We start from the raw sequence: 57671 nt of genomic DNA on the forward strand, positions 1-57671 counted from the left end.
GCGTACTGGCATAGCGCTGTAGTAGCAGCAAGCCGGTAATACAAAAAATAATGCAGGCAACGGCAAACCCATCGATAAACCAACTCCAAACGCCACCGGTATTTCTGCCCTTGTGAAGATCATTAAAATAGGCGATCCAACCGCGATCAGTTTGTTCGTAAATTACCTCACCTGAAGTCAGGTCAATACTGACCCATGCATCGCCGCCGGCTCGTGGTTGCGATAAATAAATATCATCTTCACTCCACTCAGCCATTCCATTGACAAGCGCGATAGAGTGATTGTCATCCAGCCAGTTTATAAGTGCGTCAGGTAGCGGAGCATGGGTGGGGAAATTATCCTTTGCTATTTGTTGCTGCAGATCTTTCAATAATGGCTTGGATAAAAACGCATCCAGTGTTTTCACGACTGGCTTGCTGGGGATTTGCGCAGCATGGTTTAGCGTAATGCCGGTAATTGCAAATAACAGCATACCCACGAGGCACAGCGCCGAACTCATCCAATGCCACTGGCGCACAGAACCCAACCAGGTCATTTAATACCTCACACAAACGATTAAGTAAAAATTAATTTTTTTAAACAGCGATCAAGTCGTTGCCCAACGGCGCAACAGGTTGTGATACACACCGGTAAGTTTCAGCAAATTGGCATCATTTGGTGCGACTGTCGGTGTGAGTGCTTGAATCGCCTGATCCAAATCAAACAACATACTGCGCTCAGCTTCATCACCGACGAGACTTTCGATCCAAAAAAATGACGCGATCCGCGCGCCTTTTGTCACCGGTGTCACGCGATGCAAACTGCTGGATGGATAGAGCACCATATCGCCAGCGGCCAATTTAATGACTTGCACACCAAAAGCAGTTTCAATTTCCAGCTCGCCGCCCTCATACTCTTCTGCATCAGACAGAAATAAGGTTGCCGATAAATCGCTGCGCAGCGAAACCGCAGTGCCGGGCACATGCATAATGGCACTGTCCACATGAGTGCCGTAATGCCCGCCTTGGGTGTAGCAATTAAATTTAGGCGGATAAATTTTGTTAGGAAGCGCGGCAGACACAAATAGAGAATTAGCCGCTAACGTGCGCAACAAATGATTGCCCAAGCTGCGCGCCAATTCACTCGCGTCATCCAGTTGCAGATTTTGTTTTGCAGAACGCGCCAATGTACCCGCGGTTTTAACGCCATCCTGCCAATTGGCCTGTGCCAAGTGCTGACGAAATTGTGCAATTTCTTCGCTCGTTAATACGTGTTGAATCGTTATCAGCATAAATTTACTCACCAGAAAAATGGACAACGCCAATAGTGGGAGCGCGGACCGCAGGCATTAAATAGGTTGTATCTATATCGCTAATGGCCGAACAGCCTGCCATTGCCATACACACTTCCAATTCTTCACGCAATAATTTCATCATATGCGCCACACCCAATGCACCGGCCACACTGAGCGCATAAATTTGTAAGCGGCCGATTAACACTCCATCGGCGCCCAGAGCTAGCGCTTTAAAAATATCCTTGCCAGAGCGGATACCGCTATCTAGCAGCAATGGGAATTCTGCACCTACCACACCACGAATCAGTGGCAACATTTGCACACTGGTAGCCACACCATCCAAACCGCGACCACCATGATTTGATACCACAATGCCAGTAATGCCGAGTGCTTTTAGGGCTTTGGCATCCTCTGGGTGCAACACGCCTTTAACCCAAATAGGCAGCTTGGTTTGTGCTTGCAGCCATTGCAGATCTTGCCAGTTTGGAGCATTGCGCAGCAGCGAAAAAATATTTTTTGCAGGTGCAGCAGCAGACGATTCTGAACAATAGGAGCGCAAATTAACCGCACTAATTTCAGGCGGCAAATAAAAACCTGCATGTTGCGCGCGGCGGCTTGGTACTTGAATGGAGGCGTCCAGCGTGACTACCAAAGCACTATACCCGGCAGCCTCTGCGCGCTTAACCAAATCAAGCGTGTGCTCGCGCACTGGCTGAAAATAAAGTTGAAACCATTTATTGGCAGGCGTGGCAGCGGCAACATCTTCCAGCGCATGGCTAGATAAAGTACTGAGGATCAGCGTGGAATCCGTCGCGGCAGCGGCTCGCGCGCTATCTATTTCACCACCAGGATGCACTAAACTTTGATAGGCAACGGGCGCCAATAAAATCGGATGTACAAATTGCTTTCCAGCGATGACTGTATGCGTGGTTGCACTGGAGAGATCACGCAATAAACGCGGGCAAATTACATACTGTGAAAATGCCGCGCGATTTGCGGCGAGAGTTTGATCCTGTGCACTACCACCAGCTATATAGGCATAGGTGGGCGCAGGAATAAACCGCTGCGCAAGAGCTTCGTAGTCCTGCGCGCTAATAATATCCGCAGGAATACTCGTTAATGATTTTAATAGATTAGTCATAGATATAAGAAAGCCGGGCAAGGCCCGGCTTCTCGTTAATTACGATTTAAAAATCGTAGGTTAAAGTCACGCGAACATTTCGTGCATCACCCATGTACAGGAATGAACCTGAACGATAAGCAGCAAGATAATAATCTTCGTCAGTGACGTTACCAACATTCAAACGAACTTCCAAGTCTTCATTAAACTCGTAGGTAGAGAACAAATCATACACAGTATAGGAAGGCACTGGCTGACTGTATTGACCTGCTGCATTGAAGCTTGCAGCCGTATCAGGTTGACCGGCAAATTTTTCACTTTCGTATTTAGCAGCGGCGCCAAATGAAAAATTATCGGTAAATTGATATTTCAGCTGCAGCACCGCAGTCTCTTCGGCAAAGTTACTCAAGGTTTTACCGACATAGGTTGCAGTAGCCGACTCAAGCACTTCTGCATCCATAATGGTAATGCCGGCTTGCACAGTTAACTTGTCAGTTATCGCACCTGTAGCACCAAACTCAATCCCTTTTACACGGTTTTCACCGGTATTAAATGTACCGACCGAATCGTAGTTCGCGCCCTCCATAATGTCGGATTTGGTAATCTGAAAGATCGCTGCAGTTAACAACAACTGCTCATCAAAAATATTCCACTTGGTACCCAGTTCGATATTTTTTGAAGATTCCGGATCAGCAGCGGCAACTTCGCCATTATTAATCACTGTACCGCCATAACCACTACTGGTGCCTACGTCTGACTCACCGCCATTGATATCACTGGCGGTGGCGTAGCTGAAATAGATATTACCCACACTGTTTATATCATAGGTAATACCTACATAACCGTTCACCAGCGTATCGGAATAATCGTATTCCGCCTGTGCAAGAGTACTGGTATTTTGTGTTTTCAAATCAAAATCAAACTGGTCGGCACGGACACCAGCAAAAACTGTCCAGTCATCAGTTAAATCAACCGTATCCATTAACGCCAAGGAGGTGGTTTCTACCGCCCAATCAGTATCCCAAGTACCTTTAGTTATTTGACGATTCATCAAGGTATTCAAGCCATTTACACTTTTGCCATTAGCACCCACTGCGCACCATGTAGAACTTGTAGTGCCTGCTGTACGACCGGGAACAATGCAGTTTTGACCTGAACTGCCAACGCTGTAGACACCGTTCAATACACTGTGATCGGTGTATTCCAAACTGACTATAAATTCGTGATCTTTACCCGCCAGATTTTTGTTGATAAACAAATTGGTTTGATTGGCGAAATAATCAACATCCTGCCAGCCTTGGTGAGTACTTAAAGTAATCGTTTCGTAAATTCCGCCCGGATTAGTAGCTGCAGTGGTTGCACTGCGCGCGCCTGTCACCACATAACCATTTTCCGAAGTGCCCTGACGAGTAATGTTGCTTAAACGCACATCGGAATTGAAACGGTACTTCACTCGCGCAGTAAAAGTATCGACATCAGATTCTTGAAAGTCTTGCTGTTGCGCGTACACCGGAACGCTTTTTGCGGGCTTACGATTAGGAACATCTCCAACCAAAAAGCCACCCAAATCCGGATTGTCTTTTGCATCCATACCGTAATAATCGAGTACAACTTCTAATTCGTCAGATGGCATATAAAGGCCGGAAAGCGCAACACCTTTACGCTCGCGATCTGCCGGTGCACGATCAGGTACTTCTTCATAACCATACAAAAGGTTAGCGCGCACAGCGGCTTGTTCATTGATTACCTGGTTGGTATCCAAGGTTACTCGCGTGTGTTTATCACTTCCAATACCCGTTGCCAATGTACTGAAATCATAATCAGTAGTGGCTTGCTTGGTGATCGCATTAATTGCACCGCCTGAGGTACCGCGCCCGGCAAAACTGGAATTAGGCCCCTTGGAAATTTCAATTTGCTCAACTACAAAACTTTCACGTGTTGTCATGCCGGGATCGCGCAAACCATCCACAAACACATCACTGCGCGCTTCCTGACCACGAATAATGTAACGGTCGCCAAAGGCATTCCCATTTTCACCCGTACCCAGTGTGATACCTGGCTGTGCATCGAGAATTTGTTTAAGGTCGGTATAACCAGATTCATCGATTTGTGCCTTGGTGAGCACAGAAATATTTTGGGGTGTTTCGGCCAGTGGGCGAGTATGGCGCTCGTCGCCAGAAAATTGCGCTTTGTACGGAACACCTGGTTGCGCATTAGGATTAGGGTCAATCGCAGCGGCTTCAACCTTTACAACATTGAGTTTGTTATCAGGTTGATCTTGTTTTTCATCTGCGGCAAATGCAGCCAAAGGCAACAACATGGCAGCGGCAATACCAGCGGCCAGACTATTTTTGTTTAGCGCGGTATTGGCATAAGTAGGGGTGCGAAAACTCGCAATAGTTTTGATCTGCTTAGACATTTTTTTACCTAGTTCTTGTATGTGTGTGTATTACGGTTTGCGTACAGACATGCATTCATTATTCAATTGAATGTCTTGTTTTCAGGAAATCAATGCGCATTAGTCACGGATTTTTTTCTTGACCAGAGCACCAGTCACTGGATCGAAATAAGCTTCAATTTCTTCAAATTTTTTACCGTCTTTACTTAAACCCCAACCGTAAATTTCATAACAGGTACCGGCAACCTGAAATTTTTTGATCGCAAAGCCATGTTCATTCACGATCTTTTTTTGCACATCTAAGATGTGCAGCCATTGTTCGCGCGGAGCATCGGTACATTTAGCACTGACATGTGCTTGCAACGCGCCACTGCTCAGCAACATAGCGGCACCAGCCAACAGAACAGACAATCTCTTCACGATACCAACCCCTTACCTAACAGATATAGAACTCTCAATATGACATTAGCCGCGCGATACAGCTAACACTAATGCAAATACTAACGATTCTCATTCTCTCAGCGAGAATAAAAAAAATCAAGCGGAACCTGAGAAATGTGTAGAAGCCACGCTAAGGATTAGAAAACGTAGAGAGGGAGGCTACAAGCCGCCCTGATGGGGCATCGGGATTGTTTAGCAGAGCAAATAAGCGAGTTGTATGCACCAAAAATAACGCTGGATAGGCTCAAAAACCGAGCCAACTCCAATTACGCGGTACATATGCACTAATTCTCTGGCAAAAAAATACCGCCTCAGAATGCTCTGAAGCGGTATTTTTTGCGCAATTTTTTTAAACCGAATTACATATAGGCATTGGTGCGATCGGTATGGTCGGTCACATCGCGGATGCCTTTCAGCTCGGGCAATTTATCCATCAATTGCACTTCAATACCCTGCTTCAGGGTAATTGCTACTGAGCCGCAACCTTGGCAGCCGCCACCAAATTTCAGAATAGCGATCATATCGTCAGTCACCTCTACCAGGCTGACATTGCCTCCATGCGCGGCGAGGCTTGGATTTACGTCGTTATACAGCACATAGTTGATGCGATCTTCCAATGGACTGTCGTCGGTCACGCGCGGCATTTTGGAGTTGGGGGCACGAATGGTTAATTGGCCACCCATACGATCTGCCGAGTAATCCACTTTGGCGTCCTCCAAAAACGGCAGGCTGCGCTCTTCAAAGTGGGCATTGAAGCCATTGAGCGGAACAATTACATCGCCCTCTTTTTCTTCGCCCGGGCGACAGTAAGCGATGCAGGTTTCCGCATTGGATGTGCCCGGATTGGCGACAAACATACGAATGCCAATGCCATCGTTGTCTTTCTGCTTATCCAGCAGCTCTTTTAAATACTTTTGGGCGGATTCGGTGATATCGACGTTGACCATAGTAACCTTTCTGTAAGTACCTAATACCTGATTAAATTACTCAGGTATTCTACTGCAAAGTCACTTTTCAGGCACTAGCAAAGTTTTAAAAGAAACAAGTAATTTACAATCGCTACCATAGCCCCAAGGCTTACAACGAATATCTAAGCAGTGGAATCAGCTTAGTGCGAGCCTACCATTCATATTCGCCAGGCTACCGACCATCTGTCGTTAACATTCCTTTAACAAATAAACGTGATATTTGTCACAATTGTCATTTAAGATTGCATTAATCAGGCTATGCTTTAATCAACACCAGCAAAAAACTGTACCACCAGCATCAACCGGAGGCTCAAAATGAGCGAATCCCAAGACTTTTTACTCAACGCCAAGAACCTGAGAATCACCATTTACCTCAGCCTTGCCATCGGCAATATGCTGTTTGGCGCACTCCATCCTGAGTCGATTGTGGTGGCTGGCTGTGGCTTCGCGTTCTTCGCCGCACTCACCTTGAGCAACCTGCGCCCCAACGAGCAGGAAAAAGACCGCTCCGATAAAAAGCTGGCACATATCGATAAATAACCGCTTGCGGTTATAGCTCACCCCGCAACAGCCAATCCCGACTAAACTCATATGCGGATTGGCTGGCTCTCCCGACTCTATCTACCCGATAAATCCTGCACAGCTGCGCCCCTGCTAGCGGGTTTTCTGCTAGAATTCGCGCCAATTTTCTATATCAAACTTTTTTGATATTGCCCGACTTTCATGCGGGCGATAGCCCATAGCAAAGGTTTCCCGATGACTATTCCAGCCGCACTCAAAGCCCGTATCGATTCACTCCACAACGCCATTAAAGAGCGCATCCTGATTCTGGATGGCGGCATGGGCACCATGATCCAAAGCTACAAGCTACAGGAGGCGGATTATCGCGGTGCGCGCTTTGCCGATTACCACATGGATATCGCCGGCAATAACGATTTGCTCAGCATCACCAAACCCGAAGTCATTCGCGATATTCAGCGCGCCTATTTAGAGGCCGGTGCGGATATTCTGGAAACCAACACCTTTAACTCCACCCGCATCTCCATGGCCGATTACGACATGGAAAATTTGGTGTACGAGCTGAACTTTGCCTCGGCCAAACTTGCGCGCGACCTCTGCGATGAAATGACTGCACAGAATCCAGCCAAACCGCGTTTTGTCGCCGGGGTGCTTGGGCCGACCAGCCGCACTTGTTCGATTTCGCCCGACGTCAACGACCCCAGCGCACGCAACGTAACCTTTGATTTGCTCGTTGAAAACTATGTGGAAGCCCTGGGCGGTTTGGTCAACGGCGGCGCTGATATTATTTTGATCGAAACCATTTTCGATACGCTTAACGCCAAAGCCGCGGTATTTGCGGTGAAAAAATATTTTGATGAGGTCGGTTTTGAATTGCCGATTATGATTTCCGGCACCATTACCGATGCCTCTGGCCGCACCCTGTCCGGCCAAACTACCGAAGCCTTTTACAACTCCCTCGCCCACGCGCGTCCACTGAGCATGGGTTTAAACTGCGCACTGGGTGCCAAAGAATTGCGCCAATACGTGCAAGAACTGTCGCGCGTGGCCAACTGTTTTGTCAGCGCTCATCCCAATGCCGGTTTGCCCAATGAATTTGGTGAGTACGATCAAACTGCACAAGAAATGGTGGAGATTGTTGAAGAATTTGCCGCAAGCGGCTTCTTAAATATTATCGGCGGCTGCTGCGGTACTACACCCGCGCACATCAAAGCCCTCGCCGATGTGATGAGCAAATACGCTCCGCGCCAAATTCCCGAGATCGAACCCGCCTGCCGCCTCTCCGGTTTAGAGCCATTCAACATCACTAAAGATTCACTTTTTGTAAACGTCGGCGAGCGCTGCAACGTAACCGGTTCGGCGCGCTTTAAACGTTTGATTGTGGAAGAAGATTATTCCACTGCATTAGAAGTTGCGCTGGAACAAGTTGAAAACGGTGCGCAGATTATCGACATCAACATGGACGAAGGCATGCTCGATGCCGAAAAAGCCATGGTGAAATTTTTGAATCTGGTTGCAGGCGAACCCGACATCGCCCGTGTACCGATTATGGTGGATTCCTCCAAATGGGAAATCATCGAAGCCGGTTTAAAGTGCATTCAAGGCAAGCCGATTGTTAATTCCATTTCATTAAAAGAAGGCGAAGAAGAATTTCTCGCCAAAGCCAAACTCTGTATGCGCTACGGCGCTGCCGTGGTGGTGATGGCGTTTGATGAAACTGGCCAAGCCGATACCATGGCGCGCAAGAAAGAAATTTGCGAACGCTCCTATCGCACCCTCGTCGATAAATTAAATTTTCCACCGGAAGATATTATTTTCGACCCGAATATTTTTGCGGTCGCAACCGGTATTGAAGAGCACAACAACTACGCAGTGGACTTTATCGAAGCCACTCGCTGGATTCGCCAAAACCTGCCCCACGCTGGTGTGAGCGGCGGCGTGTCCAACGTATCTTTCTCCTTCCGTGGCAACAACCCGGTGCGCGAAGCTATCCACTCGGTATTTTTGTATCACGCAATTAAAGCGGGCATGAACATGGGTATCGTTAACGCCAGCCAGTTGGCGGTGTACGACGACTTGCCACAAGAATTAAAAGACAAAGTGGAAGATGTAATCCTCAACCGCAACAGCAACGGCACTGAAGCCCTGCTCGATATCGCCGAAAAATATCGCGGTGACGGTTCAACCGGTGAAATAAAAGAAGATGCCGAATGGCGCTCGCTGCCGATTGCCAAGCGCATCGAACACTCACTGGTAAAAGGCATTTCTACCCACATTATTGAAGACACCGAAGAAGCACGCCAACACTACCCTCGCCCACTGGATGTGATCGAAGGCCCACTGATGGACGGCATGAACGTGGTCGGCGATTTGTTCGGCGCCGGTAAAATGTTTTTGCCCCAAGTGGTGAAATCCGCGCGCGTAATGAAGCAGTCAGTTGCTTATTTGCAGCCATACATCGAAGCCGAAAAAACCGAAGCCTCAAAACCTAACGGTAAAATTTTAATGGCTACCGTAAAAGGCGATGTGCATGACATCGGCAAAAATATTGTCGGCGTGGTATTGCAGTGCAATAACTTTGAAGTAGTTGACCTGGGTGTAATGGTGCCCTGCGATAAAATTATCGATACCGCCATTGAACAAAACTGCGACATTATCGGCCTTTCGGGTTTGATCACTCCATCGCTGGATGAAATGGTATTTGTAGGCCGCGAAATGGAACGCCGTGGTATTAATCTGCCGCTAATGATCGGCGGTGCCACCACCTCCAAAGCACACACTGCAGTAAAAATTGATCCAGTATTTAAACTCAATCAAGTAGTTTACGTAGCCGACGCCTCACGCGCGGTAGGCGTAGCCAGCACTTTGTTGTCAGACGAGTTGCGCCCGAAATTTGTAGAAGATTTAAAACAAGAATACATAGAGGTTCGTGAACGCAACGCCAACCGCAAACCACGCGGCACAGTGCGCACCTACCCTGAAGCTATCGCCAAAGGCCTGAAACTGGATTGGGATAATTACACCCCACCAGCACCCGCATTTACCGGGGTAAAAGTATTTGAAGATTACGATTTGAATACTCTGGTTGATTTTATCGACTGGACACCATTTTTTATCAGCTGGGATCTGGCCGGAAAATACCCACGCATTCTGGACGATGAAATTGTCGGTGAAGCCGCGCGCAACTTGTTTGCCGATGCACAACAAATGCTGCGCAAATTAATCGACGAAAAACTCATCAAAGCCAACGGTGTTATCGGCTTCTGGCCTGCCAATTCTGTCAATCACGATGATATTGCGGTGTACGATGCTGCAGGCAATCAAATTAATACCCTGCACCACATTCGTCAGCAACACTTAAAACAAGGCATGGAATCCCGCCCGCACTATTCGCTAGCAGATTTTGTCGCACCGAAAGAAACCGGCAAGCAGGATTACATCGGCGGCTTTGCCGTCACTACCGGCATAGGCGCCGAAGAACTCGCCAAGCAATACCAAGACGCAGGCGATGACTACAACAGCATCATGGTAAAAGCCCTCGCCGACCGTTTAGCCGAAGCCTTCGCTGAACACATGCACTTGCGTGTGCGCAAAGAATTCTGGGGCTACGACCGCGAAGAGAATTTATCAAACGAAGATTTAATCAAAGAACAATACAAAGGCATCCGCCCCGCACCCGGCTACCCTGCGTGCCCGGATCACACGGAAAAAACCCAATTGTTTAAATTGTTAGACGGCGAAAAAAATACCGGCATCACATTGACTGAACATTTCGCCATGCTACCAACCGCTGCCGTTTCCGGCTGGTACTTCGCTCACCCAGAAGCAACCTATTTCAATACTGGTAAAATTGAAAAAGATCAGGTGGAAAGTTTGGCGCAGCGTAAGGGTGTTAGTGTGCAGGAGATTGAGCGGTGGATGAGTCCGGTGTTGGCTTATGAGCCGGGGGCTGCGGAGTGATTCGTAGCCTGTAAAAATTCAAATATCCCTCAGAACTATATATCCCAACTGAATAAGAATAAACAAAATAACCAACAATACCACGTTAATATCTACTATGGAGTTCAAATAGAAATCATGAAGATTAATCGAGCAACAGTTGTTTTTGCCTTTTGTATATTTTTAGCGTCCTGCGGTGGCGGTGGCGGTGGCGGTGGCGGTGGCGGAAAAAACAATGCATCATCCGCAGCAGTCAAAATTGATCAAACACCACTAATATTTTCATCAGCAGCGCAGACATTACAACTCGACCAGGAAGTTACTTATTCATTAAGTGGTGGAGCAGGGAGTGGAGCAATTGTTTACTCATCGAGTAATACTGATGTAGCGACTATAGATTCCAGCGGGAAAATCACCATTGCAGGCATCGGTAGCACTGTGATTTCTGCTAACAAATCGGGTGACAACACATTTAAAGAAACCAGCACTTCTTTTACGTTAACAATCACAAAAAAGGCACAGGAACCGCTGCAGTTCCCGCAACTTACAATGGAAACTCGTCTGGGCGATTCGCCAGTTTCACTCATTGCTACAGGTGGCAGCACGGCCACACCAATTACCTACCAAGTTCAAAATACTTTACTGGCAACTATTGATCCTGTGACCGGAGTTGTAACCCCATTGCAGTCGGGTGAAACGCAAGTTGTTGCCACTAAAACGGGCAATGACCTGTATGAAATAGTTGAAACGCAATACTCATTAATTATTAAAAAGCAAATTCAATCCCCTTTGGTGTTTCAAAGCTCATCTCTGGAAAAATACTTGGATGCTGATAGTTTTACAAACTCTCTCTCAGGCGGTAGCGGCACAGGAGAGCTAAGCTTTACTAGCAGCAACCCCGTAGTTGCAGAATTAGATAAAGATCAAGGAACTATTAAAGTATTAAATTATGGTGAAACCATTATCACGGCCCTTAAAAAAGCAGACGAACAATTTGAGGAGATAAGTGCTTTTTTTACCCTGAACGTTATTAAAAAGCCGCAAAATCCATTAACATTTGAAAAATCAGCTATTGAAGTTTATCTGGGAGATACAACCTATCTAAATGCTGTAACCGGCGGTAGTGGGAACGGATTGATCACCTACAGCAGTAGCAACGAAGATATCGCGCACGCTGATAAATTTACTGGCCAAATTACACCGGTTACCGAAGGCAAAGCTACTGTCAGAGCAAGTAAGGCGGAAGACGCTGATTACTCTGCCAGCAACACAGAGTACTCGCTTACGGTTGCCCTGATTGTCGATAAAATAACTGCTGACCTTGGATTAAATGAGACATTAGTAGAATGGGAAAAACAATCCGGTGCTGTTTCTTATTTCAGAACATTTAATATTCCTTGCAATCACAACAATATTAACTCCTGTGTAAATGGTAAAGAGCTTTACATTGCCTCAGCCAGCGCGCTACCTATCAAAGAAGATTTGCTTAATGTATCGACGCCGGGTTTTGTAGCTGTCGGAAATAATACGCATATCGCATCCTTTCAAAGAGTTGAAAAAAGATCCCCAGAATTTTCATACAGATCCAATGCAGCCCTAATAGCCTTTAAGGACCAATTATTGGTGATCGGTGGAATCCAAAATACTGACAACCCAATTTGCAATAATGAAATTTGGACAAGTACAGATGGTTTTACATGGAATCAAGCCAAAAAGAATGCCGCCTTTACTGCACGTAGCAAACATCAAGTAGTTGAGTTTAATAACTCTCTCTGGCTCTATGGCGGCGACATATGTACCGAGCAAGGAAGCTACTTTAGCAATGAACTTTGGCGCTCCGAAGACGGCGTCAACTGGACACAGGTTCAACACAATGCACCTATGAGCACTAGGGCCGACCATAGCTTTATTGTGTTTAATGGAAAAATGTGGATCACCGGCGGGGCTTACGGCAACACTGAAATTTGGTCAAGCCCGGATGGCTTTTCATGGGAAAAAGCAGTTGCAGATGCCCCCTTTAAATCCCGAACGGGACAGCAAATGGTGACATTTAAAAATAAGCTTTGGCTAATTGCAGGCCTAACCTTTGGTCCAGGAGGCTTTGTCATTAAAAACGATATCTGGAGCTCAGATGATGGAGTCAATTGGATTAAAGAAAAGGAAAATGCGAACTTTAGTCCACGACAAAAACATCAGGTTATTGCATTCAATAACAAACTCTACCTGATTGGTGGCAACGGCAATGATTTCGGATCAAAGAATGAATCTTGGCGTTCGGCAAATGGAATCGATTGGGAATTAGTCAACAGTCCAATTATCAACGCTAATTTATCTAGCAGCCAGGTAGCTCTTTTTAAAAATTACCTTTGGCTGCTGGAGAATAATGTTAAGCACAGCGTGTGGCGCTCACCGGATGGAATAAACTGGTATGTGCCGCAAAAAATTCGCCTGGAATGGAACCCAAGATAGAAAATAATCCTGTTGCAGATATTTCTCTGCAACAGGATTATTGAACATGAGCAGCGCCACTGATAACCAACTGTGAATATTCCAACAGAAGCTGGAAAACGAAGAGTTAAAATTAATAAGACTTGCCTCAAAGACAACCAGTTAAACTTTTTGGCCCGAGTGTTGAGTGGGAATACCCAACACCACATCATCAAATTACCACCCACGTTGTGCATGACTGCCTACGCGGCTCGCCGCAACCTACCAAAAAAATATCGGATTCAGGCAGCGTAATAATGGCATTTATTTTTGTTGCTAAACTCACGCCGATTGATAATTATGCGCAATTGTTAGTACAAAATAGTAACCACCCTTACCCCGTCTATAGGAATTATTTTGAAGCGCAAAGCCTATGCCTGCTTAGCTGTGTTTTTTCTGGTGCTGGGAATTATCGGCGTATTTTTGCCGGTAATGCCTACCACACCGTTTGTGTTAGCGGCCGCTTGGGCGGCGAGCAAAGGGTCGCCAAAAATTCATGCATGGCTTCACAACCACCCTCGGTTTGGTTCTGTTTTAACGGCTTGGCACACTCACGGAGCGGTGCCTCGTCGCGCCAAGTGGCTCGCCAGTTTTATGATGTCTACCAGCTGGCTGTTCATGTTAATAATTGGCACGCCTTGGTGGATACTGGGCATCATGGCGGCGATATTTATTGCGGTAATAATATTTATTTTTACTCGCCCTGATGCCTAAACCCACAGGTTAGATAGCAATATCCAATACCATCCCATTTGCCATTTATACGCATCTAGCGTATATTTTTAATTATTCAATTTTTTGCAAGGGGTGATTATGGCACGCAATCCATTCGACGAAATTACTGCAGGGTTACACGCGTTTCGCAAGAAACGTGCGGGGAAAGCTTCTTTAAAAAAACCTCCGCAAGAAAAAGTGGCGCCGCCGGAATTAAAGAGCGAGGAAATTATTCAGCTGCGCGAAAAACTTAATGTTTCCCAGGCTGTGTTTGCGCAATACCTGCGCATCAATAAACGCACACTGGAAAACTGGGAGCAAGGTCGGGTAAAACCCAATTCACAAGCGGTTATGCTTATTAAGCTGGTAGAAAAATATCCCGATACCCTATCGCGTCTGGCGAGTATTTAATTATGAACGATGACATATTAAAAGAACTCTTGGTACAAGAAGCAGAACTGCAACTCCACCACTTTAACAATACCACCGCATGGGAATTGGGCAATTTAATAAAGGTTGCAGCAGAAAATCTTTCCGTAGCGGTTTCTATTGAAGTGTACGCTTTCGAACAAGTGGTATTTAGTTATGCAATGCCCGGCACAACAAAAGACCAACAAGACTGGATACGCCGCAAACGGCAGTCGGTTATGCGCTTTGGCCATAGCTCTTATTATGAAGGGCAATACAATGCAGCTAAAAATCGCGACTTTGAGGCAATCCCGCACTTAGACCCCAAAGAATATTGCGCACACGGCGGCTCGTTTCCACTGCGCATTCAAAACTGTGGAATCATTGGTGCAGTGACCGTATCCGGCTTACCACAGGAAACCGATCATCAGCTCGCGATTGATGCCTTGCGCCAAATTGTTAGCCAACAATCAACTCCCCTTGTCCAAGGGAGAGAGAATAAGTAAACGGATATATTCCTTAAAAAATGACGATCAATATTGTTGGTTTAGGCTCACGCAACAGCACCATCAATTTTTATATCGCCAATCGCCCGCAGATTGGCGATTACTCATCGATGAATGAACTTCGCAGCTTGGCACCGGGTGAGCTCGCACATATAGTGCAACACACCAGCAACCACTGGCGTAAAGCGTTTAATGTTTACGCCAAATTACTGTTTGATTGGTTTTCGCTAAATCAGCGCAAGAATTTACCGCCGAGCTGGCAGGAATATCGCAATTCGGAATTATTTCAATCGCAATCGCAAGAAGCGCTTTTGTTTAGCGCGCCAGAACTTGATGAAAACAATAACGCAATTCATATCATCGCGGGAAAAACATACGCCGCTTCTTTGGATCTGCCTTCGCTGGTGTGGCTAGAGCAGTACTTTGCAATCAACAAGGAACATCGCCTGATTGTTGCACCCTATCCTGACTACCGCCAACTTTCCAATGAGCGGATTGCGCGATTGATTGAACTTATGCGGGAATTACGGTGATAATGCCGCCCACCTAACTTAGCACCAATTCTCCACAATTTCCCATCACAACTAACATACTAAATCTATCAGGACGACACATGCATCACCCCATGGAAGCCCATAACAATAATCGCCTTTACGGACTGGATACTCTTCGCGCCATTGCTATTATTATCGTTTTAATCTACCACTACAAAGTGGTGGTGAGCTGGGAAAACATCTTCGGTTTCATGAGCCAACTTGGTTGGGCAGGTGTCGATTTATTTTTTGTGTTAAGCGGTTATTTAATTGGCAACCAGATTCTCTCTGCATTTGCCAAAGGGCAGGACTTTTCACTGAAACTGTTTTACATTCGCCGCTTTCTGCGCACCCTGCCGAATTATTATTTTGTACTCGCGCTCTATTTTATTTTTCCAGTCGCATTGAGTGGTACCGCCACGGCGCCCTTCTGGTCATTTCTCACCTTTACCCAAAACCTCGACATGCGCGCCGGGGAAACCTTTACACACTCTTGGTCTTTATGCATTGAAGAGCAATTCTATTTAATTTTTCCGGTTATCGCATTACTCATCGCCTACGCTAAACGCTCTGTTCTACTTGGCTGGATAGCCATTATTGGCGCAATGCTGCTCGCGATTTTTTTACGCGGATACAATTGGCAGGCCCACGGCGAAGCTGCAATCACCATGCAATCGTTTATGGAACATATTTACTATTCCAGTTTTACCCGCTTTGATGAACTACTACCCGGCATAGCGATCGCCTTATTGAAAAATTTTCACCCAACGATTTACGCCGCAATATTGCGTAGAGGCAATCTTTTGTTAGCAATAGGTTTGGCAAGTGTGGGCACCATGTTTTACGTATTTCAGAACTTTGCCTACATCGAAGGCTATGGACGCACGTTCATGGTGACCACATTTGGCTATTCGTTATTGGCAATCAGTTTTGGCATTCTGGTACTCGCTGCACTCAGCCCCAACTCACTATTGCATCGCATACGAATTCCGGGAGCAGCAAGTTTAGCGCTGTGGTCTTACGCGATTTATCTAATTCACAAACCTATATTTCAAGTATTGAAAGCACCGTTAACGGAATATAAGGTCGATATTAATGGCTGGCTGGGCGTGGCAATTATTATGGCGGTAAGTATTTTTTGCGGATGGCTTCTCTATCTCTTGGTAGAAACACCTTTTATGAGACTGCGAAGTCAGTTTTTCCCAACCAACACCAAAGCCGCACCGCTGCCGCTTGTTAATACACCAGCCACATAGCCACATCTCCAATATTAATAGGTCATATAATACCCATAAAAATCATTAAATTGGTTAATAGGTATAAAACAACCCAAAAATAGACAAGAAGCGAGAATAGGTATAAATTAACCCAAATGGCCTAACCAAGACACATAAAGGTAAATAAATACCCATTATGGACTTTTATACTATGACAAATGCGTCAGTTGCGGCTGAGCTGGGCAATCGCCTTGAGGCTCTGCGCTTGGAGCAGAACATAACCCAGCAGGCTCTGGCCGACGAAATTGGCATTACCCCCAAAAGTTATCGCCAACTGGTTGCCGGTGGCGGCAAGCTGGAAAACATGGTGGCCGCTCTGCGCGCGCTCAATGCACTGGAACAGTTAGAAAACTTTTTACCTGCAACTCCCCCTAGCCCCTTGGAGCAATTAAAGCTGCGCGGCAAGCAGCGTCAACGCGCACGCCACACACCCTATAAAACAGCAACGGCAAATACGGCAGAGGGTGTAGAAGAACCCGGGTTGGACTGGTAATGCAAAATCTCGCTGAAGTCTGGCTGTGGGACAAACTGGTGGGCGCACTGGCGTGGGCGCCAGACACCGCAACCGCGACCTTTGAATACACCCCTGAATGGGTCAAAACCGGCGTACAAATCGCGCCGCTGCACATGCCCAGCCGCAGCGATAGCACGCGCATTTTTCACTTCCCGCAACTTAATCGCGCTACTTACAAAGGCTTGCCCGCCTGTTTTGCCGATACCCTGCCCGATGATTTTGGCAATGCGGTTATCAATGCCTGGCTGGCACGCAATGGCCGCGATCCGCAGAGTTTTAATCCGCTGGAGCGATTGCTTTACAGCGGCAAACGCGGCATGGGTGCATTGGAATACGCACCAGCACTGCGCCAGACCCAAACCGGAAATACCAAACTGGAGATGGATTCACTGATCAGCATGGCGCAGCAAGTATTGGATCAGCGCGCCGGCGTGAGCAGCCAATTGCACAGCGCCGGAAACGATGACTTAACCGCAATTTTGCAGGTGGGCACATCTGCCGGCGGCGCTCGCGCCAAAGCCTTGGTGGCGATCAATAAAAATCGCAGCGAAATTCGCTCCGGCCAAGTGGATGCACCGGAAGGCTTTGAACATTACTTATTAAAATTTGATGGCATTGTAGAACAAGGCAATAATCGTGAAACCTTCGGTGACCCGCAGGGTTTTGGGCGGATGGAATACGCCTATTATTTGATGGCAAAAGACGCAGGCATTGCGATGACACCTTGCGAATTATTAATCGATGGCGAGCGCGCGCATTTTTTAACGCAGCGTTTTGATCGCATTGGCAATCATAAATTGCACTACCAATCGCTCTGCGCCATGGATCACGCCGATTTTAAAATGCCCGGCCATTACAGCTATGAACAATTATTTTCCGTTGCGCGGCAACTGCGCTTGAGCCGTGCGGAGGCGATAGAAATTTATCGCCGCATGGTGTTTAACATTGTTGCGCGCAACCACGATGATCACAGCAAAAACTTCGGCTTTATCTTGTCTGGCCCGCGCGCGCAATGGCAATTAGCGCCCGCATTTGACGTAGCCTACAGTTATAAACCCGGCTCGCCTTGGGTCAACTCGCACCAATTAAGCGTGAATGGCAAACGTGATAATTTTACCCGCGAAGATTTATTAATCGCCGCCAAACTGATTAGCAACTTCACCAAAGAAGCAAAATTAATTATTGAACAGGTACAAGATGTGGTTAGCCGGTGGCAAACCTACGCCAACAAGGCCGCAGTGCCACAAATCTTTAGCAATGAAATAAACAAGCAACTGCGCCTATCCTTGTAGTTTTTATTGCTACAACTGTTTAGCAAAAAAAATTACATCAATAAGAATTTCAACCAGTAATGCACTAAGGAATATATATGCACCTGACAACGATCATCTTTTTTGCACTGCTCGCGTTTTTTACCTGGCGCGGCTATCAGAAAGGTTTTATCGGTTCCATCACCCGCATACTCGGCTGGATTGTGGCCTACCCAGCGGCGATTGTATTTACCAAACCGCTGGCAAAATTGATTATGCAAAACACCTCGCTAGAGGGTTTGATTGTGTATTTTATTGCGGGTAGCAGCATTTTTTTGCTGGTGAGCTTTTTAGTCAGCGTACTGCTCAATCAGTTGGCCAAACTAATACCCGATACAGATGCAACGCAAACCGGATCTAAAATCGGCGGTGCAGGTGTGGGGGTATTAATGGGGGCGATGATGGGTTTGCTCGTAGTCTACGGACTTGGACTGGTGATAACACCCAAGGCTCAACCACAGCTACAGGCGAACAACGCACCTACACTGGATAGTTCAACAGTGCAAAATAATACTGAGCACGCACCCGCAAGCGGAGTACCTCATATACGAGACCTTACCAAAACAAATGATTCATTTATTGAAGCCAGTGCCAAGAAATTAATCGGCACTGCCGCCGCCACGGCGGTGGATTTAGCACTGGATGATAAGACCACTACACAAATAACCAGAGCGTTTGTGGAGAATCCGCAAACCATGCTCACCCATGTGCAACAAGTGGCAAATGATGGACAGATGAAAAACTTGATGGCCGATGAGAAAATCCAATCCATTCTCACCACCGGTGATACCCACGCACTGATGCGCGATCCCGCCTTTAAGGAACTGATGAATAACCCCAGTGTGCAGGCGCTTATGTCACAATCCGATGTGACCAGCGAACACGGCGCGCAAGCAGCGGCTGAAAAAATGGTACAAGCATGGAGCCGCGTACAAACAATCAAACACGACCCACGTGTAATTGCGATTCTTAACGACCCGGAATTTCAGCAGCAATTAAATTCATCGAATAAACTACCGCTGATGATGAATCCAAAACTCAATCAGTTAACGGAAATTATTTTTAGCAGCGAGACCACACCTGCTAATGGTATGGGAACTTATCGTGTACAGAATATTAACGAAGTGTCTAGCAATACTGCGCAAGTGCCAACGGGCTCTGCCGCTGTAGATGAAAAACCGGCGACAACTATTTACCGCTGGACGGATGAAAACGGGCAAGTCCACTATTCCGACAAACCCGTGCAAAAGAAATAACTTAATACACCGGAGGCTCGCCTTGCGGGCGAGTTCTGAAACGCGGTTGCGCCCAAAAGTATTGCCCTGGGCACTTTGCAATTTCCTGCTCCATAAATTCGTTCACGCGGCGTGCATCCACAATATCATCACCGGTTGGATAATTTTCAAACGGCGGGTGAATCGTAACGGCATAACCACTGCCATCATCCAAACGGCGCTGGGTAAAAGGAATTATTTTCGCGCGCCCCATACGCGCAAACTGGCCAGTCGCGGTGACCGTTGCAGTTGGCACACCAAAAAACGGCACAAACACCGACATTTTTTCACCTAAATCGCGATCGGGCGCGTACCAAATCATGCGGCCTTTACGCAATTGGCTGACCATCGCGCGCACATTGTCGCGGCTAAATGCCATGCCACCTTTGCAATAAGCTTCGCGGCGCGATTGCTGCAAATAATCATAAACAGCATTGGCATGGGGGCGATACATACCATCGTAATTCAAATACTGCCCCAGCATGGCACTGCCAATATCCAAGGTAGTGAAATGCAAACTCAGCAGCAGTGCACCCTGCCCTTCAGCCTGCGCCTGTTCGATATACTCAAGGCCAGTAATGGTAAATAACTTGCGTAAGCGCGACTTTGGCCAGAACCAGGCTATGCCTGTTTCAAACGCTGCCATCGCAGTGGAAAACAAAGTTTCTTTTAGCAGTTTTTCGCGTTCAGCATCACTCATATGAGGAAAACACAAACGCAAATTAGTCTGCGCTTGATGTAAACGTTTTTTGTTTTTGCGCAACAATGGGCTGAGGCCACGCGCCATCGCCAACTGCCAGCGATAGGGAAGTTGGGCGATTAAAAACCAAAGACCAACACCCAGCCAAGTCAACCAATGTTTGGGGGCTAATAGCGTCCGCGAAAAATGAGATGATGCCATAGGGATTTAAAACACAAAGGGCAGATAATGACTGCGATTGAAAAACTGGGCGAATTATAACGGCTCGCAAACAAAGCACCTAACCAGAAATTCACCTAGGTACTTTTTCAGTCAGGTGCTTTGCGCGAGATTAAACAATCAATTTAAAAGCTGTAAACCAAATTAATGAACGTAGTCGTGTCGGTCTTTTCTTTACCCGGCGCTACGTCGGTATCGTTGGCAATGGCAATACCCACTTTCATTTTCATACTGCCATTGATGGATGTTGCCAGTGAGGTTTCACTTTGGGTACGGGTATTATCCGCGCCCGATTCCACACTAATCACTTGTTTAAATTCTGCATTCTTGGTTATTTTCCATTCCAACGCTGTGGCTGCACGCAGCATTGCACCACTTTCATCGGTAATACTATCGGGGATGCTGGCATCGTCGCTCTCAATTACTTTTTCACCTTCAAAATAACCCGGACCCGCCTCAACAAACCAATTGAATGTAGGGCTGGAATAAAGCCAATCACCGTAACCCAGTGCGACAGTGGTGTAGGTGCGATAAGCACCAAATTTATCGTCAGTATAAGATCCAAAACCAAATACGTAGGATTTTTCCACACCTAACAAATAGGCAAATTTAGCCGAACCAAAATATTTCTCAGCGGTTTTTTCTTTGCTGGTTGTGTCGTCATCCTGTTCGACCTCATCCTCCTTGAAAAGCGAATTGAAGATGTATTGGTTTTCCCATTTCTCCAGATTTTGCTTGGCATCCACCTTAAATTGCAGGCTGGTTGAATCAGTATTGCCGGAAGTGGCGATTGCACCTACATCTACATCGACATCCCAAGGGCGCTTTTTTTCATCGGCAAGCGCAGTCGTGGTGAGTGCAGTCAGTGTGAGTACAATGGTCAATTTATGCATAGCTATATCCTGTTACCTCAAGTTAGGAAGGACGAACCATAACATAGAAAACATGACTGCCAAATGAAAACGACCGGCACATTGGCCGGTCGCTAGGCTTCAAACGGAATAAAGCTAGTCGCGCAATAAGCAATTAAGCTCATCGACCACTTCCGCCCAGTCCGAGTGACTCTGACGCGCCTCACGCAAAAACTCCGCTTGTTCTGCAGTCCAAAAAGGCGCGCTGGCCAGTGGTTCAGCCTGCGGCAGAGGGTTATGTTTGGCGATAAAAGCCTCGATTTCGGCGGGAGTATTGGGCAACCCCAATTTGGCAAAAAGATCATTTAGCGTGTAGAACATGTAGCCCTCCAGTCGGTTTTTACGGACTTACCTGATCATTTACGAATTTATGTGATCATTTAAATTTGCCGGTTTCGACAGATTTCGCCGCTAGAATAGCCTCAACCGGCGCGACTACCTAGTTTAATTTTCCCTGCGGCTTGCCATCTGTTCGATGAGCGCATCTTTTTCCTGCCACAATTGATTCACCCACTGCTGAAAACCCGCGCGAAATTCAGCGTCTCCGGTGTAATCACCAATCAATTCTGTGGGGATAGGCAACTGACGAATGTGTATTTGAATGCGCTTCACACGGCCGCAGGCGTAATCCCAATAGGTTGGAATACCGTCAGGATAATAAATGGTTACATCCAGCAGGCGATGCAACTGCCCATTCATCGCCGCAAGCGTAAACGCCAAACCGCCCGCTTTGGGCATCAGCAAATGACGATAACTAGATTGTTGTTGCGCATATTTTTCTTTAGTAAAGCGCGTGCCTTCAAGGAAGTTAATGATTGTCACCGGGTTGTAGCGGAACTTTTCGCAGGCTTTGCGGGTTTGCGCTATGTCTTTCCCTTGCAGGGACGGGTCGCGTGCAATCTGCGCTTTGGTATGGCGCCGCATAAAGGGAAACTCCAACGCCCACCAGGCGAGGCCGAGCAGCGGCACCCAAATCAAAGATTGTTTCAAAAAGAATTTAAGATAGGGAATGCGCCCGTTAAAGATGCGCAGCAGCAAGAGAATATCCACCCAGGATTGATGATTAGCCACCATCATGTACCACTCCTGTCGGCTCAAATTGGTCAGCCCTTCAATCTCAATCTGCGTGGGCAATAACAACTTCTGATGCCCTGCGTTGGCATTCATCCACAGACTGGCCAATCCATCCAACCAGCGGTTACACAGCGCTTGCCAGCGCGCCAGTGGAATACCCACCTTCAGCAACGCTAACACCATTAAGGGAATAAACACCGCACTGGTGAAAACGATAAATAAACCCGTTGTGATAACACCCACTAGATGGCGAAAAATAGACATAAATAATAGCTGCTAAAAAGTAAATGTTTCATACATTGAACCGAGGGTAAAAAACCCGGTCAATACACACTCATACAGTTTTATTCATCCTTGGTGTTTGTTCAATCAACTCACTGTTGTTAAAGGAAATCAATCATGTTGAGCCAATGTAAATCCTGCTGGAAAGAAAATCGCTCATTCATCCTATTCTTGGCTCTGATGTTTTGCTTCCGCAGCGCCATCGCCGATTGGAATGATGTGCCGAGCGGCTCAATGAAACCCACCCTGATCGAAGGCGACCGGATTGGCCTGAATAAAATGGCCTATGATTTACGCATTCCCTTCACTCATATTTCACTTTATAAGATTGCCGACCCCGCACGCGGTGAGATTGCCGTATTCGATTCCAAAGTAGCGGATAAGCGTTTGGTTAAACGTGTGATTGGCGTACCGGGCGATACTATTGCCATGCGCGACAACCATTTAATTATCAACGGTAAAGCGCTTTCCTATACCGCAGCAACCAATGGCGATTGGCTGGAGCAACTACCGGAACAAACACATATTGTCCGCTTGGATCCTAATGCGCAGGGCTACGCCAATTTTGACCCAGTCATCGTGCCTGAGGGCCACTATTTAATGTTAGGAGACAACCGTGACAATAGTGCTGATTCACGCATGATTGGTTTTGTACCGCGCAGCGAGTTTGTCGGTCGCTCACGCAGCGTGGTAATGTCACTCGACTACGAGGATTATTTTTTACCGCGCAGCGAGCGTTTTTTTAAACCTTTGCAATAACCAATACTTGTGCGCGCTTATTTGCGAGAACAATGCCGCAAAAACTTATCGCAAAAAATAGGCGCGCACTTCTTGCCAATCATTGAGCCGCACTTCTGCCGCCTCTTCCATGTTATGCGGGGCAGAAAACAAAATCCCCTGCCCTACAAATCCATCAAAATGACGCGAGCTGTCATCAATTAAATAATCTGCTTGCACCAGATTTTTCTTTCCGCAAAAAATAAAATTCATCGGCGACAAAAACGGCAAGTATTTCACCAGCCACTCATATTTAGGTGCGAACGAAGTGGGATGCTCCATCGCTGCAGTGGCGATTACAATCCCATAGGATTCATGCAATTCACGAATCACCTCGATAGCATCGTCATAGGGTGGAATATCAGTAAAAAACGCGGGGATATCAGGGTATGCTCGCACGCGGGCAACATGTGCCTCGGGCACTTTGTGATAAATTTTAGTTCCGTATAAATCAGCTTTAGTTAAACGTTGCTGAAACTCCGTGTTGTACCAATCCAAGTGGCGAGCCATGGTATCGCAGATGGTTTCGTCCATATCTATCGCAATACGTTTGCGCATTTATGCTCCTATTTAAATACAGTTCTACACAATAATTATTTAACAATAACCGATAAAAAAATCCCCCGCCGAGGCGAGGGATTATTGCGACAGGCTTAGAAGTTCGTCTGCACCAGCGGGGTGGTTTCTGCGTCGTAATCGACACCGTTTAAGCCGAAACCAAACAAGCGCAAAAATTCCGCTTTGTAACCGGCAAAATCGGTCAACTCAAACAGATTTTCTTCGGTCACTTGTTCCCAAATTTCTTCCACTTTGGTTTGCACCGATGGGCTCAATTCCAGTTCATCGACGCGGTAGCGGTTGGCATCGTCCAAACGAGGGGTATCTGAATACAGACACTCTTTAAACAAGCGTTGAATCTGTTCGATGCAACCTTCATGGGTGCCCTGCTCTTTCATCACCTTAAACAGGATCGCCAAATACAACGGCATTACCGGAATGGCCGAGCTAGCTTGGGTTACTACCGCTTTTAATACCGCAACACGGGCGTTGCCGCCGTGTTTTGCACTCAAGGTTTTCGCGGCGCGATCCAAATCTTCTTTGGCTTTACCGATAGTTGCTTTGCCGTAGATCGGCCAAGTCAACTTGTCGCCGAGGTAGGTGTAAGCCACGGTTTGGAAGTTGTCGGCAAGCAGATCGGCGCCTTTCAAAGCATCGATCCACATTTCCCAATCTTCACCGCCCATCACTTTAACTGTGTTGGCGATCTCTTCATCCGACGCTGGCTCGATGGTGACATCGGCAATTTTCAGAGTATCGGTATTGAGGTTTTTAGACACGTACTGCTTGCCGATTGGCTTGAGTACAGAGTTGTACACTTCACCGGTTTTAGGATCAGTGCGGCGCGGTGATGCCAGGCTGTAAATCACCAAATCGACTTTGCCGATGGAGTTTTTCAACTCGGTGATAACTTGCTCTTTCAGCGCGTCAGAAAACGCATCGCCATTGATAGTCTGGGCATACAGGCCTTCTGCTTTGGCCGCATCGTGGAACGCCGAGGTATTGTAGTAACCGGCAGTCGCCGTTTTAGTCTCACTTGGCTCTTTTTCAAAGCAAACACCCAGCGTATCGGCTCCACCGCCAAACGCAGCGGTAATCCGTGAAGACAAACCAAAACCGGTAGAGCAGCCCAATACCAAGACTTTCTTGGGGGCATTGGCCACAGGACCTTTAGCTTTAGTGAAGGCGATTTGCTCTTGAACGTTAACTGCACAGCCTTGCGGGTGGGCGTTGGTACAAATAAAACCGCGAACTTTAGGCTTGATAATCATGGGTTTACCTTGTGATGGTGGGTAAGAAAGTGCTGTCTGTGACAGACCCGGCAAATAAAGGCGGCCATTATAGTGTCTGAATCCGCGAATGTCCCCTATGGCGATTAGATGGCATATGCAACTGCGGAATCACCCTGTTCTTGAGCTATAGTGAAACCCAACTGATAACACCTAATTAAGGATACTCCTATGCTCTACCCAATGTTTGCCATGGTCTTGGTGACCTGTGCGGTCGCTATTCATCTGTTTCGCTTACGGGTTAAAGCCGTTAAAGCCGGCGATATTCGGCTCAGCCAATTTCGCCTTAACAGCGGTGAAATGCCCGACGCCATCGCTCAAGCAGCACGCAATTACAGCAATTTGTTTGAAGTGCCGGTGCTGTTTTACGCTGCCGGCGCTACTGCCATTGCCCTCGGCATACAACCGCCAGCAATGATTATCACCGCGTGGATTTTTGTCTTGGCGCGTATCGCTCATAGCTGGATCCATCTGCACAGCAACAATGTTATCCATCGCCTGCGCGCTTATATGCTGGGCAATATTTGTATGCTGGTTATTTGGGGGATATTAGTCGCAAGTTACGCAACCCGTTAACACAGCGATGGCGCAAGAAGTTGCATTACATGCACTGGCGCACTGAACCATTCATACCAGCACGCTATGCTGATCCAGTTATCACCAACAGAGGTACCTATTATGAACAAACAAATTGCAAACCTATTGATGTGTGTCGTCGTGTTAACGCATATGCCAGCACAAGCGGACGACCTAGGCATCAACGTCGTTTTGGAAGGTGAGGTAGCACCCGGCGTCTATGGCAGGGTTGAATTAGGCAAAGATTCACATCCAGCCATTTACTATCCGCAACCTATGGTGATCGTGAAAAACTCTCGCTATTCCCAATACCAGCCCGTTTATTTGCATGTGCCGCCTGGCCATGCAAAAAATTGGGGTAAACATTGCCATAAATATCATGCATGCGAGCGACCAGTATATTTCGTAAAATCAATCGAATATGAAGAAAGCTATCAACGCGAACACCATCAAGATAACGATCATAAAAAATCCGATGGCAAAGGCAAAAAAGGAAACGGTAAAAAGCACGACAAACACTAAAACGAAAATCCCCGCCAGATAAATTGCCGGGGATTTTCGCGTTTAGGCAGCTACTTTTCTTTACACTCAGCCAGGCTTGTCTTTGAGTCTTTTCAGGTAAAATGCGCCCCTTCGGTAAGATCTACATTCACTACACTGCAGGATAAAAAATGATAACCCACGAACCCAATCCGCTTTATGTCGCCCATCCTGATCGCTACAAAACCATGAAATTCCAGCGCTGCGGAAAAAGTGGTCTGCGTTTATCGCGCCTGTCATTGGGCTTATGGCAAAACTTCGGTGCAGTTGATTCACAAGCCAATGCCCGAGCGATGCTGCGTCGCGCATTTGATTTGGGTATCACCCATTTTGATTTAGCCAATAATTACGGCCCCAATTTTGGCTCTGCGGAATCCACCTTCGGCAATATTTACAAACAGGATTTTGCTCACTACCGCGATGAATTAATTATCTCCAGCAAAGCTGGTTACGATATGTGGCCAGGCCCCTACGGCATTGGCGGCTCACGCAAATATTTAGTGAGCAGTTGCGACCAAAGTTTAAAACGCACCGGCCTCGATTATTTTGATATTTTTTATCACCACTGCATGGACCCGGAAACACCGCTGGAAGAAACCATGCAAGCACTGGATTTTATCGTTCGCTCCGGCCGCGCACTCTATGTGGGAATTTCCAATTATCAACCGGCACAAACACAAGAAGCGGTGCGCATTTTGCGCGAGCTGGGCACGCCATTATTAATTCACCAACCGCGTTACAACATGTTTGATCGCTGGATTGAAAAAGGCCTGACCGATGTATTAAAAACCGAAGGTGTAGGTTCCATTGTTTTCTCACCGCTAGCGCAAGGTGTACTGACGAATAAATATCTAAACGGTATTCCGGTAGATTCCCGCGCAGGACGCAGCGAACAAATCTACCTAGGCGATAAAGACATCACCCCGGAAAAGCTTAAAAAAGTGCAGGCGTTAAATGCGATTGCCGAATCACGCAATCAATCGCTGGCACAGATGGCAATTGCTTGGACGCTACGCAACCCGGTAGTCACCACCTGCCTGATCGGCGCCAGCCGCCCAGCGCAAATTGACGACTCGGTAGCAGCACTCAATAACCTTGAGTTCAGTGCGGATGAATTGGCAAAAATTGAAGGCATTTTGAAATAAAATGCTGAAAAAAGGGAGGCACTAACGTGCCCCCTTCCTAGATCAACCATTAACCATTAACCAATCAATTTGGCATACTTCTCTTTCAAATTTTGTTGCGGATAAATAATTGAATGAGCCTCAAGAGAACCGCACATAAAAACCCCTAGCAAAACAACAAGCCCACTTTTTTTATAATTCCACAACCAATAGAAAGCCAAAATTCCTACTGCACAAAGAATCATTAAAATCAGAATTGAAGCAAATGTGCTCATTACTGTTTCACTCCTTCACACAATCTGTTTTACCCGCCCCCAAGGCATACCAATCCACTTTGCGTGTGAGCATCATAAAGACACCGAGCAACACAAACAGTAACAGTGAACCCATCAGCAATGCGTAATCTTCCGCACTTAATAAGCCATACAGCAATGCATATAAGAAGCTAAGGCCGGCTGTAAAGCCAATACCACGCCCAATGCTTTGCAATACGTGCGACACATAAAAGCCAATCAACAACACGCAGGCAATTGCAGAAATTAGATAAGCCAAGGCAAAACCTATATGCTCGGCAAGCGACAACAACAATAAATAGAAAAATGCCAATGCCATACCCACCAGACCATATTGCACCGGGTGAACTTGCAACCGCTTCAACACCTCAAACAAAAAGAAACTAGCAAAGGTTAAGGCGATAAATAACAGCGCATATTTAATAGCACGATCACTTTTCACATACTGATTAACTGGATCAATTAACCCCACACCAAACTGACGCTCTTGGTATTGGTCGCATTGATTGCTACGCACACAAGTAAAAAAGTATTCAGAAAAATTAGTTGCGAAGTAGGATGTTTGCCAGCGAGCGGAAAAGCCGGCATCCGTCACACTGCGCTCTACGGGTAAAAAGTTGCCCATAAATCGTGGGTGAGGCCAATCAGAATGTAGCGCCACATGCGTTTCTTTTCCGATGGGAGAAAAATGCAATTGCTCCGTACCGTCCAACAACAATTTAAACGAAAAATTGAGTTTTTGCGGCTGATCACCCACCAGATTTAACACATTTAACGGAAACCCGGCATGTACACCATCGCCTAGAATTTTAAGTTCTGACCCTGGTTCAAACTCGTAAAATTGATTATTCAATTGCAGCTGCAACGAATTCTTGATGCCACGAATATCACTAACACCGACCGACACATAAGGCTTTAAGAATGTGTAATCGGCTAAATTTTGTTTAATACCGTAATTTACCGGCACGACAAAATTCCCATCTACCGTAGCATCTGCATGATAGAGACGCGCAGAATAGATACCCAACTTACGCAACTCAGTAGTTACCTCGCCATTGACACGAAAGAGATCCGGTAAAAAATGCAATTTTCCGGTGACTCTACGTTCTTCCATTACGCGTTCTTTTTGCTCGTTCACTGTCCAGGTGCGTTCAATTTTTGTATAAGGTACTACGAGTACAGGCCCAACCAACGTTTGACTGTGGCTCGAACTACTGGCGATATCGCGCACCACTTGCTCACTATAAGCACGGCGCTCATCAATTGAGTTGCCGATCATACCCAGCGGTATCAACAGCAATAAAATCAATGCGCCAATCGCAAGAAATTTAAATAGTAGAGGGCGTTTCATGGGTTTCTCCTGAAGGTTAACGTAGGAGAAATCATGCGCCCCAATGATGTGTGGCTTGTGTGTGAAATATGGAGTTTATGTGGAGTTTTGATGCAGCAATAGATACCCGCGTTCGCGGGCATGACCACAAAAGGTATGATTCAATACATTCCCAACTTAACTACTACTCAGACGAAACCCCCATTACATTGAAGACAAGTTGTTTTTTGTAGGGAAATACAGTGCGATATTTTTTAATTAATTCATCATTAAACTTTCGCAAACGTTTGGATATTAATACATTGCCTGAGGAAAAAGTGGAGGTGCATAGCTCGTTATCTTTTTGGCACAATGCCTCTGCTTGAATTGGCGAAGCAAAAAAATACTGCGCAAAATGTTTCTCAAATTTGTCCATATCCGCAGGTGTCAGTAGCAATTGTTCATCGTCAACCGCCGCATCGACCATCAGAAATGCTGAAGTAGAGCCAATAACAATAGGTGTACCATTTACCGTCACACTGGCCAAATCGATATTTAGCACGCGCTTGCGTTTAAAATAAGAAACCACAAATCGCCCCTCTGCTTGCCTATTTTGCTCCTGATACTTAAAGCTATGCCAACCCGTTTTGTTGGCACTGAAAATGTCCAGTCGCGCACCGCCAACTTCAGCGAGCCAACTGCCATCAAGTTGCTCTAGCGAGGACGGCGCATCCATCCCAGCCAGCGGTTTATCAAGTACATCTTTGCAGGCTAAGAGGGGGAATATCAACAGGACAGACACAACGAATTTTATGAAAGACATTATCAGTTTCACTCTTGTATTACAGAAGGGATTAATTCAAGCGATAGCTGAATCAGAAAGCGGAGCTTATTTTTTTGCGCAGAGTGAAGATGTAAATAATTGTACTCCCGCAAATACCGGAGAAAGTCTATATTGATGAGAGACTTACGCCTTGGGAAGATTCAAGAGCGCTGCAACACCTACAGGTGTATTAGATAATTGCAATTCAGCACGGTGCAATGCGGCCACTTCCTGAACAAAGTTTAACCCTAACCCCGTGCTTTTTTTACCACTGAACGGACGCGGCAAAGAGAAAAAACGCTCGGTTAAACGCGCAAATGCAAAATCGGGAATAGGTTCGCCTTGATTGGTTATTACCAATAGCAGACGATCATATTCTGTGCGGGTAGACAGGAAAATAACGCCGGCTTGCGGAGTAAAATCGAGTGCATTATCCAGCAGATTATTTATCGCTTGGCGCAACAAAAATAATTCCCCATTTACTTTCGCATCCCCCACGTATTCTTTCTTAATTTGTATCTCCTTTTGGGTGATACGCGCCATTTGGCTTGCGAGCAACTCATCCAACACAACATTAAGATCGACCGGTTTCGGATTGTGCAAGGTTTGCTGCTGCTCAACTAAGGCCAAGTTTAATAAACGCTCAATCAGCTGCTGTAAGCGCAGGCTTTCGCTGTCGATATTATTAATAAAGCGCTGCCGTTGCTCATTATGTTCTGGTGCATCTAGCAGCGGTGATTGCAACAATTCAGTGGCGGCACGAATACCCGCAAGCGGGCTTTTTAATTCATGGGCAAGTGTTTGCACATAGCGCTCAATATAGGCTTTACCATCTAATTCCGTACGCATAGATTCCAATGCTTGTGCAAGCTGACGCAACTCACCACTGGCGATTTTACTTTCGGGAATGATCGCGCGCTCTCCCTGGCTGACATTTACCGCATATTCACGCAGCTTGCGCAACTCACGGCTCAACCACCAGGAAAAAAACGCACCACTCAATAAACCCAATAATATTAAGCCGCCGCCTAATATGCTCAAACGCCGTTGGGTACGATCAATAAACGGCTGCACACTGCGATTAGGTTTGGCGACCGATACCACACCGATAATTTCATCGCCATTTTTTATCGGTGCTGCCACATACATAATACTGGAGCTTTCATCGCCCTCCATCTCGTGAGAGGAGCGTGCACCGTACTTCCCTTGTAGCGTCAAATGCACATCATTCCACTGCGAATAATTTTGCCCTACCGCAACATTTTTTGAGTCGAGTAATACAATACCGTGTTTATCAGTCACGTAAATACGGTGGTTTACTGCGAACTTATTCACACCCCAGATACTGGCATTAGGCGTGCGCTGACCATATGCGCGAAAGATATCGGCATAAAATTCGCTATTAATTTTTTTATTGAGCATGGGCTCGCGCAAAAACTCAGCGAGTAGATTAGCGGTATCGACTAATGTCTCTTCCGTTGATTGACGCACACCGGGGCGAATTTCTTCCATTACCGTGCGCAACACAAAATAACTGCAGAGTGCAACAAATAGCATGTAAATAATAAATATACGTAAGCTCAAAGACATTATTATGCTTCCGGCTGATAGCAATAACCAAAACCGCGCTGGGTTTTAATGGGGTCGGCCACTGCATTCACCGCGCGCAACTTCGCTCGCAAGGTTTTAATATGGCCATCAATACTACGGTCATAACCGGCATCTGCGGCCACTCCCACGGCAGTCAATAACTGATCGCGGCTCAATACTCGCCCCGGCTGCTCAACTAATGCTTGCAACAAACAAAACTCGAAACGAGTTAGCTGCAATAATTGCTGTTGATAATGAATTGTTTTTCGCTCTAGATCGATTACAAATTCCCGCTGCGTTGCTGCTGACACTAGTTCATTAGTGGTTAAGTCACTCGCCGCAATCATTGGTCGCATACGCTTTAAAATTGCCTTTACCCGCGCCGCCACTTCACGCGGACTAAAGGGTTTTACTACATAATCATCTGCACCAATTTCCAAGCCAACTACCCGATCCAACTCATCGGTACGGGCAGTTAAAAACATTACCGGCACTTCAGAAAATTTACGCAGTTGTTTGCAGGCTTCAAAACCCGTCATATCCGGTAAGCCCACATCCATAATTACCATATCCACCTGTTGTGTTTTGATATAGGCAAGCGCTTTGGAGGCTAAGGTTTCCCAATGTGTGCTAAAACTTTCCGTTTGCAATACAAAAATCAGGCTTTCGGCAATCGACGGTTCATCTTCCAGAATTAAAATATGGGGCATGGTACGCATCCGGCAATTTTTATTTCACATTGCGAGATTCTACAAGAAAGCGGGCCATTTAACGTATTGCAATACCACAGAATCCCCCCTAACCTCTTGTTATTGTATTGCTGTCTGGTTAAACGCTATGTCTATAAAAGAATCTACTCCCACCGAACCCATTACTATTGTTGGCGGTGGTCCTAAAAAAGTTCTCTACACCTTAAAAACCGTTGCGCGCATCGGCCTGCTCAATTCGGCTAAGGCGCTCAATAGCAAAAATGCCTGTAAAGCCTGCGGTTTGGGTATGGGTGGTCAGCGCGGCGGCATGACAAATGAAAAAGATGAATTTCCTTCGGTGTGCAATAAAAGTATTCAAGCGCAGTCAACCGACATTCAACAGCCTATTCCAACGGATTTATTCAATCACACGCTCGACGATTTTAAACAGCTCAGCGCCTATGAGTTAGAGCACCTCGGGCGGTTAAACAATCCGCTGTTTAAATCAGCCGAGGGCAATAAATATTCGCCCGTCAGCTGGGAATTTGCATTGGATAAAATGGCTCGCGCATTTACTGCAACCAATCCCGAGCGCAGCTTTTTCTATTCCTCTGGTCGCTCATCAAATGAAGCCGGTTTTGTGTTGCAATTGCTCGCCCGATTGTATGGCACCAACAATGTCAACAACTGCTCCTACTACTGCCATCAAGCGACCGGTGTTGGTTTATCCAATGTGATAGGCACTGGCACCGCGACAGTTTCATTAGAGGATGTTGGCAATTGCGATTGTATTTTTGTGATAGGTGCAAACCCCTCATCCAATCACCCACGTTTTGTACATCAACTAAAAAATTGCCGTGAGTGCGGCGGGCAAGTGATTGTGATTAATCCAGCAAAAGAACCTGGGCTGGTGCGCTTTGCCGTACCGAAAAGCGCCAAGTCTATGCTCAGCGGCGGCAGCTGGATTGCATCGGAATATGTGCAACCAAAAATTGGCAGTGATCTGGCTTTATTCAAAGGCATCGCTAAAGCGCTATTAGAAAAACATCAAATTGCGACAAATTATATCGCGCAACACACCAACGAATTTGAAACGTTTAAACACGATATTGAACATACCACCTGGCCAACGCTGGTTAACGCCTGTGGTATTGAAAAAGAAAAAATAATTGCGCTGGCCGATGCTTATGCGCGCGCAGACAAAGCTATTTTTGCTTGGGGCATGGGTATTACCCACCATTTACACGGAGTGGAAAATGTCGAAGCTATTGCTAATTTAGCCTTATTGCGTGGCATGCTCGGCAAACCGGCTGCAGGTTTATTGCCACTGCGCGGCCATAGCAATGTGCAAGGTATTGGTACCGTTGGGGTAAAACCTATTTTAGCGGAGGATGTATTACAGCAGCTTGAACAGCACTTGAATGTGCAGCTACCGCGCAGCAAAGGGATGGATACCCTCGCCTGTTTAGAGGCGGCACACGCAGGAAAAATCGGCGCCGCATTGATCATGGGTGGTAATTTATTTTCCGCCACACCCAATAGCAAGTGGGCACAAGCAGCGCTGGATAAAATTAACTTCAAAGTTTATTTAACAACAACCTTAAACGCTGGCCATATCACCGGCATGGAAACTAGCGAAGCGTTAATTTTACCCGTCACCGCGCGCGATGAAGAATGGCAACCTACTACACAAGAATCCATGTTTAATTATGTGCGCTTGAGCGATGGCGGCATTGACCGTTTGCACAATGTAAAACCCGAAGTAGAAATTTTGTGTGAGTTGGGCAGACGTTTATTACCCAATTGCCCGCTCGATTTTAATCAATTGAAACAACACGATTCGATTCGCGCTGCTATTGCAGCCACTATTCCCGGCTTGAGTGAATTAAAAGATATAGCGCAAACCAAACAGGAATTTACGATCAAAGATCGTTTATTGGATTCACCTGTATTTAAAACCGAAAATGGTAAAGCGCAATTTCAAACCAATCCACTGCCTGCGCCAACCACGACTAACGAACATCCTTTTTTATTGGCCAGTATTCGCAGCGAAGGACAATTTAATTCGATTATTTATGAAGAGAGTGATTCCTATCGCGGCACCAATACACGCTGGTCGATTTTGATGAATCAGGCTGATATTGATGCACTGGGAATTGCGGCGGGTGATTGTGTGGATATTCAATCGCCACAAGGCGAGATGAAAGCAGTAACAGTATTTGCGTTTGATTTACCGCGCGGCAATGCAATGGCCTATTACCCGGAAGCCAATGTGTTGATTGCGACTACCCATGACCCACGCAGCAAAACGCCCGCGTTTAAATCTGTTCCGGTGCAAATACGCAGCTCAGTTTCAACACCTGTTTAATATCACGGAAAAAATTAAATCGAAATACTAATACTAGGCTGCGGGGATTTGCGCCGGTCTTTTCCCGCGCGAGTTTCTAATATGGGGGCGGCAGATTTATTGCGGCGATCTTGTTTTTTACGGCGCTCCACGCCGCCGGGCGGCATAACTCCTTCAAGCCCGGCTGACCGCTGGTTCTTCTGCTGCTCATTAGCATAGGCGCTAACCGCCGTAGTTGCAGATGGGCGGCTGGGCACCTTTACCGATACCGGTCGGGGTTGTATGGGGCCAAGATAAACCATAGAGATTCCTGTTGCACCTAAATAATTACATCACAGTCAATTTATCGGCAAAACATTGAATTCCTTTAACCTTAAAACCACCTTCAACACATTTCTGACGCACAGACCACATTTTGTACAATATTAGCTATCGGCTTTAAACCACTTTAACGTGTTGTGCAGTTTGACCACATCACCCACGATGAATAGCGTGGGCGCATGAACATCATTTTGCGCAACCACATCGGCAATCGAATTCAAATCTGAAATTAGTACCCGCTGCTCCTGAGTCGTTCCCTTTTCAATTAAGGCTACTGGCGTGCTGGCAGTGCGACCGTGCGCAATCAAGGACTCACAGATTTCTCTCAAGCCGACCAGCCCCATATAAAACACCAATGTTTGGGTGGGATTGGCCAATTCCGGCCATTGGAGATTGGTATCGTCCGACTTCAAATGACCCGTTACAAAACGCACTGATTGGGCATAATCGCGATGGGTTAAAGGAATGCCCGCATAAGCGGCGCAACCCGAAGCAGCGGTGATACCCGGTACAACTTGAAACGGAATATGATTTTGCGCAAGCAGTTCGATCTCTTCGCCCCCGCGACCAAAAATAAACGGATCGCCGCCTTTTAAGCGCAAAACACGTTTGCCCTGCTTGGCCAAATCAACCAATAGCTGGTTGATATTTTCCTGCTCCATAGCGTGTTCACTGCGGCGTTTGCCAACATAAATACGCTCGGCATCGCGGCGCACTAACTCCATCACCCCATCGGAAACTAAACGATCGTAAAGCACTACATCGGCTTGCTGCATTAAACGCAATGCACGCAAGGTTAATAATTCTGGATCGCCTGGGCCGCCGCCAACCAAATACACTTCGCCTTGCGTTAATTCAGCCTGATCTGCCGCCAACTCATTTGCGATAAAGTCATTTGCAGCAGTTTCCTGCCCATTCATCATCAACTCTGCTGCAGGACCTTGCAGAATTTTTTCCCAAAATTTGCGCCGGCTGTCGCCATCGGTAAAACGCGCTTTAATTCTATCGCGCCATTGGCTAGCGATTTGCGCAAGCTTGCCGTAACTCGCGGGAATTAAAGTTTCTAATTTTGCCCGCACTAAACGCGCAAGCACCGGCGCTTCACCGCCACTCGATACCGCAATAACCAAGGGTGAGCGATCAATAATTGCTGGCGTGATATAAGTACAAAGCGCAGGTGTATCAACCACATTGACGGGCAGATTTAAGGCTTGCGCATCAGCAGAAATTTTTTCATTAATCGATTCAATATCCGTCGCTGCGATAGCCAATACACAGTTCTGCAAATCACTTGTTTGATACTCGCGCGCAAAAAATTCACCACCGGAACTGGCAATTAACTCACGCAATTCACTGGAAACTTCTGGCGCAACCACCCGCAACACCGCACCCGCTTTTGCGAGCATACGCCCTTTGCGGGTAGCAACCTCACCACCGCCGACTAGCAGGCAGCGGCGTTTTTTTAAATCGAGAAAGACGGGGAAATAATCCATAACTATATCTACTGATCATAATGCCCACCGATGGCAAAAATATAAATCGCGTGGTCATCAAATTTATAAATGAGACGATCTTTGTGCGAAATACGTCGCGACCAAAAACCGGAGAGATTGTGCTTAAGCGCTTCGGGTTTACCGATTCCTTTGGTTAGATCTTTAGCGCGCAGTAATTCTTTCAGTACCTTACACAGGGCTTTATGCAGCGCTTTGTCGCGCTCACGCATAGTTTCATAGGCCGCCCAAGTTTCGCCTTCAAATACCAGTGATTTCATCGAGTTCCCTTTCCGTGGGTTGATAGCCAGAGCCTTTTGCATGGGTTTTCATCGATTTGGCAATTTGCTGCATCAGGTCGCTGGATTGCAGCACATGCAGGGTTTCCTGCTCGCGCTCCCAGTCAGCGGCACTCACCACCACAAAATCCTCACCAGCGCGGCGGGTGACTTTTAAGGGGGCGTGATTGTCGATGACATCTTCCACCAACACTTTCAGATTATCGCGAAAGCGATTAACACTTACCGTTTCCATATGGCACCTATAACGTACGGGGTTTCCGTACATAGTAACTTATTGGCGGGAAACAAGGCAATGAATGTGAGTACTGAGGCCGCTACCTTTTGCATCGACATCAATCAGTAATTCAACATAAAAAAGGTGGGTATCGCTTGCGCTCCACCCACCCTACGATTCACATGAGTGAATATTGCAATTACTTTTGCGCTGGCGTTAATACTTCGGTGCCGCCCATGTAGGGGCGCAATACTTCTGGAATAATTATGCTGCCGTCGGCTTGTTGGTAGTTTTCCATCACCGCGAGCAAGGTGCGACCAATGGCTAAACCGGAACCGTTGAGGGTGTGCAGCAATTCAGGTTTGCCGGTTTCTTTGTTGCGGTAGCGCGCCATCATGCGGCGGGCCTGGAAGTCGCGGAAGCTGCTGCACGAAGAAATTTCGCGGTATTTACCTTGTGACGGCACCCATACTTCGATGTCGTAGGTTTTGGCAGAGGAGAAGCCAATATCGCCGCCACACAAAATTACCGTGCGATGCGGCAAGCCCAGTTTTTGCAAAATCGTTTCGGCGTGGCCAACCAATTCTTCTAAGGCCGCATCGGATTCTTCCGGGCGAACAAATTTAACCAGCTCCACTTTTTCAAATTGATGCTGGCGAATCATGCCGCGCGTATCGCGACCATAACTGCCTGCTTCGGAACGGAAGCAAGGTGAGTGACATACCAATTTAATAGGCAATTGTGACTCATCAATAATTTCATCGCGGTAGATATTGGTAACCGGCACTTCGGCGGTGGGAATCAAATAAAATTCGCGGTCATCAGTCAGCTTAAATAAATCCTCTTCAAATTTTGGCAGCTGACCCGTGCCAAAAAGCGAATCGCGATTGACGATAAAAGGCACGTTCACTTCTTCATAACCATGTTGATTGATGTGAGTGTCCAACATGAATTGCGCCAGTGCGCGATGCAGCCGCGCTACACCGCCGCGCAATACCGCAAAACGAGTTCCGGTAATTTTGGTGCCAGTTTCAAAATCCAATCCAGCGAGATTTGCGCCCAGGTCAACGTGGTCAACAACGGGAAAATCGAAAGAACGTGGAGTACCCCAAGTGCGCACTTCAACATTATCGTCTTCGCTTTTGCCATTGGGAACTTCGTCTGCTGGCACATTCGGAATCGCGTTTACAAATACATCCCACTCGGCTTGAACTTTTGCCAACTCTACTTCTGCAGTCGCCAATTCTTGTTTGATGTTTTCAACGGCTTGCATCATGGGCGCTATATCTTCGCCCGCTTGTTTGGCTTTGCCGATGCCTTTGGAAATAGAGTTGCGTTCGCTTTGCAAGTTTTCGGTTTTTATTTGAATTGCTTTGCGGGTTTCTTCCAGTGCTTGAATTTTGGCAACATCTAATTCATAGCCACGTTTGGCCAAACCCTGGGCAACTTGTTCGGTAGCGGTGCGGAGTAATTTTGAATCTAACATGATGAGTAATTATCTATTTAAAAGTTGAAGGATATGAATAATAAAAACTAAAATAATTTTTGGGTTAAGGCCATTCCAATAAAGGCCATTAGCAAACCTAAAATCACCGAGCTGCTGGCATAAATAAGTGCATTAAACACATGCCCTTCTTGCCACAACTGTAAAATCTCTAACGAGAACGCCGAAAAAGTGGTAAACCCACCCAATAATCCGGTGATAAAAAACAACCGGTACTCGGCTGGCACAGTGGCTTTTTCAACTAACAGCACATAGGCCATGCCAATCAAAAAAGAACCTACAATATTGACTACAAAAGTACCCAGCGGAAAACGGTAATTTAGCAGCGGCGTTAAATATCCAACAGCAGCGAATCTAAGCACTGAGCCGAGCGCACCACCTAATGCGATTGCTAACCACTGCATAAATATCCCAACTTATTTTTTGTAGCGTTTCTTTTTGCTTTGTTTATCCAACTCGCGCAGATGTGCAAGTTTTTCCTGAATTTTTAATTCCAGCCCACGCTCGACTGGTTGGTAATAGCAAGCTTGGGCAATGTCTTCCGGCAAATAGTTCTCACCTGCGGCATAAGCGCCTGGCTCGTCATGGGCGTAGCGATATTCCGCTCCGTAATCCATGCTTTTCATCAGCTTGGTTGGGGCATTGCGTAAATGCACGGGAACATCATAAGCCGGTTGATTGCGCACGTCGGCCATGACTTGATTGAACGCATTATACACAGCATTACTTTTGGGTGCGCAGGCGAGATAGGCGACCGCTTGGGCAATAGCCAACTGCCCTTCCGGGCTGCCCAAACGCTCTTGTACATCCCACGCCGACAGACACAGCGGCAGCGCACGCGGGTCGGCATTGCCTATATCTTCACTGGCCATGCGCACTACGCGGCGGGCGATATAGAGCGGATCGCAACCGCCATCGAGCATTCTGGCCAACCAATACAAAGCGCCGTCGGGCGATGAGCCACGCACGGATTTATGCAACGCCGAGATTTGTTCGTAGAAAATATCGCCACCTTTATCAAAGCGGCGCACATCAGAAGCCAGTACTTCAGCAATAACCTGCTCATTGATGACTTTGTGATCGCCGTCTTCATCGGCAAGGTCGGCAGAAATTTCCAGCAGGTTAAGTGCTTTGCGCGCATCGCCATCGGCAGCTTGTGCAAGCGTCATGAGCGTATCGTCGTCGATACGAATATTTTGCTCGCCTAAGCCGCGGGTTTTATCGTCGAGCGCTTGTTGTAATACGTTTTTTAATTGCTCCGGTTGCAGGCCGCGCAGTACATAAACACGGCAGCGCGAAAGCAATGCGTTATTTAATTCAAACGAGGGATTTTCGGTGGTCGCACCGATAAAAATAAAAGTGCCGTCTTCCACATAAGGGAGAAACGCATCCTGCTGGGATTTGTTAAAGCGGTGCACTTCATCGACAAACAAAATGGTTTTGCGGCGACTGGAAATTCGCTCTTGTTGCGCGCTGGAAACAGCGGCACGAATTTCTTTTACGCCTGATAAAACCGCCGACAAGGATTCAAACCGTGCATCCGCTTGCTCGGCAAATAATTTCGCCAGTGAGGTTTTACCTACACCCGGTGGCCCCCACAAAATCATCGAATGTAATTGACCGCGCGCAATCGCTTCGCGCAGGGGTTTACCGGCGCTGAGCAGATGCTCTTGGCCGATATAATCGTCGAGATTGCGCGGGCGCATGCGCGCCGCCAGCGGTTGATAGGCGGGCGCAGAACATCCAAAAAGATCCATCGCGCTTAATCTTTCAGGATTTCAACACCCTCCGGCGGCTGAAAAAAGAACTTTTCTTCCGGCAGGGTTTGGTTGCGCTGCACGTTGCTTAATACGCAGCGCGTGAGTTGGCCGAGGCTGTCTTGAATCGCAAACTCGGTGAGCTGATTCGCCTTAAATACCAGCGTTAAATGCTGAAACATGCCCTCGGTCACTTTTGGAGTAAGCGTATATTTTTCTGCAGAGGTCACTTTGGCATCGCGTGTCACGGAAAATTGTTTGCGCAACTGCTCAACATCCGCACTCAATAAGAGCGCAGGGGTTTGACGCAAATCTTCAGTAAATTCACGAATAGTCACTGTTTCCAAATCAGGATCATACAACCAGATAGTTTTATTGTTTGATACCAACAGCTGCGGCATATCACCCAGCGTTTTCCAATAAAACTTGCCTGGGCGCATCAGCATAAAGTTGCCGCTGCTGGACTCTTGCTCAACACCTTTTTTGTCGTAGGTGGTTTGGACAAAATCACCTTGCAATGTGTTCATGGCATCGAGCTGTTTACGCAGTTGCGCTGCAGCTTGATCATCGGCGGCATGAGCAGCGACGGACATGAGCAACAACAAGCCAGTAATCATTCGTGAAATGATGTTCATAGAGTTTCCAAATAAATGTGAGTGACTGACACCTAGATCCTATCGGGTGTGGATGAACCTGAGATAAATTTTTTTGCTGATTTTCGGTGGGTATCGCTTAGGCTCCACCCACCCTACCTAATTGCGTGCATTAATCCCGTCCACTACCGACCAATACTTCGCGGTTGCCGTTATGGCCTGCGGTGGAGACTACACCTGCCGACTCCATGGTTTCGATCAAACGCGCAGCGCGGTTGTAGCCGATGCGCAATTTACGCTGCACTGATGAGATAGAGGCTTTGCGCGATTCGATCACAAAGGCGACCGCTTCATCGTACAGCGCATCGGTTTCGCCATCGCTATCTTCACCGCCTTCGCTCGGTAAACCCGGAACCGGAATGGAGTTGTTGTCGTCATCGGTAATACCGTCGATATATTGCGGCGCACCGCGTTTTTTCCAGTCGGCGACCACTTTGTGAACTTCGTGGTCATCAACAAACGCACCGTGTACACGAATGGGCACGCTGGTGCCGGACGGCAGATACAACATGTCGCCGTGACCGAGCAATTGATCTGCCCCGCCCTGATCCAGAATCGTGCGCGAGTCGATTTTGGAGGAAACCTGGAAGGCGATACGGGTCGGCACGTTGGCCTTGATCAGGCCGGTGATAATATCCACCGACGGACGCTGGGTGGCGAGAATCAAATGGATTCCCGCAGCACGTGCCTTTTGCGCGATACGGGCGATCAACTGCTCTACTTTTTTCTTGTCGACAATCATCATCATGTCGGCAAATTCGTCGATCACTACCACAATAAACGGCAATTCCGCCAAGTCTGGCGCAGTCGCTACTTCTGCACCCGGGTCAAAATTCTCTTCCGGCTTAAACAGCGGGTCTTTGATCGGTTCACCGGCTTTGATGGCATCCTCCACTTTGCGGTTAAAACCTGCGAGGTTGCGCACACCCATTGCGGACATCAGTTTGTAGCGGCGCTCCATCTCCCCCACACACCAACGCAAGCCATTGGAGGCGTCTTTCATATCGGTGATCACCGGGGTGAGCAAATGCGGAATACCCTCATAAACCGAAAGTTCCAACATTTTCGGGTCTACCAGTATCAGGCGCACTTCTTTGGGAGTGGATTTGTACAGCAGGCTGAGCAACATCACGTTAACGCCCACCGACTTACCGGAACCGGTAGTACCGGCCACCAGCAAGTGGGGCATTTTGGCGAGATCAGCCACAATCGGCTCACCGGAGATGTCGTGCCCCAGCGCCATGGTTAAAGGAGACTTGGCGTTATCGTAAATTTCAGATGAAATCACCTCAGACAAGCGCACCATTTCGCGGTGTGCGTTGGGGATTTCAATCCCCATTACCGATTTACCGGGGATAACCTCCACTACCCGCACCGATACCACCGCCAGTGAACGGGCGAGATCTTTGGCGAGGCCAGTGATGCGGCTCGCTTTAATGCCGGGCGCTGGCTGGATTTCAAAACGAGTCACGACTGGACCGGGTTGAACTGACACCACTTCGATATCGATACCGAAGTCTTTGAGTTTAAACTCCAACAGTTTGGACATGGCCTCCAGCGATTCTTTGGAGTATCCCTTGTCGCTGCGTTTGTCGGCAGGGTCGAGCAAATTCAGCGGCGGCAAGGTGCCTACGGCTGGCTCCAGGGATTCAAACAACGAGGGCTGTTTTTCTTTTTCGATGCGCGGGCTTGGCGCGGGTTTCTTTTTAACCGGCTCTTCGATAATCACCGGTGCCTGACGCTTAGCCTCTACTTTGGCGTGCTGCACCACCACTTCGCGGCGATGTTCCTGAGCTTTGGCGGCGATTTGTTTTTCAGTCCGCTCGCGTTGATACACTTGCCATTTCTCCAGTGCGCGCGCAACGCCAAGGGAGATCCACCGACCAATATCTTCCGCTAACTTGAGCCAGGATAGATCGGTAAAAATGGTCATGCCGACCAGAAACATGGTCAACAATAGCAACGTGCCACCGGTGTAATTAAACGCGTTGAAAACACCATCGGATACCGCAGCGCCCAACAAGCCACCATTGGAATAAGGCAGCACCGATGCGCCGTCGCTGTAATGCATAGCGGCAATGCCTGCACCTGCCACCATCACCAATATCAAACCCACTGCGCGCAGACCGAAAAACAGCCAGTCGATGCCGCCTTGGCGGGTGCGATCTTTCAGCACCAACCAGGCGCGATAGGCGATCATCACTGGAAATAAGTAGGCAAGATAGCCAAATAGCGAGAAGAACACATCGGCAATCCAGGCACCAAAAGGGCCACCTGCATTTTGTACTATGTTGTTTTCACCCGTTTTAGACCAGCCCGGATCATTCGCGTCATAACTGACCATGGCAATCATCAAATACAGACAGACTGCACCCAAGCCAATCAATGCGCCCTCCTTTAACAGACGAACGAGAAGATTGGACGCTTGCTCAGAAGCGGGCGCGCGGCGTTGTGGAGTCACTGATTTCAATGGAATTTCCCGATTGATAACCTAAAGCGGTAAGTAAATAAACGAGGGCTATTGTAATTACTGGCGGCAGATTTACCACCGGCAAGATCACTCTGGGACGAAATGAAGCAAAAAACCCGCAAATGAGCGGGTTTTTTGGTCGTCTTGCGCGCAACTTTATGTTTATCAAGCACAAATGCTAATGCTGAGTCTCAGCGATAAGGCTTTCCATACCCGGCGCCCAGCAAGTGACCTGATTGCGCCCGTGCTGCTTGGAGTAGTAAAGCGCCTCATCAGCCTGCTGGATAAGCTGGCTTGCGGTAGTGGCACCCATACGCATCGATGTAACACCAAAACTGCCTGTTACCTTGATGCCGTTAGTTTCTTTACCCTCAATTTTTTCGCGACAGCGCTCCGCAATCATCTGCGCTTGCTCCAGCGGTGCCCCCGGCAATATCACACAGAACTCCTCGCCGCCAAAACGCGCCACCATATCCATATCGCGCACCACTTCACGCAGACTGTTGGCTGCCATTTTGATCACTTCGTCACCCGCCGCATGACCGTAGGTATCGTTTACTTTTTTGAAAAAGTCGATATCCGCCATGATGCAACTGAATTCAGCATCAGACGCACGCGCACCATCGAACTTGCCGTCGAGATGCTCGTACAAAGCACGGCGGTTGAAACAGTTGGTCAGCGGATCACGCGTGGCCAAATAGGTTAGTTCTTTATTTTTAACTTCGATCGCAACCTGACTCGCCGCCAATTGTTGAATCATGCTTTCCAGCAAGCGGCTCTTGGTTTCCAATTCGGTGATATCTTCAAACACGGCAATAGTGCCCTGGCTCGCGCCTTTAGCATCGAGGATTGGCACCGCATTAACATGAAAAATTTTGTCGTTGTCATCAGCTTGCGGCAAGAGTACACGCACACCGGTTTGCTTAATACCTGTGTTAATGGCAGTGAGCCAGGGGTATTCGCGCACCTCTTGATTCGGATCTAAATACCAGCCGAGATTGCTGGCTTTTTTGGCCATAATGGCTTGTTCGGTGCGCCCCAGGTGCTCCATCATGACGGTATTCGCCAATACAATCTGTTCACGCCGATCCAGAATTAACACACCCTCCGCGAGAATATTCAACGCATTGCGCACCCGCGCAGGGACTACAGCACTGGGATCCAAATGTTTTAGCGCGCGTTTGATGTAATACCAGAAACCCACAAAGCCGCTAAGCGATACAAAAATCACCAGCAATATAAAGCTGGGCACACCGAAAATCGGGTGATGGTCACTCATTAAGGGTTCGAAGGTAATTTCAAACTCGGCACGCTTGGCCCCGTTAATCATAATCGGGAAGCGCACATGCGTGGGGGTGGATTCATAGGGTTTAGCGCCCACCCATTTTTTGGGGTGCAGCTTGGTTTGCGAAACGATAATCCCATCATTGCGCCTGACGCCGGCGGACTCGATTTCCGGATTGCGCTCTACGGTAGATTCCAGCAAGTATTGCAGCAAAATTTCATCGCCGCGCATGATTGCCACCCCCACCTGCGAGGCGAGAGTTTCTGTCAAGCGCTTGCGTACATCTAATTGTTGCCGCTCGGCACCGGGAGTCAAACCCAGTGCTTGGGCAAGGATCAAGATGGAGACTGTAAGCACCACCAAGCCCAAACTTAACCTGACCGCAGGAGTAAAACCAACCATTATCGCGCCTTGATTCTGTATTTATGAATTAGCAGGTTATGAGCCGCTTTCTTTACGCTGGGCATGATCAAATAAATAGCCCACCTCTTTGGCATTTTTGTCTTCACGTTCGCGGTCTTTACGCTGCTGCTCCAATTCTTTTTTCTTTTTGTTTACTTCATCCAGAATAGGCAGCGGATCAAGCCCGCGCCAGAGCGGCAGCATAGACATCATGGTTAACAATAGACTGCTCGCGCGCAAAGACCACACCAGCAAACCGGTAGTGACAGAAAAAGTCAGGCCAGCCACCACGGCCCTGCGATCCTGTTCTTCTACCATGGCCTCATCCATTTGGGCGCGCAAACGGCGCACTTCATTATCAAAATCCACCTCTTCCCAAGGGGCAAAACCGGCATCTGGCGCAATCAGACCAGCCAGATTAGGTGAAGCGGTTAATGTCGTAAGCGGAATATTGCCATTGCTAAGCGCCTCCTCTGCGCGCTCAAAGTCGCGGCTGGACTTATCATTAATCACCGTGTCAGTGCGGTTGCTATCACCGGTTTCCACGATAATTTGTTGGGCGCCCAAACTATCTGGAAGAAGCGGCTCAAGGCTGCTATTACCACCTTGATTTGGCAATTCGCTGGGAATCTCTGGTTGCTCTGTAACTGCACCATCCTTAGGTGGTTTAGGCCCCTCAGTGGTTGGTGGCGTTGCAGGAGGTGTTGTAGGCGGCACCGCAGGTGGTAGAGGAGGCTCCACCGGTGGCACTGTAACAGGTGGCTTTTCCAACGCAGCAACTGTGACTTTAAACGAGGTTTCTACCCAAGCGCCATCGCTGTCTTGCGCGCGCAGGGTCACAACCGATTCCCCGCCCGCTTGCGATGCAAACGAGAGCGTCATAAGGCCGGTAGCCGGGTCGATTTGAACGTTTGGAACCACACTATTATTGCTGTTTTGCATCAGCGTCCAGCTCAACGCCGTGCCATTTTCCACATCGCTAAATACGGTGCGCAAATTCATCTGCTGAGGTGCAGTGCCAGCCTTGACGTTAATATCCGCTATGCCGCTCGATACAGGCACATCGTTTACCGATGCGATATTGACGCGCACCAATGTATCAACCCAGGCGCCCTGCTCATCTTGCCCACGCACCATTAAATCGCTGCTGCCGAACTGATTGGCGCCATAGTTCAACTGCAATTTACCGGTAGCAAGATCAATACTCGCATTGCTCACCAAGGCCGGGTTGCTATTGCTAACGACAGAAAACACCAGATTGCGGGTGGCAGTTTCCTCATCGCTAAAAAGCGCCCATAAATCAACTTGGTCACCCGCTGCGTCTTCAACATTATTGATAACAATGCTGCCGGTGGTTTCCGGCACATCATTGACTTCCACCACAGTCAATTCAAATTGTGCTGTCGCAGTGGCTATACCATCGCTGGCGATAATGTGAATACTCAGGTTGCCAACATCCGTCTGGGTAGGTGTACCACTAAAGCTCAGAGTCGCGGCATCAAATACTAACCAATTGGGCAGGGGCGCGCCGCCGGATAATTGCGCGCTATAGACTAAGGTGGTTCCCGTATCTGCATCAGTAAACATGTTGGCGGGGAAGGTCACACTAAACGGTAGATCTTCCAGCGCGGTTTGGTTGGCCGGAGGATTTACCAGCACCGGTGCGTCATTAACGTTGTTCACGACAATAACAAAGCTATCGCTAATAGAGCCGCCATTTGCATCACTCGCCGTCATCAATACATTGATACTGCCCACATCGCCCGCCGTCGGAGTACCGCTAAAACTGCGCGTCGCGGCATCAAAACTTAACCAGGCTGGCAAAGACCCACCGCCTACCAATTGGGCGGAATAACGTAGCGGGTCACCCTCTGGGTCAACAAAGGTCGACACGGGAAAACTGAAATCAAAGCGTTGATTCTCAGCAGCTACTTGATCGGCAATAGGCGACTGCACAAACGGCGGAGCATTGACAGGCAAACCAGTAACAGTGAGCGCAAAAACATCACTCACTGTGCCACCCTGCCCGTCATTCGCAGTGACCTCAATGTTGATACTGCCCACATCGCCAAGAGCCGGTGTGCCGCTAAAACTGCGGGTAGCGGAATTAAAGCTCAACCAAGCTGGCAGTGCACCGCCACCAGCAAGTTGCGCGCTGTAAGTCAGTGTGTCGCCAACATCGGGATCAGCAAACACATTGGCGCCAAAGGTGAAGTTGAAAGCGGTATTTTCAGTTGCACTCTGGTCTGCAATTGGAAAAGCAACTGTGGGCGCATCGTTAGTGTTGGCGACGACAATATCAAAAGTATCAGTCACCGTGCCGCCGTTGCCATCATTGGCGATTACATCGATTGATACAGTTCCGACAAATTCGTTAGTCGGTGTTCCGCTAAAGGTACGGGTTCCCACATTAAAGCTCAGCCACGCTGGCAAGGCACCGCCACCAGCAAGTTGTGCGCTGTAGGTTAGCGTATCGCCAACATCCGGATCGGCAAATGTATTAGCGGCAAATTGAAAACTAAACGCGGCATCTTCAGTAGCGTTTTGATTGGGAATCGCATTGGCAACCGTGGGCGCATCGTTAGTGTTGGCCACGACAATATCAAAGGTATCAGTTACTGTTCCGCCGTTGCCATCATTGGCAATCACATCAATTGAAACTGTGCCGACAAATTCGTTAGTCGGCGTGCCGCTAAAGGTGCGTGTGGCTGCATCAAAGCTTAACCATGCAGGCAATGCTCCACCACCGGCTAGTTGTGCGCTGTAGGTGAGCGTATCGCCAACATCCGGATCGGCAAATGTATTAGCAGCAAATTGAAAATTAAAGGCGGCATCTTCGGTAGCATTTTGATTAGGAATCGCATTGGCAACCGTGGGCGCATCGTTAGTATTAGCAACAACAATATCAAAAGTGTCAGTTACTGTGCCGCCATTGCCGTCATTGGCAATTACATCAATTGATACTGTACCCACATCACCGTTTGCAGGTGTTCCGCTAAAGGTACGAGTTCCCGCATTAAAGCTCAGCCACGCTGGCAATGCACCGCCACCAGCAAGTTGCGCACTGTAAGTGAGCGTATCGCCAACATCCGGATCGGCAAATGTATTTGCGGCAAATTGAAAATTAAATGCTGCACCTTCAGTAGCATTTTGATTAGGGATGGCATTGGCAACCGTGGGCGCATCGTTAGTATTAGCAACAACAATATCAAAGGTGTCAGTTACTGTTCCGCCGTTGCCATCATTGGCAATTACATCAATTGATACAGTGCCGACAAAAGCATTCGTTGGTGTACCGCTAAAGGTGCGCGTTGCCGCATCAAAACTTAACCACGCGGGTAATGCGCCGCCACCGGCTAGTTGGGCGCTGTAAGTCAGCGTATCGCCAACATCCGGATCGGCAAATGTATTAGCGGCAAATTGAAAATTAAACGCGGCATCTTCAGTCGCAATTTGATTGGGGATGGCATTGGCAACCGTGGGCGCATCATTAGTATTAGCAACAACAATATCAAAGGTGTCAGTGACCGTACCGCCATTGCCGTCATTGGCAATTACATCAATTGATACTGTACCCACATCACCGTTTGCAGGTGTTCCGCTAAAGGTACGGGTTCCCGCATTAAAGCTCAGCCACGCTGGCAATGCACCGCCACCGGCGAGTTGCGCGCTGTAAGTCAGTGTGTCGCCAACATCTGGATCGGCAAATGTATTAGCGGCAAATTGAAAACTAAACGCGGCATCTTCAGTCGCATTTTGATTGGGGATGGCATTGGCAACCGTGGGGGCGTCATTGGTGTTGGCGACAGCAATATCAAAGGTGTCAGTGACCGTTCCGCCATTGCCGTCATTGGCAATTACATCGATTGATACTGTACCCACATCACCGTTTGCAGGTGTTCCGCTAAAGGTACGGGTTCCCGCATTAAAGCTCAGCCACGCTGGCAATGCACCGCCACCGGCTAGTTGGGCGCTGTAAGTCAGCGTATCACCCACATCCACATCGTTAAAGGTATTAGCGGCGAATTGAAAATTAAAGGCGGCATCCTCGGTAGCATTTTGATTAGGAATCGCATTGGCAACCGTGGGGGCGTCATTGGTGTTGGCGACAACAATATCAAAAGTGTCAGTTACTGTGCCGCCGTTGCCATCGCTGGCAATCACATCAATTGAAACTGTGCCAACAAAATCATTCGTAGGTGTGCCACTAAACGTGCGTGTCCCGCTATTAAAACTTAACCATGCAGGCAGTGCTCCACCACCGGCTAGTTGTGCGCTGTAGGTGAGCGTATCGCCAACATCCGGATCGGCAAATGTATTAGCGGCAAATTGAAAATTAAACGCGGCATCTTCAGTCGCATTTTGATTGGGAATTGCATTGGCAACCGTGGGCGCATCGTTAGTATTAGCAACAACAATATCAAAAGTGTCAGTTACTGTGCCGCCATTGCCATCATTGGCGATTACATCGATTGAAACTGTGCCGACAAAATCATTGGTAGGTGTGCCGCTAAACGTGCGTGTGGCTGCATCAAAGCTTAACCATGCAGGCAATGTTCCACCACCGGCTAGTTGTGCGCTGTAGCTGAGCGTATCGCCAACATCGACATCACTAAACGTATTGGCAGCGAAAGTAAAATTAAATGCGGCATCTTCAGTCGCATTTTGATTGGGAATTTCGTTAGCAATGGTAGGTGCATCGTTAGTGTTTGCAATCACCAAGTCAAAGGTATCTGTTGCCGGTGTTCCGCCTTTTGTATCATCTGCAGTTACTTTTATCGAGATAGTGCCCACATCTGCATTGACGGGAGTACCCGAAAATGTGCGGGTTGCCGCGTCGAAATTTAGCCACCCAGGCAATGCACTGCCATCCGCCATAGTTGCGCTGTAGGTCAACGTATCGCCATCAGCATCGCTAAAGGTATTAGCGGCAAATTGAAAATTAAAGGCTGCATCTTCTGTGGCATTTTGATTCGGAATTGGATTGGCAATTTGAGGGTTATTATTGATGCCGCTGGAAACTTGAAAAGCCAAGTCGCGATCGGGGTCAGGCGTGCCCGTACTGGAGTGGTAAGATCCATTGGGATACACATTGGTATTATGAATACCGACACTCACCAATCCATCAAAGCTGGTGGTTTCTACTTTAATAAAATAAATTTGATTGTCATTTAGCGCGACGCCAGAAAAATCAAATGCCTCCCAACTCAATACTGTATTTAATCCCGCTGAGGTTTTGGTATCGCTCGCAACAACAGTACCGTTATAGGTAGATGATATTAATGAGACAGTAATAGTTTGTGCGCTGGCAGAGGGATCTTTTCTGATTTGTAAAATAATCGAATCAATTGTGTAAGTTGCGCCCACACTGTCATGTGCAAACGACTGATACAAAGGCACGCCCGATGAGAGTGATTGAGTATTTGTAGCTGGACCAGAAGATTCATAATTAACGTTAGTGGCGCCAACGTTATCGACTTGCAAATCAAAAAAATCCGACACAGTGGTTGTGCCGTCGTTGGCAATCACTTCAATGGTGATATTGCCTACATCACCATTGGATGGGGTACCACTGAACGTGCGAGTTGCCGCATCAAAGGTGAGCCATGCAGGTAGTGGTGCTCCGCCGGGCCTCTGCGCTGTGTAGGTTAGTGTGTCACCGACATCTTGATCATGAAATGTATTGATTGGAAAGGTGTAGTTATACAGTGCATTTTCCGTCGCCGTCTGATTCGGAATTTGATTTGCAACAGTCGGTGCGTCATTGGTGTTGGCAATAACAATATCAAAATTGTCCGAGACTGTGGCTCCCGCACCATCATTGGCAATAACTTTTACCGAGAGAGTGCCAACATCGTCATTTGCTGGCGTACCTGAAAATGTGCGCGTGGCCGAGTCAAAACTCAACCAACCTGGCAATGGGTTTCCATCAACTAGGGTCGCAGTATAAGTAAAACTCGTGCCTACATCACCGTCGCCAAATGTATTGGCTGGAAAACTGTAACTGAACGCTGCATCTTCAGTGGCACTTTGATTAGGAATCGGAATATTTACAAAGGGCAAATCATTGATATTGACTACGGTCAAATCAAAGGTGTCGTTTACTGTTCCGCCAAATCCATCATTGGCGGTAACTCTAATACTGATGGTGCCAATATCGCCGTCATCAGGGACACCACTAAACGTACGCGTACCCGCATTGAAATTGAGCCACGCAGGAAGTGGATTTCCATTCGATAAAGTAGCGGTGTAGGTCAGTGTATTGCCATCAACATCGTTAAAGGTATTGGCTGGAAATGTATAACTGTAAAGTGATTCTTCATTCGTTGATTGATCGGGAATTGCATTGGCAACGATAGGTGCATCATTAACTGAAGTAACGTTGATGGCTACTGTGTCTGTATCTGTTTTATCAAAGTCTCCGGTACGACCTGCACCTTTATCATTGGTCACTATAGTAAAAACATCGGCACCAAAATAATTACTGGTGGGGGTGTAGTTAAGCGTAGCGGCAAGTGTTGCGTTAATTTGCGCCATAGTGCCGGTTAATACCACGGTAGCGGTGCCACTACCTGCAATAGCGGCTGAGCCACCACTAACAGATAAAACGCCGTGGCTAACACTTAAGGTTACTTCCACATCCCAAAGGTTGTAGTCGTCGACATCACTAATACTAACGCCCGAAATAGCAACAGTCGTGTCTTCTGCTGTAGTAATCGGCCCCGCCGGAACTGTATTAACGGGATCGTCATTCACGTAGCTCACATCAATGGTCAATGTGTTAGGTGTCGGATCCGTATCTGTACCGCCGCCATCATCGCGCACTTGAAAACCGATCTGTGCATAATTCGTGGCATTTTCATTTGCAGCCGGCGTAAAAACCAATTTCCCCGCATTGATATCGGCAATGGTAATAAATTGATTGGTGGTGACAAGTCCGTTACCAGTCAAGGTCAGGCTACCTGCACTAGGCAAACTACTGATCACTACCCCCGCAAAATTATGGTTATCGACTGGATCACTAAAACCGAAATTAGCCGCCGTTAATACAAGGGGTGTATCTTCGGGTGTATCTATCGCCCAATTGAAGCCCTGAGGTGGCGTATTCTCGCGATCCACCACCGCAATCGCCATATCTTTTGACGAATCGCCTGCATTGTTTACCACAAACTCGCCGGTTATCACGTTGCTATTGATGTAACCAAGGCTGATCAGGTTATCAGCACCGTCGTTTGTTTTGAATTCAACCCAGTAAACGGTGTAAGCATTAAATGTAGTTTGAGCAAAATCGAAATTTATCCAACCAAGCGTGTTGGTAATCCCACTGGTACTCACCGAGGCGCTAGCAACTACAGGGCCGTTGTAGGTCGCTTCGTAAATGGTCATTTGCACATTGGAAGAGCTAGTACCGTAATTGGCCAGCATCACCTGAATGCGGTCTACAGTCTGGCTGGAAGTGAGCTGCACACCCTGTTTGATGTCGCCGCCAATCGAAATAACTTGTTCATTAGTTGCCGCGCCAGAATAAAGATGTACTACATCTGCAAGAGCTCCCTCCCACGCCATAGATTGACCAGAGGTAAATATTGAAGCAGCTTCGATTTGACCAACTTTTATCTCCAGATCCCAATCTGCATTTGCAAGAGTACCGGTCAGGTCATTACTCGCCGCTATATCAGCACCGGTCAAATCGCTCAGCTGGCGCAACAAGTTAATACCACTTTGATTAGCCGCCAAATCACAGCCGTACAACAGAATATCGGCCTCTTCACCCAGCGCTGTTTTCCATGCGGCCAATTGTTGCGCGTATTGGCCAATATTGTTTTCATTAAGCACTTGATTGCCAAGTTGGAGGCTGCCCGCAACACTGTGGGAAATCACATGAATGGCGGAAATACCGCTGGCACCAGCAAGATAATCAGTGATCTGGGCAACACCATCTTTTGTCGCATCGATATAAATAATGGCGGTGGAATTGGCATCGGTGTGGTTGCGGATATCTTCAACCAGAGTCTGATAGTCAGCGACTCCGGTATCGACAAATACGAGCGTGGTAATGGTCGATTGCGCACTAGGGCCAATATCGGCCTGTGGATCAGCATCAAAATCGGGTTCGAGCCCTTGGCTCTCCATTATCGGGGGGGCATCTGGCATATAGATGCTTACCAGATCGAGCCGTTCTGCGGCATGCGCCAAAGACTGCCCATCAGAATGACCGTCATCAAAGACAGCAATATCTGCAGTGGCAGAAAACAATAATCTTGGCTCTAAAGCTTCAATTAACGGACGGCGATTACGCGTTGCGTTGGACATGGGCAAAAACGTCTCAAAATCTGTATTCCCGCCCAGGGCAATACAGACAAGGGTTAAGGCTGGGGGAAACCGTGGCATCCTTTAGAATTATGCGTTCCAGCCTACTACTCTGCAGGTTCAACCCTACAAGTTCAAAAAACATACTGATTTATTATTTTGGCACATTTTTCAACTTTAACACCGATGCATACAAAAATAATCTGGTCTCGCGCTGCGGCGTACAAAAAGCGGTAATCGCTATCAGGGCAAGTTGCGTGTATCGAGTAAATTCAAGGTCACACCATCGAAGCTGACTCGACATTTTAGGCCGCTGGGCAAGCGGTTGCCGGGGTTGGCAAACTCTAACCTTATTCCAAAGGTATTGCTCGGTCCGTCAATGACCTGATCAACCAGCGTTACCTCTGCTGTATAACTTTGATCGACGGCACCCAGTTCCGGCTGCACTTTAGCTGTCATGCCAGCTTTTACTTTGCCGTAAAGACTCGCAGGCGCAAAGACCTCTACTCGCAGTGGGTTCAGCTGCGCCAACTTGAGCACAGGTTCAAAATCTATGTGCTCGCCAGGCTCTTTAAGGCGCTCCACGACTACGCCATCGATGGGGCTAACCAATGTTCTCCGCTGCAAATCGGCCAGAGCACGCTTATGTTCCAGTTCGGCTTGACGTTTGCGGTCAAGCGCCTGCTGCAACTGTTGCTGTGCGATGGCGTGCTCGGTTTTGAGTTTATCCAGCTCGGAAAATGAAGCTGCTTTCTTTTCATAAAGGTCTTTGACCCGCGCCAGCGAGCGGTTGCTAAACTCCAATGCCAACTGCTGAGCTTGTACATCGCTAGTTAATTCAGCTTGTACACGGCGCAACTCAACAGTTGCCGTCTCCAATCCCGCGTCGAGGCGCGCTACTACATCACCTTTTTTAACCTTGTCGTTTTTATCAACCAACACTTCACTGATAACACCTTCAACTGCGCTACTCATTTCCACCACAACGGAGGGTTCAATCCGGCAATTGAGCTGCGCTGGCTCCTGTGTTTGCGCCAACGCTTCACTGCCAAACAAGGCAACTAACAGTGAAAAACCAGACAATTTATGCATGTTGAATCCGCTATAAAAACATAAGGCGCCCTAAAATTTAGTGGCGCTATAAAATACAATTCGCTTATTACTATAGTGTAAAAAAACGCGTTACGAAAAATGACGTATAAAAAGTTGCTGCAACCTGCGATACCACTGCACGGCCATAGGCTCTGCTGGGTGCTGAAAACGCACATAGGCGCGCTCGCCATAATGGCCAGATTGCACAAAATCGTGCAGGGCCAAATCGAGCAAAAACACTTTTTCCTTTACTCTTGTACCGGACGGATTAGTCGCATCTACCGCCAAACGCCCACCACCCAGTGCCCCCAAAATCTGACTGGGCAACTCCTGGGTTGCGATTGGAACCTCTTGTACTCGCTCCGCCGTAAGCGTGCGCTGAGGATTACTGGCAAACTTAATACTGACACTTTGAGTTGCCTGCCGAACCAAGCCCACCTCATCCTGCAACAAAGCAGCGCGAACCCGCACCCGATCTGGTTTTTCAATCAGCGCAAATTCATCGCCCTGCCGCAAAAAACTGCCCGGCAAATGATGTTGGCGATTAATCCGGAAAACCCCTTCGGCAGGGCTGCGCACCACCAGATTCACCACGCGGGACTGCAAAAGTTCAATTTTCGCCTTGATGGCATTGATGTCCTGCTCAAACAATTGCGCCTGGGCGCGATCACTGATCCACGCTTGCTGGTAGCGCGCCTCATATTCGCGCAAATGCGCCTGCTCCGTTGCGAGATTCGCGATCAGCACAGGGTTATCTAGCTGCACCAACTCTTGCCCCTGTCCTACTCGTTCACCATCGGCAACCAGGACTTGCACCACTTCACCGCTTGATTCCACTTTCACTCGCGCTTCATCCGGCAGCCAAAGCACAGCCTCGGCAGTGGTTGACATAGGCATGGGTACCGCCACGAGCAAAAGAGTCACCAGCACCACACCAGCCGCAGTCACCCCCAGCGCGCGCGCGCGCGTACTAGCCAGTTGTTTGTCACGCGCCACATAATTGAGCGCTTTTAGTGCTGGCCAGAACAACTGAAAGAACAATAACCAACAGCCAATTACCAACCCCAGAGCCGGAAAATAATTGGCCACTAACAAAATGATAAAAAACAACATAAACACGCGATAAGCAAACGCTGCGACACTGTAACTTGTTAACAACACAGCTTCGCGGATGTTCACTGCAGGCGAAAAAATACCGCTCACACCATAGGCATAGCGGCGCAATAAATAACTAAATTGTTGATTCGCACGAGTAGCAAGGTTAGGTAAATCACACGCATCAGTCAGCAGGTGATAACCATCAAAACGCATCAATGGGTTGCCATTAAAAAACAGGGTGGATACACCGCCGATAATAATGATGTTGTATAAAAAATCGCGCAGAAAACCACTCGGCAATTGCAACCACAACAAGAGTGCAAGCGCTGCTAAAAATAATTCTACCGCCATGCCCGCCGCCCCAACCATTAGCCGCTGGCGCTTGGATTGAAACCCGGTCGCGGCACTGGCATCGACATAGGGCAAGGGTGTGCCCACTACAAAGACCACACCACAATCGTTCACCTGCCCGCCCCAGACTTTGGTAAATAAACCATGGCCTAGCTCATGTAACACTTTAAAACAGGGGTAAGTTAGCCAAAGCAGAAATAAATTGGCGGGCGATAACATCCGATCCAGATGCCCCTGTGTCAGCTGCGTCCAATGCACGCCCACTTGCAAGAGCGCATAGCCAACCACTAGCAACCAAACGATTCCCATAGTGCGCGATGCCAGTAAACGCGCTAGCGGCATTAATTTGTCGAGCAGACGATCAGGATTGCCAAGCGGGATATTCCACGTGAGCGGATTCATCAACAAACGCAGCCAGCGCTGTTGTTTCTTTTGCTCGCGCCGTGCAAATAATTCCTGCGTATTGGGCGGAAGATCGCACACCAATAAATCGGCGACATGTAAATATTGCAGGAGATGAATTAAATCATCGCGCGTGGGAATCTCATCGGCGGAATGATAAAACTCAGCTTGGGCCGCCGAAGCCAACACTTGTGCTAACGAATTACGACCATTCATGGCACTGATCAAACGCCAAGCAGAGGGCGTCAAGCGATGAAAACGACCATTGCTTTTATCCTGCAGTATGTACCAGCGCTCATGGTTGTAGTCGCGCCGCTGGATATGAATATGGCGCGGCAACGCGGGGCGCAGTGCTTCAAGCCGCTGCCAAATAGGATTGTCGTTAAGAGATTGGGGTTCACTCATAACAGCATCACCACAACTTCAAGCGCAGCCAATGCCACAAATCATGAAACCAAATCCAGCCCAAGGCGCGCTGCCCTACCATCAACTTACCGGAACCGGTCATACCAGGGCGCAATACATCCAGCTCGCGGGTTAATTCAGCATCCACCCGAAAATAATTGCGCCCTTCGCGCACTTCACTGATAGGCGTGACGCGTTTAATGCGCACGGCAAACACATCGCCGGGCAAACTGGAAAATTTTACCTGGCCTTGCTGGCCGGGTTGCACGGTGGCAATGTCGCGCTCATCGACAAACAGCTGCACTAAAAAACCTCGCGCTGCCGCAATTTCAAATAACACATCGCCCTGTTTGACCGGCGCGCCCTGACTTTGTGAAATATCATCGGAGACGATAATGCCATCCATCGGGGCGATTAATTGGGTGCGCGCTAATTGTTGGTCAATCAACCGCAACTGGATGCTGGCTTGATCCATTTGCGCGCTGGCAATCGCAGCTTCAACACGATTGGAATTGGCCAATGCGGTATCGTAAGCCTGACGATATTGCTGCACCTGGCTCGCCAACTTGCGCCGTTCCAAACGCAAATCTTCGTCATTCAACTGCGCCAAGGTTGCGCCTTTTATTACGCTATCGCCGGGGTGCACACTGATTTTGCCTAAATAGCCATCGTGCGGTGATACCACTAAATATTTTTCTGTTGTTTGCAGCGCGGCATCGGCAGTAATGCGGTAATCGATTGGGACAAATAAAGCGACCAAAAATACCAAGATGAGGGACGTAATAATTTTGCCGCGCCAGGAATCTTCTCCAAACCAACGCTCCAAACGCTGC

At 47.7% G+C, this 57671-nt stretch carries 47 protein-coding genes (2 of these 47 running past the window's edge); 16 read left to right on the plus strand and 31 right to left on the minus strand.

All coding sequences use genetic code 11. From position 1 onward, the window contains the following. The 6 genes from AC2CG4_RS10075 to nfuA all read right to left on the minus strand — a co-directional run. Positions 1–535, minus strand: partial view of a PepSY-associated TM helix domain-containing protein gene (locus tag AC2CG4_RS10075; protein ID WP_484486129.1) — the 5' portion only. It extends 74 nt beyond the left edge of the window; the window shows 535 of its 609 coding nt (coding positions 1–535); the start codon lies at positions 533–535; its stop codon lies beyond the left edge, outside the window. 51 nt (positions 536–586) lie between these two features. Continuing rightward, positions 587–1270 carry a Fe2+-dependent dioxygenase gene (locus tag AC2CG4_RS10080; RefSeq protein ID WP_484486130.1) on the minus strand — a complete coding sequence of 228 codons (684 nt, stop codon included), beginning with the start codon at positions 1268–1270 and terminating at the stop codon, positions 587–589. A gap of 4 nt (positions 1271–1274) precedes the next feature. Further along, complete coding sequence (locus AC2CG4_RS10085) at positions 1275–2414, minus strand: alpha-hydroxy acid oxidase (RefSeq protein WP_484486131.1); 1140 nt, start codon at positions 2412–2414, stop codon at positions 1275–1277. Positions 2415–2460: 46 nt separating this feature from the next. Further along, complete coding sequence (locus tag AC2CG4_RS10090) at positions 2461–4812, minus strand: TonB-dependent receptor (protein WP_484486132.1); 2352 nt, start codon at positions 4810–4812, stop codon at positions 2461–2463. A 99-nt stretch (positions 4813–4911) separates the two neighbouring features. After that, positions 4912–5211, minus strand: coding sequence for a PepSY domain-containing protein (locus tag AC2CG4_RS10095; protein ID WP_484486133.1), 300 nt, complete (start codon positions 5209–5211; stop codon positions 4912–4914). A 380-nt stretch (positions 5212–5591) separates the two neighbouring features. Beyond that, a complete protein-coding gene (gene nfuA, locus AC2CG4_RS10100) occupies positions 5592–6179 on the minus strand; it encodes a Fe-S biogenesis protein NfuA (protein ID WP_484486134.1) in 588 nt (195 codons plus the stop codon). A 336-nt stretch (positions 6180–6515) separates the two neighbouring features. Between nfuA and AC2CG4_RS10105 the strand changes: the two genes are divergently transcribed. From AC2CG4_RS10105 to AC2CG4_RS10155, 11 genes are all read left to right on the plus strand, one after another. Further along, complete coding sequence (locus AC2CG4_RS10105; protein ID WP_484486135.1) at positions 6516–6740, plus strand: hypothetical protein; 225 nt, start codon at positions 6516–6518, stop codon at positions 6738–6740. A gap of 216 nt (positions 6741–6956) precedes the next feature. Next, the gene (gene metH, locus AC2CG4_RS10110) at positions 6957–10679 is read left to right on the plus strand and encodes a methionine synthase (protein ID WP_484486136.1); all 3723 of its coding nucleotides are present in this window, start codon (positions 6957–6959) and stop codon (positions 10677–10679) included. Positions 10680–10796: 117 nt separating this feature from the next. Further along, complete coding sequence (locus AC2CG4_RS10115) at positions 10797–13127, plus strand: DUF6242 domain-containing protein (RefSeq protein WP_484486137.1); 2331 nt, start codon at positions 10797–10799, stop codon at positions 13125–13127. Between the two features lie 375 nt (positions 13128–13502). After that, positions 13503–13859 carry a YbaN family protein gene (locus AC2CG4_RS10120; RefSeq protein WP_484486138.1) on the plus strand — a complete coding sequence of 119 codons (357 nt, stop codon included), beginning with the start codon at positions 13503–13505 and terminating at the stop codon, positions 13857–13859. Between the two features lie 99 nt (positions 13860–13958). Continuing rightward, positions 13959–14270 (plus strand): helix-turn-helix domain-containing protein, encoded by a 312-nt coding sequence (locus tag AC2CG4_RS10125; protein WP_484486139.1) that lies wholly within the window; start codon positions 13959–13961, stop codon positions 14268–14270. A gap of 2 nt (positions 14271–14272) precedes the next feature. Then, positions 14273–14773 (plus strand): heme-degrading domain-containing protein, encoded by a 501-nt coding sequence (locus AC2CG4_RS10130; protein ID WP_484486140.1) that lies wholly within the window; start codon positions 14273–14275, stop codon positions 14771–14773. A gap of 20 nt (positions 14774–14793) precedes the next feature. Further along, positions 14794–15306 carry a DUF6942 family protein gene (locus AC2CG4_RS10135; RefSeq protein WP_484486141.1) on the plus strand — a complete coding sequence of 171 codons (513 nt, stop codon included), beginning with the start codon at positions 14794–14796 and terminating at the stop codon, positions 15304–15306. Between the two features lie 80 nt (positions 15307–15386). After that, complete coding sequence (locus tag AC2CG4_RS10140) at positions 15387–16562, plus strand: acyltransferase family protein (RefSeq protein ID WP_484486142.1); 1176 nt, start codon at positions 15387–15389, stop codon at positions 16560–16562. A gap of 172 nt (positions 16563–16734) precedes the next feature. Then, entirely contained in the window at positions 16735–17076 is a 342-nt protein-coding gene (locus tag AC2CG4_RS10145; protein WP_484486143.1) for a helix-turn-helix transcriptional regulator, read from the plus strand. Continuing rightward, entirely contained in the window at positions 17076–18389 is a 1314-nt protein-coding gene (locus AC2CG4_RS10150) for a type II toxin-antitoxin system HipA family toxin (protein ID WP_484486144.1), read from the plus strand. Before AC2CG4_RS10145 ends, AC2CG4_RS10150 begins: the two co-directional genes overlap by 1 nt. Positions 18390–18466: 77 nt before the next feature. Then, complete coding sequence (locus AC2CG4_RS10155; protein WP_484486145.1) at positions 18467–19663, plus strand: CvpA family protein; 1197 nt, start codon at positions 18467–18469, stop codon at positions 19661–19663. A 1-nt stretch (position 19664) separates the two neighbouring features. Here AC2CG4_RS10155 and lpxL read toward each other — a convergent pair whose 3' ends face one another. The 4 genes from lpxL to AC2CG4_RS10175 all read right to left on the minus strand — a co-directional run bounded on the left by lpxL (position 19665) and on the right by AC2CG4_RS10175 (position 22849). Further along, a complete protein-coding gene (lpxL, locus tag AC2CG4_RS10160) occupies positions 19665–20582 on the minus strand; it encodes an LpxL/LpxP family Kdo(2)-lipid IV(A) lauroyl/palmitoleoyl acyltransferase (protein ID WP_484486146.1) in 918 nt (305 codons plus the stop codon). Positions 20583–20725: 143 nt separating this feature from the next. After that, a complete protein-coding gene (locus tag AC2CG4_RS10165) occupies positions 20726–21493 on the minus strand; it encodes a DUF481 domain-containing protein (protein ID WP_062057436.1) in 768 nt (255 codons plus the stop codon). 114 nt (positions 21494–21607) lie between these two features. Next, on the minus strand, positions 21608–21832 hold the full coding sequence (locus AC2CG4_RS10170; RefSeq protein ID WP_484486147.1) for a DUF2789 domain-containing protein: 225 nt from the start codon (positions 21830–21832) through the stop codon (positions 21608–21610). A gap of 123 nt (positions 21833–21955) precedes the next feature. After that, entirely contained in the window at positions 21956–22849 is an 894-nt protein-coding gene (locus tag AC2CG4_RS10175; protein ID WP_484486148.1) for an acyltransferase, read from the minus strand. A 135-nt stretch (positions 22850–22984) separates the two neighbouring features. Between AC2CG4_RS10175 and lepB the strand changes: the two genes are divergently transcribed. Continuing rightward, positions 22985–23626: a signal peptidase I gene (lepB, locus tag AC2CG4_RS10180; protein ID WP_484486149.1), complete on the plus strand. Its 642-nt coding sequence runs from the start codon at positions 22985–22987 to the stop codon at positions 23624–23626. A 45-nt stretch (positions 23627–23671) separates the two neighbouring features. Here lepB and AC2CG4_RS10185 read toward each other — a convergent pair whose 3' ends face one another. Both AC2CG4_RS10185 and fabV read right to left on the minus strand, forming a co-directional pair. Beyond that, positions 23672–24202 carry a 5' nucleotidase, NT5C type gene (locus AC2CG4_RS10185; RefSeq protein ID WP_484486150.1) on the minus strand — a complete coding sequence of 177 codons (531 nt, stop codon included), beginning with the start codon at positions 24200–24202 and terminating at the stop codon, positions 23672–23674. Between the two features lie 95 nt (positions 24203–24297). After that, entirely contained in the window at positions 24298–25473 is a 1176-nt protein-coding gene (gene fabV / locus AC2CG4_RS10190; protein WP_484486151.1) for an enoyl-ACP reductase FabV, read from the minus strand. A 189-nt stretch (positions 25474–25662) separates the two neighbouring features. Between fabV and AC2CG4_RS10195 the strand changes: the two genes are divergently transcribed. The 3 genes from AC2CG4_RS10195 to mgrA all read left to right on the plus strand — a co-directional run bounded on the left by AC2CG4_RS10195 (position 25663) and on the right by mgrA (position 27752). Continuing rightward, positions 25663–26067 (plus strand): MAPEG family protein, encoded by a 405-nt coding sequence (locus tag AC2CG4_RS10195; protein WP_484486152.1) that lies wholly within the window; start codon positions 25663–25665, stop codon positions 26065–26067. A 102-nt stretch (positions 26068–26169) separates the two neighbouring features. After that, positions 26170–26589 carry a hypothetical protein gene (locus AC2CG4_RS10200; protein ID WP_484486153.1) on the plus strand — a complete coding sequence of 140 codons (420 nt, stop codon included), beginning with the start codon at positions 26170–26172 and terminating at the stop codon, positions 26587–26589. 149 nt (positions 26590–26738) lie between these two features. Then, positions 26739–27752, plus strand: a complete 1014-nt coding sequence (gene mgrA, locus AC2CG4_RS10205; protein ID WP_484486154.1) for an L-glyceraldehyde 3-phosphate reductase — start codon at positions 26739–26741, stop codon at positions 27750–27752. A gap of 56 nt (positions 27753–27808) precedes the next feature. On the opposite strand, the gene AC2CG4_RS10210 is transcribed toward mgrA, so the two are convergent. The 5 genes from AC2CG4_RS10210 to creB form a co-directional block, all read right to left on the minus strand. Next, a complete protein-coding gene (locus tag AC2CG4_RS10210) occupies positions 27809–28006 on the minus strand; it encodes a hypothetical protein (protein ID WP_484486155.1) in 198 nt (65 codons plus the stop codon). A 7-nt stretch (positions 28007–28013) separates the two neighbouring features. Then, the gene (creD, locus tag AC2CG4_RS10215; protein ID WP_484486156.1) at positions 28014–29375 is read right to left on the minus strand and encodes a cell envelope integrity protein CreD; all 1362 of its coding nucleotides are present in this window, start codon (positions 29373–29375) and stop codon (positions 28014–28016) included. A 163-nt stretch (positions 29376–29538) separates the two neighbouring features. Then, positions 29539–30156: a hypothetical protein gene (locus tag AC2CG4_RS10220; protein ID WP_484486157.1), complete on the minus strand. Its 618-nt coding sequence runs from the start codon at positions 30154–30156 to the stop codon at positions 29539–29541. 144 nt (positions 30157–30300) lie between these two features. Continuing rightward, positions 30301–31746, minus strand: coding sequence for a two-component system sensor histidine kinase CreC (gene creC / locus AC2CG4_RS10225; RefSeq protein ID WP_484486158.1), 1446 nt, complete (start codon positions 31744–31746; stop codon positions 30301–30303). A gap of 2 nt (positions 31747–31748) precedes the next feature. Then, positions 31749–32456, minus strand: a complete 708-nt coding sequence (gene creB / locus AC2CG4_RS10230; RefSeq protein WP_484486159.1) for a two-component system response regulator CreB — start codon at positions 32454–32456, stop codon at positions 31749–31751. 127 nt (positions 32457–32583) lie between these two features. On the opposite strand from creB, the gene AC2CG4_RS10235 reads away from it, so the two are divergent. After that, complete coding sequence (locus tag AC2CG4_RS10235; protein ID WP_484486160.1) at positions 32584–34803, plus strand: FdhF/YdeP family oxidoreductase; 2220 nt, start codon at positions 32584–32586, stop codon at positions 34801–34803. A 14-nt stretch (positions 34804–34817) separates the two neighbouring features. On the opposite strand, the gene AC2CG4_RS10240 is transcribed toward AC2CG4_RS10235, so the two are convergent. The 14 genes from AC2CG4_RS10240 to AC2CG4_RS10305 form a co-directional block, all read right to left on the minus strand. Then, on the minus strand, positions 34818–35084 hold the full coding sequence (locus AC2CG4_RS10240; RefSeq protein ID WP_484486161.1) for a hypothetical protein: 267 nt from the start codon (positions 35082–35084) through the stop codon (positions 34818–34820). A gap of 123 nt (positions 35085–35207) precedes the next feature. Beyond that, positions 35208–36596 carry a siroheme synthase CysG gene (cysG, locus tag AC2CG4_RS10245; RefSeq protein WP_484486162.1) on the minus strand — a complete coding sequence of 463 codons (1389 nt, stop codon included), beginning with the start codon at positions 36594–36596 and terminating at the stop codon, positions 35208–35210. An 8-nt stretch (positions 36597–36604) separates the two neighbouring features. After that, entirely contained in the window at positions 36605–36874 is a 270-nt protein-coding gene (locus AC2CG4_RS10250) for a Txe/YoeB family addiction module toxin (protein WP_484486163.1), read from the minus strand. Continuing rightward, positions 36855–37127, minus strand: coding sequence for a type II toxin-antitoxin system Phd/YefM family antitoxin (locus AC2CG4_RS10255; RefSeq protein ID WP_484486164.1), 273 nt, complete (start codon positions 37125–37127; stop codon positions 36855–36857). The genes AC2CG4_RS10250 and AC2CG4_RS10255 overlap by 20 nt, the downstream gene beginning before the upstream one ends. A 181-nt stretch (positions 37128–37308) precedes the next feature. Beyond that, positions 37309–38595 (minus strand): serine--tRNA ligase, encoded by a 1287-nt coding sequence (serS, locus tag AC2CG4_RS10260; protein ID WP_484486165.1) that lies wholly within the window; start codon positions 38593–38595, stop codon positions 37309–37311. Between the two features lie 47 nt (positions 38596–38642). After that, entirely contained in the window at positions 38643–39017 is a 375-nt protein-coding gene (gene crcB / locus AC2CG4_RS10265; RefSeq protein WP_484486166.1) for a fluoride efflux transporter CrcB, read from the minus strand. A 12-nt stretch (positions 39018–39029) separates the two neighbouring features. Then, a complete protein-coding gene (locus AC2CG4_RS10270) occupies positions 39030–40370 on the minus strand; it encodes a replication-associated recombination protein A (RefSeq protein WP_484486167.1) in 1341 nt (446 codons plus the stop codon). A 5-nt stretch (positions 40371–40375) separates the two neighbouring features. Beyond that, positions 40376–41005: an outer membrane lipoprotein periplasmic chaperone LolA gene (gene lolA / locus AC2CG4_RS10275; protein ID WP_484486168.1), complete on the minus strand. Its 630-nt coding sequence runs from the start codon at positions 41003–41005 to the stop codon at positions 40376–40378. 130 nt (positions 41006–41135) lie between these two features. Beyond that, positions 41136–43493: a DNA translocase FtsK gene (locus tag AC2CG4_RS10280; protein ID WP_484486169.1), complete on the minus strand. Its 2358-nt coding sequence runs from the start codon at positions 43491–43493 to the stop codon at positions 41136–41138. A 178-nt stretch (positions 43494–43671) separates the two neighbouring features. After that, positions 43672–45180 carry a sensor domain-containing diguanylate cyclase gene (locus AC2CG4_RS10285; RefSeq protein ID WP_484486170.1) on the minus strand — a complete coding sequence of 503 codons (1509 nt, stop codon included), beginning with the start codon at positions 45178–45180 and terminating at the stop codon, positions 43672–43674. 36 nt (positions 45181–45216) lie between these two features. Beyond that, entirely contained in the window at positions 45217–53493 is an 8277-nt protein-coding gene (locus AC2CG4_RS10290; RefSeq protein WP_484486171.1) for a putative Ig domain-containing protein, read from the minus strand. Positions 53494–53733: 240 nt separating this feature from the next. Beyond that, entirely contained in the window at positions 53734–54582 is an 849-nt protein-coding gene (locus AC2CG4_RS10295) for an efflux RND transporter periplasmic adaptor subunit (RefSeq protein ID WP_484486172.1), read from the minus strand. Between the two features lie 90 nt (positions 54583–54672). Then, entirely contained in the window at positions 54673–56838 is a 2166-nt protein-coding gene (locus tag AC2CG4_RS10300) for an efflux RND transporter periplasmic adaptor subunit (RefSeq protein WP_484486173.1), read from the minus strand. A gap of 7 nt (positions 56839–56845) precedes the next feature. Beyond that, on the minus strand, positions 56846–57671 hold the final stretch of the coding sequence (locus AC2CG4_RS10305) for an efflux RND transporter periplasmic adaptor subunit (RefSeq protein ID WP_484486174.1). 962 nt of this gene lie beyond the right edge of the window; 826 of the gene's 1788 nt are visible here — the last part of the coding sequence; its start codon lies off the right edge, out of view — the gene reads right to left on this strand; it ends in the stop codon at positions 56846–56848.

It is taken from the genome of Cellvibrio sp. ATLC23 (assembly GCF_057196725.1).

Bases quoted from the DNA above. Each gene is read 5' to 3' on its own strand.
- AC2CG4_RS10285 (WP_484486170.1), bottom strand. From the start codon at position 45,180: ATGGTTGGTTTTACTCCTGCGGTCAGGTTAAGTTTGGGCTTGGTGGTG.
- AC2CG4_RS10135 (WP_484486141.1), top strand. From the start codon at position 14,794: ATGACGATCAATATTGTTGGTTTAGGCTCACGCAACAGCACCATCAAT.
- lolA (WP_484486168.1), bottom strand. From the start codon at position 41,005: ATGAACATCATTTCACGAATGATTACTGGCTTGTTGTTGCTCATGTCC.
- AC2CG4_RS10115 (WP_484486137.1), top strand. From the start codon at position 10,797: ATGAAGATTAATCGAGCAACAGTTGTTTTTGCCTTTTGTATATTTTTA.
- AC2CG4_RS10240 (WP_484486161.1), bottom strand. From the start codon at position 35,084: ATGGTTTATCTTGGCCCCATACAACCCCGACCGGTATCGGTAAAGGTG.
- AC2CG4_RS10255 (WP_484486164.1), bottom strand. From the start codon at position 37,127: ATGGAAACGGTAAGTGTTAATCGCTTTCGCGATAATCTGAAAGTGTTG.
- serS (WP_484486165.1), bottom strand. From the start codon at position 38,595: ATGTTAGATTCAAAATTACTCCGCACCGCTACCGAACAAGTTGCCCAG.
- mgrA (WP_484486154.1), top strand. From the start codon at position 26,739: ATGATAACCCACGAACCCAATCCGCTTTATGTCGCCCATCCTGATCGC.
- AC2CG4_RS10140 (WP_484486142.1), top strand. From the start codon at position 15,387: ATGCATCACCCCATGGAAGCCCATAACAATAATCGCCTTTACGGACTG.
- AC2CG4_RS10270 (WP_484486167.1), bottom strand. From the start codon at position 40,370: ATGGATCTTTTTGGATGTTCTGCGCCCGCCTATCAACCGCTGGCGGCG.
- AC2CG4_RS10130 (WP_484486140.1), top strand. From the start codon at position 14,273: ATGAACGATGACATATTAAAAGAACTCTTGGTACAAGAAGCAGAACTG.
- AC2CG4_RS10090 (WP_484486132.1), bottom strand. From the start codon at position 4,812: ATGTCTAAGCAGATCAAAACTATTGCGAGTTTTCGCACCCCTACTTAT.
- AC2CG4_RS10155 (WP_484486145.1), top strand. From the start codon at position 18,467: ATGCACCTGACAACGATCATCTTTTTTGCACTGCTCGCGTTTTTTACC.
- AC2CG4_RS10175 (WP_484486148.1), bottom strand. From the start codon at position 22,849: ATGTCTATTTTTCGCCATCTAGTGGGTGTTATCACAACGGGTTTATTT.
- lepB (WP_484486149.1), top strand. From the start codon at position 22,985: ATGTTGAGCCAATGTAAATCCTGCTGGAAAGAAAATCGCTCATTCATC.
- nfuA (WP_484486134.1), bottom strand. From the start codon at position 6,179: ATGGTCAACGTCGATATCACCGAATCCGCCCAAAAGTATTTAAAAGAG.
- creC (WP_484486158.1), bottom strand. From the start codon at position 31,746: ATGTCTTTGAGCTTACGTATATTTATTATTTACATGCTATTTGTTGCA.
- AC2CG4_RS10085 (WP_484486131.1), bottom strand. From the start codon at position 2,414: ATGACTAATCTATTAAAATCATTAACGAGTATTCCTGCGGATATTATT.
- AC2CG4_RS10295 (WP_484486172.1), bottom strand. From the start codon at position 54,582: ATGCATAAATTGTCTGGTTTTTCACTGTTAGTTGCCTTGTTTGGCAGT.
- AC2CG4_RS10300 (WP_484486173.1), bottom strand. From the start codon at position 56,838: ATGAGTGAACCCCAATCTCTTAACGACAATCCTATTTGGCAGCGGCTT.
- crcB (WP_484486166.1), bottom strand. From the start codon at position 39,017: ATGCAGTGGTTAGCAATCGCATTAGGTGGTGCGCTCGGCTCAGTGCTT.
- metH (WP_484486136.1), top strand. From the start codon at position 6,957: ATGACTATTCCAGCCGCACTCAAAGCCCGTATCGATTCACTCCACAAC.
- AC2CG4_RS10235 (WP_484486160.1), top strand. From the start codon at position 32,584: ATGTCTATAAAAGAATCTACTCCCACCGAACCCATTACTATTGTTGGC.
- AC2CG4_RS10165 (WP_062057436.1), bottom strand. From the start codon at position 21,493: ATGCATAAATTGACCATTGTACTCACACTGACTGCACTCACCACGACT.
- AC2CG4_RS10125 (WP_484486139.1), top strand. From the start codon at position 13,959: ATGGCACGCAATCCATTCGACGAAATTACTGCAGGGTTACACGCGTTT.
- AC2CG4_RS10170 (WP_484486147.1), bottom strand. From the start codon at position 21,832: ATGTTCTACACGCTAAATGATCTTTTTGCCAAATTGGGGTTGCCCAAT.
- AC2CG4_RS10080 (WP_484486130.1), bottom strand. From the start codon at position 1,270: ATGCTGATAACGATTCAACACGTATTAACGAGCGAAGAAATTGCACAA.
- AC2CG4_RS10195 (WP_484486152.1), top strand. From the start codon at position 25,663: ATGCTCTACCCAATGTTTGCCATGGTCTTGGTGACCTGTGCGGTCGCT.
- lpxL (WP_484486146.1), bottom strand. From the start codon at position 20,582: ATGGCATCATCTCATTTTTCGCGGACGCTATTAGCCCCCAAACATTGG.
- AC2CG4_RS10105 (WP_484486135.1), top strand. From the start codon at position 6,516: ATGAGCGAATCCCAAGACTTTTTACTCAACGCCAAGAACCTGAGAATC.
- cysG (WP_484486162.1), bottom strand. From the start codon at position 36,596: ATGGATTATTTCCCCGTCTTTCTCGATTTAAAAAAACGCCGCTGCCTG.
- creD (WP_484486156.1), bottom strand. From the start codon at position 29,375: ATGAAACGCCCTCTACTATTTAAATTTCTTGCGATTGGCGCATTGATT.
- AC2CG4_RS10210 (WP_484486155.1), bottom strand. From the start codon at position 28,006: ATGAGCACATTTGCTTCAATTCTGATTTTAATGATTCTTTGTGCAGTA.
- AC2CG4_RS10290 (WP_484486171.1), bottom strand. From the start codon at position 53,493: ATGTCCAACGCAACGCGTAATCGCCGTCCGTTAATTGAAGCTTTAGAG.
- AC2CG4_RS10220 (WP_484486157.1), bottom strand. From the start codon at position 30,156: ATGTCTTTCATAAAATTCGTTGTGTCTGTCCTGTTGATATTCCCCCTC.
- AC2CG4_RS10200 (WP_484486153.1), top strand. From the start codon at position 26,170: ATGAACAAACAAATTGCAAACCTATTGATGTGTGTCGTCGTGTTAACG.
- AC2CG4_RS10185 (WP_484486150.1), bottom strand. From the start codon at position 24,202: ATGCGCAAACGTATTGCGATAGATATGGACGAAACCATCTGCGATACC.
- AC2CG4_RS10145 (WP_484486143.1), top strand. From the start codon at position 16,735: ATGACAAATGCGTCAGTTGCGGCTGAGCTGGGCAATCGCCTTGAGGCT.
- AC2CG4_RS10150 (WP_484486144.1), top strand. From the start codon at position 17,076: ATGCAAAATCTCGCTGAAGTCTGGCTGTGGGACAAACTGGTGGGCGCA.
- fabV (WP_484486151.1), bottom strand. From the start codon at position 25,473: ATGATTATCAAGCCTAAAGTTCGCGGTTTTATTTGTACCAACGCCCAC.
- AC2CG4_RS10250 (WP_484486163.1), bottom strand. From the start codon at position 36,874: ATGAAATCACTGGTATTTGAAGGCGAAACTTGGGCGGCCTATGAAACT.
- creB (WP_484486159.1), bottom strand. From the start codon at position 32,456: ATGCCCCATATTTTAATTCTGGAAGATGAACCGTCGATTGCCGAAAGC.